Genomic DNA, 54,428 nt, shown 5'->3' with positions numbered 1-54,428 from the left:
CGTCCCGCCCCAGCCTCCCGAAAGGAAGCGCCCCCATGTCCGTCGTCACCCGCTCCGCCGCTCCCGCCGCCTCGCCCCAGATACGTCAAGTGACCGTCCTGCGCGACATCTTCGACCCCGTCGGCCTGGACGCCCTGCCCTGGGAGCGCTGGGAGGAACCCGGTCGCGTCGGCGTCGACCTGCACCGCCTCTACGTGACCGACGGCACCGAAGCGGGCGCGGCGATGATCACCCGGATGGCTCCCGGCGCCCACGGCGACCTGCACGAACACCTCGGCCACGAGCTGATTCTCGTCCTGGAGGGGGAGCTCCTCAACGACAACGGCGACCGCTACCGTCCCGGTGACCTCGTCATCGAGCGGCCCGGAAGCGTCCACCGGGTCAGCACGGAGACCGGCTGCACCGTGCTCGGAGTCCGGCACGCGCCGACCCGCCTCGTGAGCTGACCGCCCGCCCGTCGCCCCCGCGGCCCGCGGCCCGCGCGAACCCCGGCTACGCGGCAAGGGGAAGCCTCCTCCAGTCGCTGCGCAGCGCCAGGGACCGAGCCGCGTGCACGAAGGCCCCCACCACCGGAGAGTCCTCGGCCCCCGGACGGGTGCCGATGCCCAGATGGCGCACGACCGCCGGGGACAGCGGCACCAGCCGCACCTCCGGCAGCGCCGGCGGCAGGGCCAGCCACGGAATGACCGTCGTGCCGAGCCCGGCGGCGACCATCGCGAGCAGCGCGTTGGTGTCCCGCACGTGATGGCTGACCTCGGGCTCCAGGCCGGCCGTACGGAACGCGGCGCGCACCATCGTCTCGACCCCCCCGACCGGCATCAGGAACGGCTCCCCGGCCAGCTCGGCGATCCGCAGCTCCGGCCGGGGGGCCAGCGGATGGTGCGCCGGCAGCACCGCGAACATCTCGTCCTGCAGCAGCGGCGCCGTGACCAGGCCACGCTTGGGCAGCGACACGATGCCCAGATCGATGCCACGAGCGCGCAGCCACTGGGCGATCTGCGCGTCACCAGCCTCGCGCAACTCGATCCGCAGCCGCGGATAGCGCATGTGCAACTCCGACATCAGCGCCGGAAGCAGCCGTGCCGCAAAGCTCTGACTGGTGCCGATGCGCAAGGTGCCCTCGGGTTCGGTGTCCGTGCCGCGCACCGCCCGCTGCACCCGGTCCGCCTGCGCCACCACGCCCCGCGCGGGCTCCAGTGCGCGGCGCCCGGCGTCGGTGAGCTCCACACCGGAGCGGTCCCGCACCATCAGCGTCACCCCCAACTCGGCCTCCAGACCGGCGATGGCGTGACTGATGGCGGACTGGCTGACGCCCAGCGCCCGGGCGGCGTTGGTGAAACTGCCGGTGTCGGCGATCGCGACGAACGCCGCGCACTGGTTGAGCTTCACGGCGCCACCGTCACCGCAGGGCGCGTCACCGGCAGCGCGGGCCGGCGCCCGGCCTCGTAGAGGGCGATGTCCGCCTCGTACCGCAGAGTGTCGGCGATGCCGTCGAGGCCGCCCAGCAGCCTGCGTCGCACCTCCGGGTCGATGTCGAAGGCCTGGACGAGACCGGCGCACCGCACCTCCCGGCGCTCCAGGTCGACCGTGACCCCGACCCGCGGATCACCCTCCGTCAGCTCCCAGAGCCGTTCCACCGCCTCCGTCGGCACCACGACCGTGAGCAGGCCGTTCATCAGCGCGTTGCCGCGGAAGATGTCACCGAAGCGGGGTGCGACGACGGCCCGGAAGCCGAAGTCCTGCAAGGCCCAGACCGCGTACTCGCGCGACGAACCCGTCCCGAAGTCCTGGCCGGCCACCAGAACGCTGGCGCCCGCCCGCTCGGGCCGGTCCAGGACGAAGCCGGGCTCGGCCCGCCAGTCGGCGAACAACGCGTCCGCGTGCCCGGTGCGGCGGGTACTCGCGCAGAACCGGACGGGGATGATCTGGTCGGTGTCGACGTCGGTGCGGCGCAGCGGGACGGCCGTACCGACGTGCACGGTGAACTTCTCCATGGCGGGCCTTTCGTCTTACAGGTCGGCGGGGGAGGACAGGGTCCCGGTGACCGCGGTGGCCGCGGCCACCGCCGGCGACACGATGTGGGTGCGCGACCCGCGACCCTGCCGGCCCTCGAAGTTGCGGTTGTTGGTGGAGGCGGCGCGCTGCCCCGGCAGCAGCCGGTCCTCGTTGAGAGCCGCGCACATCGAACAGCCCGCGCCCGCCCGGAAGTCCGCGCCCGCCTCCGCGAACACCCGGTCCAGACCCTCGTCGACGGCCTGCCGACGCACCCGCGCCGATCCGGGCACGATCATCATGTGCAGGCCGTCCGCCACCTTCCGGCCCCGCAGGACGTCCGCGGCGGCCCGCAGGTCCTCGATACGGCTGTTGGTGCACGACCCGAGGAAGACGGTGTCCACGGCGACATCCCGCAGCGCCGTCCCCGGCTTGAGATCCATGTAGGCCAGCGCCCGTTCCGCCGCGGCCCGCTGCGCGCCCGGCGCGAAGTCGGCGGGCGCGGGCACCCGTCCGTCCAGCGGGACGCTCTGCGCGGGATTGGTGCCCCACGACACGTACGGACTCAGGGTGCGCGCGTCCAGGGTGACGGCCTTGTCGAAACGGGCGTCCGCGTCACCGGCCAGCCCGCGCCAGTGGGCGACCTCGCGCTCCCAGTCGGCGCCGCGCGGCATTCCGGGGCAGCGGGCGAGGTAGGCGAAGGTCGTCTCGTCCGGGGCGACCATCCCGGCACGGGATCCGGCCTCCACCGACATGTTGCACAGTGTCATCCGCGCCTCCATGGAGAGCGCCCGCACACCCTCACCGCGGTACTCGATGACGTGTCCCTGGCCGCCCGCCGTGCCCACCTCGGCGATCAGCGCGAGCACCAGGTCCTTGGCGCTCACCCCGGCCGGAAGGACGCCGTCGACGGTCACGGACATCTGCTTGAGCGGCCGCATGGGCAGCGTCTGGGTGGCCAGCACGTGCTCCACCTGACTGGACCCGATGCCGAACGCCAGCGCGCCGAAGGCGCCGAGCGTGGTGGTGTGCGAGTCGCAGCACACGATCGTCATCCCCGGCCGCACCAGACCGAGTTCGGGCGCGATGACATGCACGATGCCCTGGTCCGGGTCCCCGAAGCGGTGCAGCGGGATGCCGAACTCGGCGCAGTTGGAGCGCATCAGCTCCGCCTGCCGGCGGCCCTCGCGGTCCTTGATGACCCGGTCCAGGGCCAGCGTCGGTGTGTTGTGGTCCTCGGTGCCCACCGTCAGGTCCGGGCGGCGGACCGTACGACCCGCCGCGCGCAGTCGGTCGAACGCCTGGGGCGTGTTCACCTCGTGCAGCAGTTGCAGATCGATGTACATCAGATCGTCGCCGCCACCGGAGCGCCGCACGACGTGGGCGTCCCACGTCTTCTGCGCCAGTGTCCTGCCCATGGTCTCCCTCACGTCGCTGCGGGTTGCTGCCGACACGTCGATCATCGGACGCGTGGACGCCGCAGGCACGGGCCGGCGAGTGGCCGTGTGGGGCCTGACCGGTCCCGGCCAGCCGGTGGCCGGGGCGGCCGGGGCAGGGCACGCGAAAGCCCCGTGGCGCGCCGAGGGTCGCTCGGCGTGACACGGGGCTCTCCGGGGCCCGGCGCGTCACCGGGTCATCCGTGCGGTGACGCGGGACGGCCAGGGCCGGGACGGCCGGTCAGTAGTGGACCCGGCGGTTGCCCTCGGTGACCCGGTAGCGCACGTTCCACAGGCTGCGGCGCACATACGTGCGCTGCAGCCAGCGGTCCCTGCCGTCGTAGCGGGCCGTGAACGTGGACCGTGCGTGCACTCCCTTGCGGTTGTTGATCAGCAGGGCCTGCCCGGGACGCAGTCGCACGTGGTGCGCGACCTCGCCGCACACCGTCTGCAGGGTGTCCATCGCCGCGCGGGCGCCGCTGGTGAGCGGGTGCACCCCGTTGGCGGAGATCGCGATCTCGGGGTAGTCGAAGTGACCGTTGATCAGCGGCACGGGCTCGGACAGCACGTCCTGACCGCCGGCGACGTCACGGACATAGCTGCCCGGGGCGTTGAGCCGGAACAGCGGACTGCGCAGTGTCTCGAGGACCTCCGGGGCGAGTGCGGCCGACACGTCACGGGCGTCGGCGTAGTAGGTGCCGGCGACGCCCTCGTGGTCGGCACGCAGGCAGGACAGCACCAGGAAGTCGGGGTTGGCGACGTCGTAGCGGCCGATCACGTCGTGCATGATGTCGCTGTGGAAGTTGAGGAAGACCTCCGAACCCTGGTTCGTCTGGGTCCGTGAGCCCCCCGCGACGGGGATGACGTCGTGGATCAGCTGTCCCGCCTTCTCCGTCAGCACCCCCATCGGCTCGCCGAGCAGACCGCTCAGCCCGAGCAGCACCCCTTCGGCGACGAACGACCGCTTCTCGGTGCTGGGGCCGCCGTCGGACGGCGTGTCCGGCATCACCGGATCCACTGGAAGGTTGCTGACGAGGCTGACCCCCGGCGTGTCGTTGTGTCGGCCGAAGTCCAGGACCTGTTGCAGCAGTTCGGTCGGCAGCGTGGCGAAGATCTGCAGGAGGCCGGCGGACGAGCGGTCGATGTCGATGTTCGGATCCGGCAGGCCGCGCAACTGTTCGCCGAGTGCGTCCCGCACCGCGTCGGGCAGGACGATCTCCCTGAAGGTCGGCGTGGTGGCGCCGGCCGTGGCGAGCACACCGTGGTCGGTGGTGGCGGTCATGGTGTTCACACTCCTTGCAACTCGAGCAGTGGCGCGTTCGGATCGGACCCAGCGCCGGGACGGTTCACGTGGTCGTGCAGGCGCTGCGTCAGATGCAGCGCGTCCTCCTCATCGGCCGCCAGCTGGGTCACCACCTGGCTGCCGCGCACCGCGGTCACCGGCACCCCCGCGTACTCGCCGGGCACCAGACCGTTGCGCCGCTGGAACTCCGGAAGGTCCACGAACCCCCCGGTGACCGCGACCAGCGGTCCCGCGGTCAGCCGCACGACATCGATGTTGGCGCCGTGGAAGGCTGTGTACGCGCGGTCGGCGAGTTCCTCCGTCGCGTAACGCAGAGCCACCGAACGCTGGTTGAGCACCACCGCGGCCACCGAGGAGCCGGCGCTGCCGATGACGGAACCGGCGGGGAACGGCGGCCTGTTGTAGCGGCAGACGATCTCGATCCGGTTGCGCTGCGCCAACCGCACCGCCCGGCGGTGCAGCACCTTCGCGCCGTACAGCGACATCAGCGCCGCCGTGTTGTACGAGACCTCGTTCAGCAGCCGGGCCCCGGTGATCAGGTGCGGGTCGGAGCTGTAGATGCCGTCGACGTCGGAGTGGATCTCGCAGCGAGACGATCCGACGGCCGCCGCGACGGCCACCGCCGACAGATCCGAACTGTTCTTGCCCAGCCAGGTCGGCCGGCCCTCCTTGTCGGCGGCCTGGCCGCCCGGGACCACGACCACGTCGTGGTCCCGCACGGCCGAGCGCAACGGCTCGGGATCGGTGTGCTCCAGGCGGGCCCACATGAACGAGGAGTCCGTGGTGAGCCCCAACTGGTGCCCCGCCAGCACCGTTGAGCTACGCCCCTCCCGGTGCAGGGCGGTCGCCAGCAGCTGCGCGCCCACCGTGTCGGCCAGGGTCAGCAGACCCGCGACGGTCTCGTCCTCGGGATGCGGGTTCACCTTGCTCAGACGGTCCCGGAACTGCTCCGTCTCACCGGGCTGGCCGCTCACCACGACCACCAGGCGGGTGTTCTCCTCTTCGACCCGCCGGGACAGCGCCTCGGCCAGCTGCCCGTACGCCGCCAGGGTCCGGAAACTCGAACCGCCGAACTTCACCACCGCCGGCGGGCGCTGGGACGGGTCCAGCGGCGGTCGCGTCACAGCGTCCCCCGGGCTATGAGCTCCTCGGCGATCTGGATCGCGTTCAGCGCCGCGCCGATGGTGAGGTTGTCCGCGACCAGCCACAGCCAGAAGGCGCGCGGGTTGTTGGGGTTCACCCGGACCCGGCCGACGTGCACCCGGTAGGGATCGTCGATCGTGGCGGGAGTGGGGAACTCGTGCCGCGACCGGCGGTCGTGCAGGGTCACCTCGGGCAGCGCGGCGAGCAACTCCACCAGCTCTTCCCGGTCGACGACACCCTGCGTCTCGATCCACACGGCCTCCGAATGGCCGTTGACGACCGGCACCCGCACACACGTGGTGGTCACGTCCAAATGAGGCATGCCGAGGATCTTGCGGGACTCCTGGAGCATCTTCTGCTCCTCCAGCGTGAAGCCGGAGTCCAGGAAACGGTCGATCTTCGGGATGACGTTGAAGGCGAGCGACGGCGAGAACTCCTTGCTGGGGTAGACCTCCTCGGGGTGTTCCAGCGTCGCCCGGCTTGCGTCCATCAGTTCCTCGACACCGGGATGCCCCAGCCCGGAGGCCGCCTGGTAGGTGCTGACCACAGCCTGGCGGACGCCGTACCGCCGCTCGATGCCGTGCAGCAGCCGCACCAGCGGAATGGTCGAGCAGTTCGGGTTGGCGATCACACCCGACCTGGGACGGGCGTCCAGTTCGAAAGCGTTGACCTGCGGCACCACCAGCGGCGTGTCCGGGTCCATGCGGAAGGCGATCGTGTTGTCGATGACGACGGCACCGGCCGCGGTGGCCTTGGGCACCCACTGCTCACTGGCTTCGGTGCCGGCGGAGAAGAACGCCAGGTCCACACCGGCGAAGTCGAACTCCTCCACCGCCTGCACCGGATAGGACACGCCGTCCACGCTCAGCTCCGTGCCGGCCGAACGCGCCGACGCCACCAGCTGGATGTCGCGGTAGCGCAGACCCCGCTGTTCGATCAGCTCGATCAGCGTGTTGCCGACGGCGCCGGTAGCGCCGACGATCGCGATCCGCGGGGCCGCGGGGTCGGTCACGAGGGTCATCGGGTTCCTCCGGTCTTGATCTCGGTCTTGGACGCGGCCACCGCACCGGCGACCGGTGCGGGCTCCTCGGCGGAGACGACGGACGTCCGGCGCCCGCCGAAGGACCAGCCGAGGTTGATGCCCAGGCTCGCCGCCACGATCAGCGGAATGCCCAGGGCCTGCAGCAGGCTCACACGGTGCCCGTACACGGCCCAGTCCATGAGCATGGCGACGGCCGGATAGACGAATGCCAGGACGGCGATCTTCGGGGTCGGCAGCTTCTGGTACGCGGAGTACATGAGGACGTACATCACGCAGGTGTGGATCACGCCGAGGCCCACGAGCCAGCCCCAGTCACCGCCCAGCCCCTTCATCTCACCCAACCGGGTGAACGGCAGCAGCAGGAAGATGCCCAGCACCAGCTGCACCAGCGCGACCAGATGCGGCCGTACCCCGGTGACCCGCTTGGTGATGACCGTCGAGATCCCGTAGAACACCGCCGCCAGCAGCGCGTACCCCAGGCCTGTCAGATAGGTGCTGTCCCCGCTGCCGGTCAGATCGGCCGCGGAAATTCCCGCCACCAGGACCAAACCGACGAACGCGACACCCAGCCAGCCGAACTTCGCGGCCGTGAGCTTGTCGCGGAAGAGCACGGCACCCAGCAGCATCACGTAGAACGGCTGTGTGTGGTAGACGACGGTGGCCACGGAGATCGACGTGTCCTCGTAGGACTGGAAGAGGAACGCCCAGTTGAAGACGATGAAGACGCCGCCCAGTGCGGCGAGTCCGAGCTTCTTCGGGGTGAAGCCGTGGTTCTTGAAGAAGCCGCGCGCCAGGCAGTAGAGGCCGAGTGTGGCGGTGCCGAACAGGCAGCGGAAGAAGACCACGTTGAAGGGCGACGCGCCGGACTCGATGACGAAGACGCCGAGGGTGCCGGAGAGCACCATGGCTAGGGTCAGCTCGATCGCTCCCTTCGTCTCGGTGCTCGCCGGCCGGGTGCCAATGCTCATGGTGAGATGCCTTTCCAAGGGGGGAGGGGTAGGGGTCAGTGGAGGGGGACGGCGTACTGCAGGCCACCTCGCATGAACAGGTCGTTGAGTCCTCGCGGCACGGCCAGCCCCGTGGCCGGTCCGAGGTTGCGGTCGTACACCTCCGCGTAGGTGCCGACGGCGGCCAGGACACGGGCCGCCCAGTCGTGGTCGAGGCCGACGGCGGGCCCGTGGGCGCCGGCCGTCTCGGCGGCCTGCGCCAGCGCCTTGTCCCGCTCGCCCATCTCGACGACGTGCTGTTCGGCGGAGACCAGCAGTTGAAGCACCCACCGGCACAGCCGGAACCACGACGGATCACCGTCGCGCACGGCGGCCGCCATCGGCTCGCGGGAGATCGCCTCGTCCAGGATCCGGTGCGCCGCCGGATCGTCGAGCCCGGCCCTCTCCCCGGCCAGGGCGACCCGGTCCAGGACGTAGGCGGCGCACTCACCCGCCGCGTACGCCGCGAGCGTCTCGGCCGGCGTCGCGTGGGCGACCGGCTCGACGGCCAGGCCCCGGCCGCCGAACCAGGCAGCCAGGTTGGCCGCGCTGGTCGTGCCCGCCTGCACGGCCACCCGCCGCCCGGCCAGCTGTTCGGGCCGGGTCACGCCGCTTTCGGCGGGCACGAGGAAACCCTCACCGTCATAGCAGGTGACGCCGGTGAACAGCACCGGCAGGGACGCCTCGCGGCCCAGGGTCCAGCTCACGTTGGCGACGGTCAGTTCCGCCTCGCCGCCGGCGAGCCGCGTCAACCGGTCCGCGGGATCGGACGGCACCCACTCGACCGCCTCGCCGTCACCCACGGCGGCGGCGGCCACGGCCCGGGCGACATCGGTGTCCAGCCCGCGCCAGCGGCCGTCGTCACCGCACAGCGACAGCCCACGAATACCGCGGCTCACCACGGCACGCAGGGCGCCGCGCTCCCGTACCGCATCGAGAGTGGGAGTGATGGTCACAGGACGCTCCTCGGTCGAGAACAGGCACTGCGGACGAGACTGTCGAGGGCAGGGATGCGCGGACGGCGGACACGGTGCAGGGCCGGAGAGGGCAGCCCGGTGCGGGAAGCGTCATCGGTGCGGGGCGTCACCGCAGACTCCTTCGCCTCTCGGGCGCCGCGTACTGCAGCCCGCGCAGATGCCCCTGCGTCAGCTGCTCCCGGTCGAAACGCCGCTCGTTGAAGCCGAGCATCGTCAGCAGCCCCTTCGCGCTGACCGGCCGTCTCGAGGCGCCGCGTACCACGCGCAGCGGCATCCGCCCCGGCTCCGCCCACTGCAGCATGCCCGCCGGATCGACGTAGGCCCGGGACCTGTTGGCGTTGTCCTGATGCAGGCAGTACGGCACATCCAGATGACCTCGGCCAAAGGCCCGCACCAACGCCTCGCCGACCGTCGGCGCCATCTCCAGCGTGCTGTCCACCAGCAGCCGCGCCTCCTCGTAGATCCCCGAGTCGGTCGCCACGACCTCCGGCGGACGCTCCGCCTCGTCCCGAGCGATGGACGCCGCGAACTCCAGCGCGTCGACGTTCTCGGTGATCGTCGGGATGCGGTGCGCCTCCGCCGGCGTCTTCACGATCAGCCGCTCGCTGCCGGTGCGCACGGCAAGCCGCACACTCTCCTCGAGAATCCGGTACGAACCCACCGACGTACGGGGGAAGACCCCCATGAAGGTGTAGAGCACGACATGCCAGTCGGCCTGCGCCAGCCGTTCGCCGGCCAGCCGCCGCAGCGCGGCGATCGCCTCCATGTCCTGCCCCGGATGGGTCTGCTGCGCATAACTCAAGGAGATGTCGCTCAGTCCGTGCTCCCGGAAGAACAACGCCTCCAGCACACTGAGAGCCACCAGCAGACCGGGCGGGCACAACTGCCCCAGCATGCAACCGCCGAAGCTCTCCAGATGCATCGGATCGGGCTGCTCCGCGATCAGCTCGCAGCACTGTGCCCAGGCCTTGACCGCCTCACTGATCGGCGCCCGGCTGTAAGGCAGGCAGTACGACACCGGCCCGCCCTCGGTGGCGTCCACGCCGGCCTCGACCATCGCCCGGAACAGCGGGTACGGCAATGCCGAACCATGGCGCACCTGCACCGGGAAGTCCGGCCCCGACACCGAACCCAGCAGCTGCCGGGTGGCGTCAGGACCATGGGCGACCAACGGGAACCCGTTCAGCTCGGCTCCCGTACGCAGGGCCTGACGGGCGGAGTCGTGGTCGTTGACACGCGTGTAGCTGTCCAGGGTGATCGTGCCGATCGCCGTGGCTTCGGCGCCTCTCACGCCCAGCAACCCTTCACGCATGGTGGCCAGATCCGCGAACCCCATCCGAGGCTGCACCACCAGCCGGCCCCGGGCATGCGCCCGTCGGACGTGACGCGAGAAACGTCCCTTGGGAGCGATCTGGGGCGCGTACCGCTCGGGAATCCTGGCGGGACTGTTCATGCGGCTGCCCTCGCCGACTCCAGCGCGGGGCGCTCGCCACTGTCGAGCGAGCCCAGGAACTCCTGGAAGGCCTCGATCCCGCCGTCTGCCTCGAACACCGCGTCGAACCCGCTGAGCGCCAGCTCCTCGGCGAACACGATGTTCTCCGCTCCCCGCACGCCGAGCTTCCCGCCGATCACAACATGCAGGTCCATCAGATCCGGCTCACTGCGGATACGGCGGATGAGCCGGAGGCCGTCGAGATGGCCGTGTCCGTTGACCGTGCTGATGATGAGCGCATCCGGCCGCGACCTTCGGCACTCTTCGATGATGAGGTCGTCGGGCACACAAGCGCCGAGATTGGTGACCTGGGCGCCCTGCTCCTCCAGCATCAGCTGGAGGAAAACCAGATTCCACATGTGGGCGTCGGACGACACGCTCGACACGACAAACCGCTTAGTCGGGAGCATGACCTGTGACATAGGAGCCTCTCCTTGCCGATTACTGGGACTGCAAAACATTCTTCGTGCCGTCCGACCTGGAAGTCCACACATCCCATTCGGCTTTGCAGATGGCCTTTATCGAATCCATCGATCGATAAAGCCAATACATTCATGTGCAGCATGCAGGCCGCTCATGGAATCCCGACAGTTCGCCGTTTTGCGGATGCCGTTCAGGACTCCTGGTACTCCCGGCTCAGGCAGTCGATGACCTGCTCCACGAACACGCGCCGCTCCCGCGACAGCTGCGCCCCCTTGCGCCAGGCCAGCTGCGTGAACAGCTCGAAGGGCGGCTCCCACGCCAGCGGCACCAGCGTCCCGGCCGACAGCTCCTGGCCGACCGCCATCCACGGCAGCAGACTGATCCCGAGGCCGGCGCCGACACCACGCTTGATGGCCTCGATGTTGCCGAACTCCAGAAAAGGCACCGGCTCCCCCGTGCCCTCGTTGAGCTCCGCCTCCAGCAACTCCCGGTAGGCGCACCCCGCCTCCGGGGCCAGCACCGTCTCCTGCCGCAGATCGTCGGTCTCCACCTTCGACGCCCCGGCGAGCCGATGCCCCGGCGATGCCACCACGACGAGCCGCTCCACGCCGAGAACCTCGCTGTGCACCCCGGAGTGCTGCGTCTCGGCCTCCATCAGGAAGCCGGCGTCGAACAGCCCCTGACGCAGAGAGTGCAGCGTCTCCGCGCACAGACTCGGTCGCAGCGCGATCTGCAGCCGGGGGTAGCGGTGGTGGAAGAACTCCAGCACCGGCGGCATCCGGTAGGAGGTGATGCTCTCCATCGTGCCGATGGTCAGCACACCCTCGGGCTGCGCGTCCGGAGACGCAGCGCCTCGCGCCTCGTCCGCCAGGGCCAGCATCTGCCCGGCGTAGGGCAGCAGCCGCGTCCCCGCCGGGGTCAGCTTCACCTTGCCCCCGAACCGCTCGAACAGCTCGCCCCCCAGGGACACTTCAAGACTCTGGATCTGCGCGGTCACCGAGGACTGCGCGTAGTTCAGTTCGGCCGCGGCTCGGGTGAAGCTCCCCAGCGCGGCCACACGGTGAAATGTTCGGAGTTGCCGGATGTCCATTTTGGTCTCTCCCGGAGGGGCTCGACGGAGGCGACCCGCAGTGGTCGACACCTCGAGCCTGCCGACCGCCCCCCTCCCGTGGAAGGACCTTCACCTGGCACACAGTGCCCACGACACCAATGTGCCGGACCCTCACGACCGGGTTGTGGGGCCGCTGCCGCGCCCCTGCCAACCCCGTTTCCCATTCAAGACGAATACCCGCGCTATCGGCGAGGTGAGCTCGTTCAGACCATCATTCGGCAAACTCGTCACTCATTTCGCGCGCATCCGAATCAGGTGATACCTCGTTGGTCATATCGGGTGTCGCCGGTGCCGCCGGCCGTCGATGGCTGTTAAGTAGTGGCACTCCCTTTCCATGGTGCTCTGGGATTTCTTGGCGTTGCCCTAAAGGGCGAGGACGGCTGTGGCGATCGATGTAATTCGATTGCGGTTGTCGGCCCCGCGATGGGGGCCCGCCCGGCTCACCAGGACACGACCGGGCGCGACGCGGTGCTGGGGCGCGCCGGCTGGAACGTCGCTCGCGACAAACTCACGGAGGGTCGGCTGTGCACGCCGTCGCCGGCGAGGACCGCCACATGGCCATCGACCTGGCGCTGCGCTACCTGGGGCTCGGCCGGGCCGGCCTCGTGACGGCGGGACGCTCAACCGAGTCAGCACGCCACCGGCCACGTACTGGTTCCGTGCTGACTTCGTCGGTCGGCATCATGGAAGACCGCAGGTCCTGGGTGTATTGACCCGCAGCGTCGTTGGCTTGTTCGTGGTGCGTCGTCATGAGCTGACTGATGAGTCGTGGGCGGTGATCCCGGCACCGGGCGGCCCTCCGGCGGACCCGCCACGATCGCGGCGAAGACGCCCGCACCGGTGAAGATACTCAGTCCGGCCACGACCACCCCTCATACCGACTGGTCGGTACCCTTCACTCGCAGGGGCGGGTGGTCCGGACCGCAGGGCCCGAGACCCGTGGTTGAACCTGACGCCGAATTCAACTATAACCAGTCGGGAGGCCGACTCCCGTCGCTCCTGCGGTCCCGGCTCATGTCCTCGTCGACGCAGGAGACGGTCGATGACCGCGCACAGAGGCGCCAGTCGGCGTTCGGCCCCGCCATCGACGCCGAGCCCGGCTCACGGAGCTCGGAGTTGCGGCCCCGAAGCTCCGGGTTGCACCGGACCCACAGGAAGCAGTGAGACGACATGCGAGAAGCAGTCATCGTTTCGACGGCACGGACGCCGATCGGAAAGGCCTACCGAGGCGCGTTCAACGACACCCAGTCGCAGGAACTCGCCGCCCATGCGCTGTCGCACGCGGTGCGGCGCGCCGGGCTGGCAGGGGGCGAGGTCGAGGATGTGATCTTCGGCTGCGCCGCGCAGCAGGGGGCCTCCGGTTTCAACGTCGCACGGCAGGCCGCTCTTCGTGCCGGACTTCCGGACACCGTGTCGGGGATGACGATCGACCGGCAGTGCTCGTCGGGCCTCATGGCCATTGCGACGGCCGCCAAACAGATCGTCGCGGACGGCATGCAGGTGGCTGTCGGCGGCGGTGTCGAGTCGATCTCGCTGGTGCAGAACGAGCACATGAACACCCACCGCGCATCGGATCCCTGGCTGGTCGAGCACAAGCCGAGCGTCTACATGCCGATGTTGCAGACGGCGGAGATCGTCGCCGAACGCTACGGCGTGAGTCGGGAACGACAGGACGAGTTCGCGCTGCTGTCACAGCAGCGCACCGCGGCGGCGCAGGAGGCCGGCCGGTTCGACCAGGAGATCGTCGCGCTGAAAAGCGTCATGAAGGTGCGCGAGAAGCAGACCGGGGAGGTGCGGGACGAGGAGGTCACCCTCACCCGGGACGAGGGCAACCGCCCGTCGACCACGCTCGAAGGCCTGGCCGGCTTGGCGCCGGTGCTGCCCGACGGTCAGGTGACCACGCACTCCAGCGTGACGGCGGGCAACTCCTCGCAGCTGTCGGACGGGGCTTCGGCGTCGGTGTTGATGGAGTCGAAGGAGGCCGAGCGCCGCGGACTGCAACCGCTGGGCGTCTACCGGGGCATGACCGTTGCCGGTTGCGGGCCGGAAGAGATGGGCATCGGCCCGGTGTTCGCCATCCCGAAACTGCTGAAGCAGCACAACCTCACCCTCGACGACATCGGCCTGTGGGAACTCAACGAGGCGTTCGCTTCCCAGGCGCTGTACTGCCGCGACGAACTGCACATCGACCCGGAGCGGTTCAACGTCAACGGCGGCGGGATCTCGGTCGGCCATCCGTACGGAATGACCGGTGCCCGTCTGGTGGGGCATGCCCTCATCGAGGGCAAGCGCCGCGGTGTCCGCTATGTGGTGATCTCGATGTGCGTCGGCGGCGGAATGGGCGCAGCCGGACTGTTCGAGGTCGCCTGATGGGAGGGAAGCGCGCAGCGGTCCTGGTGGACTTCGGCGGGGTCATCACCTCCAGCGTGTTGCAGGCTTTCACCGACTTCGGCGCCTCACTCGGCGGAGACCCGCGCCTGCCGCTGGACCTCCTCGCCCGCGACCAGCCGACGCGCACCCTCCTGGCCGACCACGAGCGCGGCCGTATCGACGCCGAGGCCTTCGAGCGAGGATTCGCCGAACGGCTCCGCGCCCGCGGCGCCGACGTACCGGCCGAGGGGCTCACGGCACGGATGCTGGCGAGCATATCGATCGACCAGGACATGCTCACGCTGCTCGCTGATCTTCGGGCCGCGGGCCGTCCCCTCGGGCTGGTGTCGAATTCGTTCGGTACCGGAACCTACGACGGCGTCGACCTCGCCGCTGTCGCCGATGTGGTCGTGATCTCCTCCGAGGTCGGGATCCGCAAGCCGTCCCGGCGGATCTACGCGATCGCCTGTGAACGCCTCGGTATCGACCCCGAGGAGGCGGTCATGATCGACGATCTGCAGCAGAACCTCGACGGAGCGGCACGGCTCGGGATCGGGGGCGTACTGCACACGAGTGCCGCCGACACCCGCCGCCAACTCGCCGAACACTTCGGAATCACCACCTGACCGGTCGGCGCACCTACGGCCACGACGTCCGACGGCCGATGTCGAGGCCGGGCCGAGTCGACCGATCGGCGAAGCGGAGCCCCACACCGCCACCTGCTCACCTCCCCGGAAGGCCATCGACCGCACCGCTCTGACCCGCGACCCCGCGCTGGGCGACGTTGCCGCCCGCCGCCCCTGAACCTCGCACACCGGGACATCCACCGGCGCGGCCGGTATGCCCGTGCGTCGCAAGCGTTTGTGACTGTGGCGTCGGATTCAACTAGAGTTGCGCGGATGGACAGGACTGTGCCCGAGGAGATCGACAGCGAGACGGCACCGCCCGTGGCGCCCTTTTCGCAACTTCGCGAGCCGCCGACGACGCAGCGCGGAGCGCGGACGCGGGCCGCTTTGGTGAAGGCCGCGCGGAAAGTGTTCGAACGGGACGGCTACCTCGACACCCGCCTGACCGACATCACCAAAGAGGCCCGGTGCGCGGCGGGATCCTTCTACACCTACTTCGCCAACAAGGAAGAGGTCCTCGCCGCCGTCCTCCTGGAGGCGCAGGAGGACATGATGCACCCGGGCATGGGCCGGGTGGAGAGCACCGACGATCCCTATGCGGTACTCGAGGCGAGCAATCGCGCGTACCTCGCGGCGTACAGGCGCAACGCCAAGCTGATGGCCCTGCTTGAGCAGGTCGCCCAAGTGGAGCCCGAGTTCCGTGAGTTCCGAAGCCGGCGCGGGGACGCTTTCATCCGCCGCAACGCCCGCGGCATCGCCGACCTGCAGGCGCGGGGGGTCGCGGACCGTGAGGTCGATCCGATGATGGCCTCCCGTGCGCTGTCGGGCATGGTCAGCGTCATGGCGTACAACGCCTTCGTTGTCAGTGAAGAGCAGGAAGAAGGTACGCCGGTGGACTTCGAGGAACTTGTGTCCACGGTCACCCGGCTCTGGGCGAACGCCCTGCGGTTCCCCGGTCACTGCTGATCCGCCCGCCTTGTCGGACCCGGTAACGCCGGGTGATTCCACGGCCTTCGCCGCGTGCTGCCGCATACCCCTATATTGAACTTGACGCCAGATTCAAGTATGAAGAAGGCCAGTCGATCGTCAGGAGTTCCTATGTCCCTGTTCGAGATGTCGGACCGCGCCCAGAAGTACCGGGCTGATCTGCTGGAGTTCATGGATGCGCACGTCTACCCCGCCGAGGCGGACTATCACGAGCAGATGCTCGCGTCGGGCGACCCGCACTTCCACCCGCCGATCCTCGAGGACCTCAAGGCGGAGGCGCGCCGGCGCGGACTGTGGAACCTCTTCCACCCGCACCCCGAGTGGGGCCCGGGGCTGACGAACCTCGAGTACGCGCCGCTGGCGGAGATCATGGGGCGCAGCCACATCGCGTCCGAAGCGTGCAACTGCAACGCTCCCGACACCGGCAACATGGAGGTGCTCACCCTCTTCGGCAGCGACGAGCACAAGGAGAAGTACCTCAAGCCCCTGCTCGACGGGACCATGGCCTCGGCCTTCGCGATGACCGAGCCGCGTGTCGCCAGCTCCGACGCCACCAACATCGAGCTGCGGATGAAGCGCGACGGCGACGAGTACGTGCTCAACGGCCGCAAGTGGTTCGCGTCCAATGCCCTGCACCGCAACTGCAAGGTGCTCATCGTCATGGGGAAGACGGACCCCACCGCCGCTCCGCACCGGCAGCAGTCGATGATGGTCGTCCCGATCGACGCGCCCGGCATCACGGTGCTGCGCGGCCTGCCGGTGTTCGGCTACCAGGACCGTGAGGGGCACGCCGAAATCGACTTCCACGACGTGCGGGTGCCCGCCAAGGACCTCCTGAAGGGTGAGGGAGAGGGCTTCGCGATCAGCCAGGCCCGGCTCGGGCCCGGTCGTATCCACCACTGCATGCGGGCCATCGGCGCGGCCGAGCGGGCGCTGGAGCTGATGTGCCGGCGCGCGCAGTCACGGGTGACCTTCGGCAGTCCGGTCGCCGAACGGGCCAACATCCAGGACTGGATCGCGGAAGCGCGTATCGACATCGAGATGATCCGCCTGCTCACGCTCAAGGCCGCCTATCTGATGGACACCGTCGGGAACAAGGAGGCGCGCACCGAGATCGCGGCGATCAAGGTGGCGGCCCCGAACATCGCGCTCAAGATCATCGACCGGGCGATCCAGGTGCATGGAGCAGCGGGCGTTACCGACGACTTCCCGCTGGCCATGATGTACGCGTACCTGCGGACGCTGCGGATAGCCGACGGTCCCGACGAGGTTCACAAGCGGGCCATCGCCAAGAATGAACTGCGGCAGTACCGCGACGCCGCGACGGCGGCGGTGAACTGAGATGGCGGGACTCGATCTCACCGGTCGCACCGCTGTCGTCACGGGTGCCTCGCGCGGTATCGGGCTGGCGATCGCCCAGGCCCTCGCCGCCGCCGGCGCCGACGTCGTCCTCACCTCCCGCTCCCAGGAGGCGGCGGACGCCGCCGCGGCCCGGGTCGGCGGCACAGCGGTCGGCGTCGGTGCGCACGCGGTCGACGAAGACGCGGCCCGGCGCTGTGTGGATCTGGCGCTCGAGCGCTTCGGCAGCCTGGACATCCTCGTCAACAACGCGGGGACCAACCCGGCCTTCGGTCCGGTCATCGACCAGGACCACGGCCGGTTCGCCAAGACCTTCGACGTCAACCTGTGGGCTCCCGTGCTGTGGACGGGTCTGGCCACCCGGGCCTGGATGGGCGAGCACGGCGGCGCGGTCGTCAACACCGCGTCGGTCGGCGGCCTGGCCGGCGAGGCCAACATCGGGTTGTACAACGCGTCGAAGGCCGCACTGATCCATCTCACCAAGCAACTCGCCCTGGAACTCTCGCCGAAGATCCGGGTCAACGCGGTGGCACCGGGTGTGGTGCGCACCAAGCTGGCCGAGGCTCTGTGGAAGGAGAACGAGCAGGCCGTGTCCGCCTCGATGGCGCTCGGGCGCATAGGGGAGCCGGCCGACATCGCCTCGGCGGTCGCCTTCCTCGTCTCGGACGCCGCGAGTTGGATCACGGGCGAGACGATGGTGATCGACGGCGGCCAACTGCTCGGTGACGCGCTGCCGTTCAGGAAACAAGCCGGAGTCGGTCTCTAGCCCGGACGCGGCCTTCCACGACGCAGCGGGGACGCCGCCGGCCCGACACGGGCGGGTCGTGCGCCACTCGCGGTGGGCCGGGACTCTTCGGCGCGCACATCGCCTCCCCACAGCGGCCTTTCGGAGGAGCCCGGCGCACAGGGCCCTCCCCGGCGCACAGCGGCGCGTGCGCCGTCGAGGGCCCTCAGAAGGCGCCGACGGACCCAGAAGGTGAGGCGCTGCGTCGAGTCATGCGTCAGGCGGTTCAGCCCGGCGGTGCCGTCAGATGGATCAGGATGCCGCACACCTCGTCCACGATCTCCCGGGCCTCCGTCTCGTCCCCGCAGTCGCCCAGTTCGCGCGCCGCCCCTCCGATGACGGTGGTCAGGACGCTCACCCGGACCCGGCCGGCGCGTCGCCGTTCGTCCACCTCCAGCAGCCGGGCGTTGCGCCGTACCCATGCCCGGTCCCACTGGCGGCGCAGCGCCTCGAAGCTCGCGGGGCCGTCGTCGCGGGCGAGGAGCCTGCCGAGCTTCCGGTTGTCCCAGGCACCCTCCAGATAGGCCCTGGCTCCCGCCACGAAGAGGGCGACGGGGTCGTCCACGCCACGGCCGCGCTCGGCGGTCAGCGTGGCCGCGGTCCGGTGCTCCTGTTCCTCCCGGAACTCCTCCCACAGGGCGAGGTAAAGCCCTCGCTTTCCGCCGTAGTGCTGGAAGAGGGTGCCCGCCGGGGTCCCGGAGCGTGCCGCGATCTCGGTGAGGCCGGCGTCGGTGTAACCGCGCTCGGTGAACACGTCCAGCGCGGCGTCCAGCAGCGCGCCCCGGACCGTCCGGTCCTGCGCGGCGTGCTCCTCCGGCAGGCCGATGTGCCCCTGCCCCTCCGGCAGTTGACGCGCCCTCTTGGTCCCGGCGGACTCCACGATGCCGCTCACGAGCAATCCTCGCTTTCCCCGTCCCCGTCGCGGATGGCGAGGGCGACCAGTAGTTCCAGGAGGTCGGCGATCCGGCGCGGATTGCGGCCGGTGCGTTCCTCGATCCGGCGCAGCCGGTAGTGCGCCGTGTTGTGATGTATTCGCAGCCGGTCGGCGGCCAGCCGCAGGTTGAGGTCCGCCTCCGCGAAGGCCCGTATGGTGGCGGCCAGTGTGTCGCCGCGTCCGCGGTCCTCCGCCAGCATCGCCCGCACGCGGGGATCGACCAGCTGGCGGGCGAGGTCGTCGGCGCGCAGCGCCAGGTAGTCGAAGGGGGACAGCCGCGGCAGCGCCGCCACCCCGCCCCCGCTCGGCACCAGGTCCAGGGCGGCCCTTGCCTCCTCGTAGGCGCGCGGCAGTTCGGACGCGCCCTGGGCGACCGTGCTGATGCCCATGGAGAGCATGGTTCCCTCCCGCGCGAGCCGCCGCTGCACGGCCTCGAAGTGGGCGCATATGTCGTCCGCGTCCATGCCGGCCCGTAGCACGGGCACGGCCACCACCTCGCCGTGGCGCACCACGACCAGGGTTCTGCCGGCCCAGGGCCCGGCGACGCTGATCGACGCGCTGGTGGCATATCCGTTCGCGGCCCAGCCGTGGTCGCCCGCGTGCGTGTCGCCGACGCACACCGCCACGACCGCCATCATCGGTGAGCGCGGTCCGATGCCGTACGCCTGCGCGGCGGCGGACAGTGCACCGCGCGTCGGCGCCACACCGGCCAGGAGCTGATCCAGGAGATCCCTTCGCTCCCGGTCCGCGTCCGCCACCACGTGCTGCTGGTACTCGACGTACGCCTGCGCGGCATGCGTGCTGGCGTAGTCGACGTACCGCATCAGCGGGGTGACCAGGGACAGCGCGGCCTGCTGGGCCTCGTCGGACGTGCCCGCGCAGTCCAGCAGCGCGTCCCACATCACCTGACGGCCCACCCGGAACGCACTGATCCAGTCCTCCAGGGCGAACCCCGCGCGCGCTCGGCGCATGGCCGCCGCGCGGCTGAAGACGAGGTCTTCGGCGGCGATGTCGCGGTCGCCGGCAAGCGCCGCCAGCTGCATCCGGTAGTGCTCGAGCACCTGCTCCCGTACCTCGACGAAGAACGGGGCGTCCTGCAGCGCGTAGGACGGGATCTCCGCGCGCATCACGGCGACGGCGGTGTCCGCCACCTCCTCGACCCGGTCGTGGACGGCGTGCAGGATCCGCCACCGTTCCCGTTGGAGCGGTTCGGAGAGTCGGGGGGTGCCCAGGGCGGGACCGTGTGGCATGGGAGCGATCGTCGCCCTCCGCCTCGTGCTCCGTCAACAGGCTCCGCGGCCTCATTCCCGGCGGGCTGTGCGCGGCGCACAGTGCGGCGACCTGGAAGTTGGGTGCTCGCACCCAATGTGCGCGTGGAACACGCCCCCCTACTGTGACGCTCGCCCACCCCCCAGCACGTCGGAAAGGGCGTCACTCATGCTCACGGTCGACGGGATCACCGTGCGCTTCGGCGGAATCACGGCCTTGGACGGTGTCGCATTCACCGTCGAGCCGGGCACCGCGGTAGGGCTCAGCGGGCCCAACGGAGCCGGCAAGACCACCTTGTTCAACTGCCTCACCAGGCGCTGCACCCCCGATGCGGGAACGGTGCGGTTCGAGGGTGAGAACCTGCTCGCCCTTCCGCCGCACGCCGTGGCCGGGCGCGGCATCGCCCGAACCTTCCAGAACCTGGGCCTGTTCCCGCAGCTCACGGTCCGGGAGAACGTCATGGTCGGCGCCCACAGCCGGGGGCGCACCGGACATCTCGCCGCGGCGCTCCGGCTGCCCCGCGTCCGGCGGGAAGAAAGGGAACTGCGTGACCGGGCGGACGCCTTGCTACGGCGGCTCGAGCTGGCGGACGTTGCCGACCACCCCGCCTCCGGGCTGCCGTTCGGCACGCTCAAACGCGTCGAACTCGCCCGGGCACTCGCCGTACGGCCCCGGCTGCTGCTGCTCGACGAACCCGTCAACGGGCTCAGCCACGGCGAGGTCGGGCAATTCGCGGATCTGGTCCGCTCGGTGCGTCAGGAGTTCGACCTCACCCTCGTGGTGGTCGAACACCACATGGGGTTCGTGATGGGCCTGTGCGACAAGGTGGTCTGTCTCGACTTCGGCCGCACGATCGCCGAGGGCTCCCCGGAGCAGATCCAGCGCGACCCGGCGGTCGTCGAGGCGTACCTGGGGGTGGCCGCATGAGCGAGCTCACCACCGAGCGCACCGAGGCCCAGGAGAGCGCGGAGCCGGAGGAGTTCCTGAAGGTTGCCGACCTGCATGCCGGATACGGCCAGGCCCGCGTGTTGCAGGGCCTCGACTTCGCCGTCGCCCGCGGCGAGGTGTGCGCGATCCTCGGACCCAACGGCGCGGGCAAGACCACGACGCTGCGGGCACTGAGCGGCATGGTCCGCGGCCGCGGCTCGGTCACCCTGAACGGGACGGAACTGCTGGGCCGCTCGCCCGAGCAGGCCGCCAGGCTCGGCGTGGCACATGTGCCCGAGGGCCGGGGCACCTTCAACGACCTGACCGTCGAGGAGAACCTGCGCATCGGCGCCCACCTGCGCACCGGTCACCTGCGGCGGGGCCGCGCCGAGCGGGCAGCCGTGGCGGCCGATCTGGAACGCGTCTACGGCTACTTCCCCCGACTGCGCCAGCGGTCGGGGCAGGCCGCCGGGAGCCTCAGCGGCGGCGAGCAGCAGATGCTCGCGATCGGCAGGGCACTGATGCTGCGCCCCTCCCTGCTGCTCCTGGACGAGCCGTCCCTGGGGCTCGCACCGCTGGTCACCCGTGAGCTGTTCGAGATCGTCCGTGCCGTCAACGAGGAGGAACGCACCACCGTGGTCGTCGTCGAACAGAACGCCCAGCTCGCGCTGGACATCGCGCACCGGGCGCACGTACTGGAGGCCGGCCGCCTGGTGCTGTCCGGACCGGCCGCACGGATCCGCGAGGACGGGCAGGTCGCCGAGGTGTACCTCGGTGTCTCCGTGCGCGCGCGGAAGGCCGGGTGAGCACGGTGACCGATCTTCTCCAGCAGGTGGTGGAAGGACTCGGCTCCGGTGCCGTGTACGCCAGCCTGGCGCTGGCCCTGGTCCTGATCCACCGGTTCACGGGGATCGTCAACTTCGCGCAGGGCGAGCTGGCCATGCTCTCGACGTACGTCGCCTGGCAACTGGTCGCGTCGGGGATGCCGTTCTGGCTGGCGCTGCCGGTGACCCTCGCGGTGTCCTTCGCCGGCGGCATGCTGGTCGAGCGGATCGTCATCCGCCCCGTCCAGGGCGCGCCCGAGCTGACGGTGGTCATCGTCACGGTCGGCCTGTTCATCTTCGTCAACGCGCTGGCCGGTCTGGTCTGGTCGTTCGCCGTGAAGGACTTCCCGCAGCCGTTCCCCGACGGCGGCCTCGACCTGGCGGGGGTGCGTCTGGACTGGTCGACGCTCGGGATCCTCGGCGTGGTGGCCGTCGTCATGGGCCTGCTGTACCTGCTGTTCCAGCACACCTCCCTCGGCCTGGTGATGCGGGCGGTCGCCTGCAACCCCGTCTCCGCCCGGCTGTCGGGCATCCGGGTGGGCCGGGTGCTGATGCTCGGCTGGGGGCTGGCCGCGACGGTCGGCGCGGTGTCCGGCGTGCTCGTCGCCCCGGTGCTGTTCCTGGAGCCCAACATGATGGGCGGGGTGCTGATCTACGCGTTCGCCGCGGCCACCCTCGGGGGCTTCGACAGCCCCGTCGGAGCGGTCGTCGGCGGCCTGGTCGTGGGCGTCGCCGAGACGCTGACCGGGGCCTACGTCGACGTGATCGGTCCCGATCTGAAGGTGGGCGTCCCCTTGGTGATCATCCTGGCGGTGTTGCTGGTACGGCCCCAGGGCCTCTTCGGACGGGCGGCGGTGGAGCGCGCATGAGCACGATCGTCGCAACCCTCCGCACCGACCGCGACCGGCGCCTACGGCCCGCGCTCACCGTGCTGCTCGCGGCGGCGGTCGCCGTCGGAGCGCCGTTCTACTTCGCCCCTTTCCAGGTCTTCCAGCTGACCATGGTGCTGGTGTACGCCGTGGCGCTGACCGGCCTGAACCTGCTGGTCGGATTCGGCGGCCAGATCTCGCTCGGTCACGGCGCGTTCTTCGCGGCGGGGGCCTACACGGCGGCGGTCATGCTCGACCGGTACGGCACCGGCCACCTGGCCACGCTGCCGGTCGCGGCTGCCGGATGCTTCCTGCTGGGCCTCGGGTTCGGCGTGCCCGCCCTGCGGCTGCGCGGGCTGTACCTGGCGCTGGTCACCCTCTCGTTCGCGGTGTTCCTGCCGCCGTTGCTCAAGCGGCTGGAACCGGTGACGGGCGGCTCCATGGGCCTGACCGTGGAGAAACTGCAGCCGCCCGCGTGGAGCGGGCTGGCCGCAGACCAGTGGACGTACTTCGTCGTCCTCACCGTCACCGCGGTGGCCCTGCTGCTCGGCCGCAACCTGCTGCGGTCCCGGGTCGGCCGGGCACTGCGCGCCATGCGGGACAACGAGGGCGCCGCCGAGGTCATGGGCGTACGGCTGTCCCTGCACAAGACCCTCGCCTTCGCCTGGAGCGCGATGTTCGCGGGAGTCGCCGGGTGTCTGTACACCTGGGTGATCGGCTTCGTCTCGCCCGACTCCTTCAGCTTCGTGCTGTCCATCACGCTGCTCGCCGGCCTGGTGGTCGGGGGGCTCGGCTCGCTGTACGGGCCCCTGCTGGGCGGGGCGTTCGTGATGTACGTGCCGAGCGTGTCCCAGGACCTCAGCGAGGCGGCACCGGGCGTGGTGTTCGGCCTGCTGATCATCGTGGTGATGTTCGTGGCCCCGACGGGACTGGCCGGTCTGCCGGGCCGTGTCCTGGGCGCTGTCACCCGTCGCCTGCCCCGCACCACCACAGCCGTGCCCGACCGGACGCCCGAGGCCGTATCCGCACCGGATACCGAGTCGACGTCCCAGGCCGTGTCAGCGCCGGATGCCGAGCCGAAGCCCGAGGCCCCGTCCGAACGCTCCGCGATCCGCACTCCCGCGGACCCCGCAGTTGCCGACGCCGAACCAGTGGGCGCACCGCCCCGTACGGAAAAGGAATGATCCACATGCGCAAGACGACCGTTCTGCGGGCGGCCGCGGCCGCGACCGCCGCCCTGCTCACCATGACCGCCTGCAGCAGCCGGCGAGGGCAGGACGACACGGACACCGCCGCCGGTGGTGCCTGCAAGGGCCAGCAGACCACCGGCATCACGGACAGGACCATCACCCTGGGCGGGATCTACCCACTGTCCGGACCGGCCTCCGCGTACGGCACGATCAGCAAGGGGGTCGCCGCCTACTTCCGGCACGTCAACGACAAGGGCGGCATAGACGGCCGCAAGGTGCGGTTCATCGTCCGCGACGACGGCTACCAGCCGCCCAAGGCGGTCGAGGAGGCGCGCAGACTCGTCGAGCAGGAGAAGGTCTTCGCCGTCTTCCAGACGCTGGGCACCCCGTCCACGGCAGCGGTGTGGGACTACCTCAACCAGCAGAAGGTGCCTCAGCCGTTCGTCGCCACGGGCGCCTCCGTCTGGGGCACGGACGACAAGCATCCCTGGACCATCGGATGGCAGCCCAACTACGTGGCCGAGGCCCGGGTGTACGCCAAGTACCTCAAGGACACGAGGCCGAAGGCCAAGGTCGCGGTCCTCTACCAGAACGACGACTTCGGCAAGGACCTGCTCGGCGGGTTCGAGAAGGCCGTCGCCGGCAGCGGCGTCAAGGTGGTCGCCGCGGAGAGCTACGAGGTCACCGACCCGTCCGTGTCGGCCCAGATGGCGAGCCTCGCCCGCTCCGGGGCGGACGTGCTGCTGGACGTCACCACGCCCAAGTTCGGCAGCCAGGCCCTCGCCGCCGACGCCAGGAACACCCGGTGGAACCCGCTGCACATCGTGAACAACGTGGCGTCGTCCGCCGCGGTGCTGAAGCCCGTCGGGTTCAAGAACGTGCAGGGCGTGGTCTCCGCGACCTACTTCAAGGACCCCGCCGACCCGCAGTGGGCGAACGACCCCGATGTGAAGACGTACAAGGAGGCTCTGCACGCCGTGTACGACCCGGTCTCCGGGCGGTGCTCCATGGCTCGAGCCGGCCACCCGCCGCCAGTGGTGACCTCTCCGGACGGACAACCGGCTCCGCACGAGCTGCCCGCCGGCCCACCGCTCGGCCTGGGCGGGCTGCCGTTCGAGGCTCGGGACGTCGAACTGGCCGAGGGCAGTCTGCTGTGCCTGTACACCAACGGACTCATCGGCGAACGCCACATCGATGCCGACACCGGCCTGGCCAAGCTGTGCGAGGCGCTCACCCGCCCCGCGGACGCGCTGGAACGGACATGCCAAGCGGTGGTCGACTCGCTCGTGCCGGCGCACCCCGCCGACGACGTCGCCTTGCTGATCGCCCGCACCCGCATGCTGCCACCGGACGATGTCGCCTCGTGGTGTCTGCCACCGGAGCCTGCCAGCGCCGCGCGGGCCCGGGAACTGACCTCGGCCAAGCTGACCGAATGGGGTCTGGAGCACTTGGCGTTCACGACCGAGTTGATCGTCAGCGAACTGGTCACCAACGTGTACCGCTACGCCAGTGGCCCCGCGACCCTGCGGCTGATCCGGGAACGGTCTCTGGTGTGCGAGGTCAGCGACACCAGCCATACCTCACCTCACCTGCGCCGCGCCCGCACCACCGACGAGGGCGGCCGCGGCCTGTTCCTGGTGGCCCAGATGACCGAACGCTGGGGCACTCGCTACACCCGCGACGGCAAGACCGTCTGGACCGAACAGTCGCTGACCGGCATGTTCACCTGACCGACCGCTGCTCCCGACCGGGGACCGCCGTCTTGTCCAGCAGCGACCAGTCGTCCTGCGGAACGGTCATGTTGACGATGCGCGGCGTCTCGGCCAGATGGGGCCGCAGCGTCTGCTGCGCGGCTTCGAAGCGCACGGACTGCACATGCGCGGCTCCGGCCTCGTCGTCGCGCCCGCCTGGTGCACCTACGGCTCGTCCCGCATGGCTTGCCCGTACCAGTCGTGTCCGGGGGCGTCGTCTCCGTACGACCGGGGGTGCGGCACCACGGCGATCCCGTGCCTGTAGGTCTGCCGTGGGTCACGGTGCAGGGACGATGCGGTTCCCGCGGCGGATCAACGTGCGGGGTCGAGAAGGATCTTACGGACACCGGCGGTGCGGCTGTTGAACAGTTCGTATGCGGCGGCGCCGTCGGAGAGAGCGAAGTGGTGGGAGACCACGGCCTCCGGCGTGATCCGGCCGGCCTGCGTGAGAGGGATCAGTGCGGGGAGCTCGTAATGGATCGAGCACAGCCCGATGGCGAACTCCAGCTCCTTGATCTGGGCCAGTCCCATATGGAAGGGAAAGGCCTTGCTCTGGTTGACGCCGATGACGCTGACCCGTCCTGCCTGCCGGACGGCTTTCAGGGCCAACCCGATGGTGGCGTCCGAGCCCACGGCCTCCACCACGGCGTCCGGTCCGCGCCCCGCCGTCATCTCCCGTACGGCCGTTCGCGCGTCCTCGCCCTCGACGGGCTCGACGCCCAGGGTTTCGGCGAAGGCCCGACGCTCGGCGACCAGGTCCACGCCCAGCACACGGGCTGCACCCATCATGAAGGCGGACTGTGCGGCCATGAGGCCGACGGGGCCCAGGCCGATGACGAGAACCGTCTCGCCGGGCTGGATACGGGCTCGGCGGCAGCCGTACCAGGCCGTGGGGGCGTTGTCCGTCAGGACGACGGCCGCCTCGTCCGATATGCCTTCCGGCAGGTGCACCAGGTTGACATCGGCATGGGGCACGGCCAGGAACTGGGCCTGACTTCCCGGAAGGTGCGGGCTCACTCCGTAGCAGAGGTCCGTCGGTGTCTGGGCTCGCTCGCACCTGGCGGTGAGGCCCCTCGCGCAGGTTGCGCACAGGGTGCAGCCGACCGAGGCGGGAACCAGGACGCGGTCACCGGGCTTGAACCGGGTGACCCGGGCGCCGGTGTCGACGACCACGCCGACGCTCTCGTGCCCGGGGGTGTAACCGGTCTCCGGGCTGAATCCGTGGCCGCCGTAGATGTGCAGGTCGCTGCCGCAGATGCCGGCCGTGGTGACCTGGATGACCGCGTCGGTGGGGTTGGTGACGGCAGGGTCGGGGACATCCTCGAAGCGGATGTCGTGGGGGCCGTGGTAGGTCAGTGCCTTCACTGGATTGACTCCCGCAGCGCGGCAAGGCGCCTTCATCAGTCATTAATGCATGTGTATTACTTCGGCGGGGCGACGCTAGCATGGGCATCCGTGACAGCACATGAGACGCATGCCACGTCGCCTCGGAGCCGGCAGGCGGGTGACACGCGCGCCACACTCATCCGGGCCGCCGAGCAGTTGTTCGCGGCGAAGGGCATCGACGGTGCGTCGCTCAACGAGATCAAGCGGGCCGCCGGCCAGCGCAACGCGACGGCCCTGCAGTACCACTTCGGCGACCGCGCGGGTCTGCTGCGCGCCGTACTCGACAAGCACCTTCCCGCGGTGGACGCCCGCCGGGAGGTACTGCTGCAGCAGTACGAGGACAGTGGCGACAGTGGCGACAGTGGCGACGGTGGCGCCGTGGATCTCCGGACCCTCGCCGCCGCACTGGTGCTGCCCGCCGCCGCGAAACTCGCCGAGCCCGATGGCGGCCGCGAGTTCCTGCAGATCGTGGCCGAACTGCTCAACCGCCCCGAACCCCTGGTCGAGGTTGTCGTGACGGAGGGGTCGAGCATCTATCCCTGGCGGCGCCTGGTCGAGCCGCTGCTGGCTCCCGAGTCCGTCGCGGTGTTCCATACCCGTTTCACCGTCATGCGGTTCTGTCACGCCGAACTCGCCGCCCGGGCCGCCGGACGCCCTCGCAGGGACGACCGGTTGTTCACCAGCCGGCTGGTCGACCTGGTCACCGCGTTGCTGGCCACGCCGGTGTCCGCACAGACCGCGCGACTGCTGGAGGACCGAAACCGCAAGGGCCGGTCCGAGCGGAAGGCCGCGACGCGCTGACCGGTCCGGCCGGCCCGCCCCGTCGGCGAAGTGAAGCACGAGGATTGGGAGCACTGCTCCGGGCCCGTCGAAGAGCCGGGCCCCGGTCTCTTCGCCGGCCGGAGGCGCGTCATCTCCCTGGCCCCGGCCGTGCTCCGGTGCTGACCTCCACGCCGTGAGTGAGGCAAGACCGAAGGTCCTGGCCCCGATCGAATGAGTTGTCGTACCACTCGATGGTGGTGCCGATGAGGCCGGCGGCGACGATTCCGGGGAGGCCGGCGGGGGGTGGGGGAGCGGTGGTTCCGGAGGCCGTGTGCGCCACTTCCTCGTGTGCGGTGGGGACGGGTACGTGTCGGCACACCGTAAAAAGAGGCAAAGCCACCACGCCGATGCGCGGAGGGGCGCTTCGGGAGCTCGAAGTAGGGAGGCGGATGTGGCTTGCGGGCGGGTTCTCGACCGCCGGGCCGCGCTCTAGACTGCGACGGCTCCGAAATCTGACGATCTTTTGGAGGGTGTGCAGCATGAACCGAGCTCTCATGACCGCATGGGCGGTAGCAGCGTTGGTCGTGTCCGGGGGCAGCACCACCGCCTCCGCTTCTGATGCCCCGCCGCGAACCACGCACGGTCCTTGCCAGTACACCCAGACTCCGGACGAGCCGGCGGCGCGGCCGGTTCCCCTGCCGCGCGACCCGCGACGCACCCCCAGTCAGGGCACGGTCGACATGGCTGTCCCGACGAGCCAGGGCCCGCTTCCGCTGCGTCTGGACCGGGCGAAGGCGCCGTGCACGGTCCAGAGCTTCGTGCACCTGGCGCGGCACCGGTTCTACGACCGTACGGTGTGCCACCGGCTGACGGCGTATCCGACGCTGAAGGTCTTGCAGTGCGGCGACCCGACCGGCACCGGCGAGGGAGGGCCGGGGTACAAGTACAAGGACGAGCTGCCGGTGGATCTGCCGCCGGCGCCGAGCGATCCGACCGGTGTCCGTCGTCTTTACGGGCGCGGCTTGCTGGCGATGGCCAACGCCGGGCCGGACACGAACGGCTCGCAGTTCTTCGTCGTCTACGGCGACTCCGCGCTGCGACCGAACTACACGGTGTTCGGCACGGTCGGCGCCGCCGGCCTGAAGACGCTCGACAAGATCGCCGCCGGCGGTATCGAGCCGACCACGCAGGACCCGGCGCCTGTCGACGGCACTCCCGTGCTGCGGACCGAGCTGCTCAGCGTCCGGCCGTCCTGCCGGCCCTGATGAACCGCGGTGCGGTCACCGTGGGTCCGGCCGCGTGCCCGGTCTCACGGTGATGTGATGGCCATGCGTGCCGTCACCATGACCTCCCTCCCGGCACTCCGGCCTGGTCGCCCCACGCCCACGGCTTCCCCGCGGCGGCTCCGACCAGGCCGGTCCGGCTCCTGCCTCACCTCACCGGGCGACCTCGTGTGAGGCGATCAGCAGTAGAGGTTGCCGCCGGGTGACGTCCCGAGGATCTGCGTGAACCGCTGGTAGGCGTCCACGCGGCTCTGGACCTGCGCCGGGTTCTTGCCGTCGCACTCGAGGGAGCCGTTGATGCTGCGGATCGTCTGGCCGAAGCCGGCGCTGTTCACCATGGCGTTGTGGGGCGTCATCGAGCCGGGCCCGGTCTGGGTGTTCCAGTACCAGAGCGCCGTTTTCCAGGCCACGGCCGCGTCGTTCTGCACCAGCCAGGGGTTGTCGAGGAGGTCGATGCCGAGCGCGTCGCCCGCGGCCTTGTAGTTGAAGTTCCAGCTGAGCTGGATGGGGCCGCGCCCGTAGTAGGCCGCCTGGCCGGCGGGGCAGCCGTAGGGTCGGCTCCAGTCGCAGTAGTGCGGGTAGTTGGCGGTGTTCTGCTCGACCACGTACACCAGACCGCCGGTCTCGTGGTTCACGTTGGCGAGGAAGGCCGCGGCCTCCTGCTTCCTGACCGTGTCGCTGCCGGTGTTCGCGAAAGCGGGGTAGGCGCTGAGGGCGGCGGTGAGGCCGCTGTACGTGTAGAAGGAGTTCCGGTTCGGGAACATCTGGTTGAACTGCGCCTCGCTCACCACGAAGGTGCCGACGGGGGTCCCGGAGCCGCTGTCGCAGGCGTACGGGTCCCAGTACCAGGTGCTGATGATCGGGTCGTAGCCCGGGTTGTCGTGCTCGGCGATGTACGCCTTGCCGTCGGAGTAACGCACGATGTCGCCGGTCCTGTACGACCTTCCGGCGACCCAGCTCGGGTAGCTCGAACACGCGGCGGCGGACGCTTCCGTGGCCGGCAGCAGGACAGGCACGGTGCTTCCCAGCACGAGTGCGGTCAGCACGGCGGAGAGACGGCGCTTCGACACAGGATCAACTCCTAGGCGGAACACGGCCGTACCCGGACAAGGGCAGCGCGATGCCGGGCCTCGTGCGCACGTGCCGAGCGGATCGGCCATGGCGCGGGCGCGGCCGTGGTGGGGGTGTGGAGGCACACTCAACCGCTTTGGTCTGTACCAGTCAAGGGTGTAGACCAGTCACTCGCTCCGCCCGCGGGCACTCCCGGGCCGCCCACCCCGCCCCGGCCCTCAACACCCGGCCCGGCGAAGTTACATACCCCACTTTTCCGCCTGTGGGTGAGCACTCCTTCGACGCGCCCCGTTGGCCTCAGTGACCGGTGGCCCACCCGCTCTCCGGGCTGGGCGCACCCGCGCTCCCGTCGACTCAAGGACCGAGAAGGGTCGCTTCATGGACTACTGCAGCCCGTGCAGCCGCACGCTCAACGGCGCCGTGACGTGCCCGGAGTGTGGGGCGTACGACCCCGGCGCGGCACAGTCGACCGGGGGGAAGGAGGGTGCTCCGACCGTCGAAGCCGCGGTGCCGTGGCTCCACGCGAACGGGGGGCCCAAGTCCTCCGGGCCGTCCCTTCCCGGTCCGCCGACTGCCTCGCAGGATCGGTCGGCGGACCAGAACGGCCGTCCGGCGCGTCTGAAGAAGTACGCCGTCAGGTCTCTTGCCGCGGCCACCTTCACGCTTCTCGGAGGCCTGGCCGCCGCATCGGTCTTCCCCGAGTCGACGGCCCCCCGGGCGGCCTCGGTCCCGGATCAGCCTTCCCCGGAAGAATCCGGGGTCCGGCTTCCCGATGCGCAGGCTTCACCGGAGCGAGCGAGCACCCACCCGGCTGGAAAGGGCGTCCATGACCGGGACCGTGACCGCGACACCACCCGCCGACCTCTGCCCGTGACTCGCGGCCCGTCGCCCGTCTCTCGGCCCTCCGCTCCCACCAGTGCGCCCGCACCGGCGAGGCCGAAGCCGACCCCCCGAGCCACCAGCGACCACCGCCCCAGTTCGCCCCCGCGGACGGCAGCCCCTTCCACTCGGCCCTCCCACAGCCCTTCCGCTACTGCCTCCAGCAGCGTCAGCCCCTCTCCCACCAGTAGTGGCTCACCGAGCGCCGAAGTCCTTCCGCGGTGACGGAGCGGAACGCACACGGACGGTCGACCGAGGACGCCTGACGGGGGCGGGCGGTCCGTCCGGCTCCCCGTCCCGGCACCGGCTCACGCCGTGGCGTCCTCGAACTGGCCGAGGAAGCGGAAGCGGCCACCGGACGCCTGGAAGAGGTACAGCGCCTTCGTGGTGTAGCTCCTGCTCGACGACGTCCAGCTCAGCCGCTTGGTGATCCCCCGGTAGTCCGTCTCGCGCAGCCGCCCCACGAGCGCGCCGCGTTCCGTGCGGGAGGCGCCCAGCGTCGTCATCGCCCGGGCCACGAAGAGTGTCGCGTCGTAGGCCTCCGCGGAGTACCGGGGCGGGGCGGCGCCGAAGCGGTCGCGGTAGGCGGTGACGAAAGGCTTCGCGGCCGTCACCCGGGTCGGATCGACGAAGACGGCGGCGAAGACCCACCCCTCGCCGGCGTCGCCCGCCGAGGTGAGGAAGCGTGGATCGAGGGCGCGTTGGGTGGTCAGCCGCGCACCGGAGTAGCCGGCGGCGCGCAGTGCGCGCGCCAGCTTCGCCGCGCGTGCGGGACCACCGGTGAACACCACCGCGTCCGCGTCCGCGGCGGTCACCGACGCGGCGAGGGCACGGAAGGCGGCGGCCCCGTCGTCCCCGGCGGCGAGGGTGCGCCGGGTCGTGGTGGCCCGTCCCGAGCCGACCGCGTCGGCGACGCCCGCACAGATCTCCCAGCTGAAGTCGCCCTCGGCCGCGTCGTCGATCAGCACCGTCCGGCGGGCCCGGACGGTGCGGACGAGGTAGGCGACCAGCGGTGCGGCCAGTTCGCGGTCCGGGGGCCGGGTGGCCGCGTACGTCCGGTACGTGAGGGCGGAGAGCTCGTCGAGCCCGACCGACACCGAGACCATGGGGAGCAGCGCGTTCAGATACTCCTTGAGGACGGCCCTGGCGCAGGCGTCGGTGGTCGGGCCGATCACGGCGCGGACCCGCTCGTCGGCCGCGAGCTGCCGCGCGACCTGTCGCGCCCGGGCCGTGCTGCCCGCGTCGTCGTGCACCTGGAGGGCGAGGTCGAAGCCGCGGCCGGCCCGGGAGTTGACGTGGTCGACGGCCAGCCGGACACCGTTGCGCTGCGCCAGTCCCGTCGCCCTCTGACCTCCCGTCAGGTCGGCGTGCAGGGCGACGACCAGTCGTGGCAGCCGTGTGCCGCCACCTCGCGGCGCGGCGCGGCCGGGCCGATCCGCCGTCCACCAGGCCGCCGTGGCAGCAGCCGCCACCACCCCGGCGGCCGAGCCCAGGACCAGGGAACGGCGTCGCACCGCGCCCCCCGGCGTCCCCTCGGCGACCGGCACCGTGGCGACGTCCGCCGGAGCGCCGGACACCTCGGTCGCGTCCACCGCGGGCAGCGCGAGCGCGGCGGCCGAACGGCGCGCGATGTGCCCGGTGAGCGACTCCGGCAACCAGCCCCCGGTCTCGTTCCCACGGTCCAGCGCCGCCCGCACCTCGGTCACGGTGGGGCGGGCGCCGGGCTCCTTGCCCAGGCAGTTCCGCAGCAGCGGCAGCAACGGCGCCGGAACGCCGTCCAGTTCCGGTTCGTCGTGGACGGTACGCACCAGCACCTCGGCCGCCGAGCCCCGGCCGAAGGGCCGTTCGCCCGTCACCGCGAACGCCAGCAGGCAACCGAGCGAGAAGACGTCGCTGGCCGGGCCGATCTCCCGGCCGCGTCCCCGGGCCTGTTCGGGGGAGAGGAAGCCGGGGGAGCCGACCACCATCCCGCTGGCGGTCAGCGCGGTGTCCTCGGGCGTCCGGGCGATACCGAAATCGATCATCCGGGGCCCGTCGACCGCGAGCAGCACATTGCCCGGCTTGACGTCCCGGTGCACCAGACCCGCCCCGTGCACGGCCTCCAGCGCCTCCGCGAGGCGGGCCCCCAGGAACCGCACCGAGCCGTGCGGCAGCGGACCGCGCTCCTCGACCGCCTCCGCCAGCGACGGGCCCGGCACGAACGCCGTGGCGAGCCAGGGCGACTCCGCGTCCGGGTCCGCGTCGAGCAGTGGTACGACCCAGGGGCTCGCGACCCGGGACGCCGTCTCCACCTCACGGCGGAAACGGGCCCGAAAGCCCGGATCGTCCGCGTGCGCGGCACGGATGACCTTCAGCGCGGCCAGCGAGCCTCCGCCGGAACGCGCCAGGTACACCACGCCCATCCCGCCCGCGCCCAGTCGGCGCAGCAGCCGGTAGCCCGCGACACCGGCCGGGTCGGCGCCGCGCAGCGGCTCCATCAGTGCCCCATCAGGTGGACACCCGGAACGGCGCCGCGCCCTGGTACCTGAACCGGCCGCCGTCGACCGTCCACAGGTAGACCCCGCGCCCGTCGATGACCAGGGCCCCGGTCTTCTGGTCGAAGGCGAAGTTCTTCGTGATCCCCTTGTAGGAGGTGCCCCGCAGCGCCGTCGTCAGGTCGTGCCGGGTGATGCGCCCGGCGGCCGCCGCGCTCAGGCTCCGCACGGTCAACCGGGCCACGTCGTACGCCTCGACGGCATACCGCTGCGGTTCGGCGCCGAAACGCTTGCGGTACGCCGCCGCGAACGCCTTGGCCTCGGGTGCCACGGAGGCGTCCATGACGGGAGCGACGATCACCCAGCCGTCGGCCGCGTCCCCCGCGGCGGACAGGAAGCGGCTGTCGAGCACCCCCTGGGCGGCGGCCCGTGCGCCCGGGAAGCCACGGTGCCGCAGCTCCCGGGCCAGCAGCGCGGCCCGGTCGTGGTAGCCGGCGAAGACCACGGAGTCCGCGCCGCCCGCGAGGAGGGCGTCGAGGGTCGGTCCGAAGTCCGTCCGCAAAGCGCTGACCACCTTCGGGACGGCCGGCTGCCGGGCGTCCCGCAGAGCCCTGCTGAGCGAACTGCTGATCTCCCAGGCGTACGCGTCCGCCGCCCGGTCGTCGACGATCCCGATCGTGCGCGACTTCGCCGTGCCGCGCAGATAGGCGCTGAGGTAGAACGGCAGGACCGTGTCCGTCACGCGGGCGTGGAGGAAGGACCGGCTGCCCGCGACGGTCAGCACGGTGGCGCCGGGCGACACGGCGATCAGGGGCAGCGACGCGGCGTCGTACGTGGCCAGCGCGGCCAGGGCGGTGTCGTCGGTGGTGGGGCCGATGACGGCCAGCACCGAACGGTCGGCGACGAGTCGCTCGGCCACGGCGGGCGCCCTGGCCGGATCACCGCCGTCGTCCACGGCCCGCACAGCGAGGGTGAAGGGCCTGTCCTCGCGGGAGTTGAACTCGTCGACGGCGAGCCGCAGCCCCCGCTCCTGAGCCCGGCCCGCCGCCCGGTGATCACCGCTCAGATCGGCGTGGAGGCCGATCGTGTGCACGGGCCCGTTCGCCGTCCGGGCGCCGGCCGAGCGGTTCTCCCCGCCGTCACCGGAGAGCGCGGCCCAGGCGGCCACACCGCCGCCGGCCGCCACGGCCAGCGCGCCACCGGTAAGGACGAGCAGCCGGCGCCTGCCGACGGTACGGTCCGACGGCTGTCCGGCGGTGCCGTTGCGCGGAGCGGTGTCGGCGGACCCGGAGTCCACCTCGGTCTCGTCGATGGCGGGCAGCCCGAGCCCGGCCGCCGCCCGTTCGGCGATCAGCCGGATCAGCGGCTCCGGCAACCAGGCCCGGTCGCCGGGTTCCCGCTCCTCGGGCGCCGGCCGGGGGTCCGCCCGCAGCGCCTCCCGCGGGTCGGACGGGGCAGCGGGCGCGGTGGCCGTGAGGATCTGCGCCAACTCCTCGGCGGTGGGCCGCAGTCGCGGATCCTTCTCCAGGCAGGCGTGTACCACCTCGGCGAGCTCCCGCGGCACACCTGCCAGGTCCGGGGCGTCATGCACCGTGCGGTACAGCAGCGCGTCGAGCGATCCGGTGCCGAAGGGAGGGCGGCCTTGGGCCGCGTGGGCCAGCACACAGCCCAGCGAGAAGACGTCGCAGGCCGTACCCGGCTCGTGCCCGCCCCCGGCCTGTTCCGGTGCCAGGAAGCCGGGTGTGCCGACCACGACACCGGTCGACGTGAGCCCGGTGTCCCGCGGGTCGCGCGCCACACCGAAGTCGATCAGGCGTGGTCCGTCGAGCGCCAGCAGCACATTGCCCGGCTTGACGTCCCGGTGCACCAGACCGACGTCGTGCAGGTCCCGCAGCGCCTCGGCGAGCCGCGCCCCCAGCACACGCAGGCTCCGCACGGGCAACGGTCCGTGTGTCGCGACGGCCTCCCCGAGCGAGGGCCCCGGCACGAAGTCCGTGGCCAGCCAGGGCTGCGGCGCCTCCGGGTCGGCGTCGACCAGGGACGCCACCCACGGGCTCGTCATCCGGCGGGCCGTCTCCGCCTCCCGCCGGAACCGCTCCCGGAAGCCGGCGTCCTCGGCGTACTCGGCCTGGATCACCTTCAGCGCGACCAGGGAACCACCGGCCGAGCGGGCCAGGTACACCACACCCATCCCGCCCGCGCCGAGCCGCCCGAGCAGCCGATGGCCCGCCAGCCTGGACGGATCCGAAGTGCGCAGCGGCTCCATCACTTCTCCTTCAGACGCTGCTGAACGCGCCCCAGCATCTGTCCCAGGGCGGTCGCTCCCAGTTGCTGGAGTTCCGGCTGGGTGTGACCCTTCCCGCCCGTCACGGAGACGGCCACGACGACCGTGCCCAGCCGGGCGACCATCCACAGGTACGGCTGGGCGGCGCCGTCCTTCCCGACGTACTGACCTGCTTCCAGTACCGAGTCGTCGGCGTAGTCCTGCTCGCGGGCACCGAAGGGGGTGCCGAGGGAGTTCAGGCCCGTGATCCGCGCGTCGGCCCGTGGCTGCTGCTCCGGGCAGCGCAGGACTTCCTCCAGGGTGGTGCTCAGTTGTTCGTCGGCGCCCAGGATGGAGGAGTGCGCGGTGGCCGCGGCCGTCACCTTGACGGCGCCCTTGCCTCCGCCGGCGGGCAGCCCGCTGTAGCGGGACAGGCCGGCCAGTACGCCTCGGGGGAGCTTCTGCCGCTCCCAGCGGCAGTGGCCGTCCAGCACGGCCCAGGTGCCCGGGGTGCTCTCGGCGGGGTCCTGGGCGACGAAGCGCCGGCCCCAGTCGCCCGGAGCGAACACCACGGCGCCCACCAGGCTCCGCCCGTCCCTCGGCGTCCTGGGGACGAGACCGGCGTCGGGGGTGAAGGCGGGAGTGGCTGAAGCACCGCCCGACGGACGCGTCGCGGCCGCGGAGGTCGCGGTGTGCGGGCGCGACCCCGCCCGATGCGGGGAGCCGCTGTCCGCCCCCCGCGCCGAACATCCGGCCAGCAGACTCCCCGCCACCACGAGCGTCACCCAGCTTCCCCGTATCCCCCGGGTGTTGCTCTCCACGCAGTCCCCTCTGCACCACTCGATCCGTCCGACTGCCGAAGGTAGACGCCCCTGGGACGAGAGACCTCGGTGGAAACACGTAACTCCCTACGTGTTCCGCCTCGTCCCAGGTGTACGGGTGGGAAGTGAGGTGGTGGACCGCTCACCGGGCGTCGTTCAGGATCCGGCTCCCAGCCCGACGCGGGTCATGAGTCCGGCCAGGGCCGCGCGGGAGGGCACCGAAGCCTTCCGGTAGATCGAGGACAGATGGGTTTCCACGGTGCGTCGGCTGAGGTGGAGCCGACCGGCGATGTCCTGGTTGCTCAGCCCTCGCGCCACCAGCTCCGCCACCTCGAGCTCGCGCGCCGTCAGCTCCGCCAGCTGCGCGGGCAGCTTCGGTGTCTCCTCCGTCACCTCGGGGCGGATCAGTTCGGCGAGGTCCACCAGCAGGCGGGCGCCGCCGCCGACGGCGATCCGGTGCGCCCGGCGCCACATCGTGGCGGCCCGCGCTCCCTGCCCGGTGCGCCGCGCCAGGGGCGCCGCCCGCAGCAGGGAGTACGCCTCCCACAGGGACTGGCCGCATCGGGCGTATGCCTGTGCCGCCGCGTCGAGGAGCCGTAGGGCCCGGGCGGGCTCGCCGTGGTGCTCGGCCAGTGTGGCCTGGGCGCGCAGCGCGGCCGCGCGCTGACCGTCGAGGCCGAGCCGGTCCGCCTCGCGGGTCGCCTGGGCGATCCAGCCGCCGGCCGCGTCCGCGTCACCGGCGGCGAGGGCCGCGGCCGCGAGGGTGTCGAGCTGCCCCGGGCGGATCGAGGGTTGCAGCAGCGGCAGTTCCGTTCCGCCGCCCGCCGTCGTGATGGCCTCCCGGGCGCGGTGGGGGTCTCCGCTCGCGTATGCCGCGTGCCCGAGCATGCACCAGGCCAGGGACGACCACCACCCTCCGCTGCGGCCGGCCGCGGCGACGGCCTCCTCGCCGGTGGACAGGGCGTCGGCGTCCCCCAGCGGACGCATGAGCAACAGCACGAGTGTCTTGATGGCCAGGGTGAAGCCCAGGAGCTCGTCGCTGCCCGCGGCCCGCGCGATGGACTCCGCCTCCTCGGCGGCCTCCAGCGCCGACGGCAGCCGGCAGGTGGTCAGTCGGACGAACGCCTGGCTCGTCAACAAGTGCGGCAGGATGTGGAGTTGCCCGGTGCCGCGGGCTATGCGGAGCCCTCGGGTGAGATGCCGCTCGGCGTCGCCGTAGCGCTCCAGCAGGGTCTCCGCCCAGGCCAGCCAGACCAGCGCCTCGCACGGATCCGCGAGACCGGGATCGGTCAGCGCGTCCGCCAGCGAACCGGCGGCATCCGCGAAACGGCCCGCCGCCTCCGTCTCCCCCTCGTACGCCTCGCCGAGGGCCGCCAGCGCCAGCGCCGCCGCCTCGCCCGTCGGATGGTCGTGGGAACGTGCCAGGGCGACGGCCTGGGCGACGTCCTCGCGTGCGTCCGGGTAGGACGCGGTCAGCAGGGCGGACATCCCGAGGGCCAGTCGCAGGGAGACCGCCTGGGCGGGGGACGGCCCCGGCTCGCGGGACAGCTCCCGGCGCAGCAGTGCGGTGGCCTCGGGGGAGTGGCCGAGATGGCGTTCCATCACGGCACACTGGGCGACGGCCCGCGTGCGCAGTTCGGGATGGTCCTTGCCGGCCGTCTCGATCAGGACGTGCAACAGGTCCCGGCTCTCCTGGAGATTCCCGCTGACGCCCAGCGCGCGGGCGCGGGCCAGGACGAGTTCGCCGCGTCGCGCGAAACGGTCGGGGCTGTCCGGCAGGTGCGAGAGCACGACGTCCAGCAGATGGGCGGCCGTGGCCGGGGCGCTCGACGAGAAGCGCGCGGCGGCCTCGACGAGCACTTCGGCGGCCTGGGGGTCCCAGCCGGTCAGCGCCCGTTCGACGTGCCGGGCCCGCTCGGTGACGGGAGCGCCGGCACGGGCCAGTTCGCGCGCGGCACGGCGGTGGACCTCGGCCCGCCACCCCGGCGCGGTTCCCTCGTGGACCAGGGTCCGGAGCAGGGGATGGCGCAGCGCCCAGCGGCCGCCCGGCCCGGCGCGCAGCAGGTCCCGCGCGACCAGGGCACCGGTCTCGTCCTCGACGTCCTCGGGGGGCAGCCCGGTCGCCGCGGTCACCAGGGCGGGCGTCGCGTGGTCGCCGAGCGCCGCCACCGCCTCGACGAGCCGGTGCTGCGGCTCGGTGAGCGTGGTCAACTCGTCGAGCAGCAGCGCGGTGAGCCCTCGGGGCAGGCCGGCCGGCTCCTCGGCGTCGCCGTGTCCGTCGGGCGTGGGGCCGTGCGGTGGGCCCCCTGCGCGGTGGGCGTGCGCCAGGGCGAACAGATACAGGGGATTGCCCTCGCTTGCGGCGTGCAGCCGTCTGGCCCGGTCCCCGGGTATGTCGGGAGCCAGCGCCAGGACGGATTCCTGCTCGGAGAGCGGCTCGAGGGCGAGCTGGAGCACGGCTCCGCGGACCGCGCCGCGCGTCAGCGCCGCGGTCAGCGAGGTCGGCGTCTGCCGGTCCCGGCGGGCCACCACCAGCAGGACGTGTCCGCGCGGGGGGTGCCGGATGAGGTGGTCCACCAGCTCGCGGGAGGCGGGATCCGCCCAGTGCAGGTCGTCCAGGGCCAGTACCAGCCCCTGCTTGCCCAGGTGCGTCAGGGAAGCGGCGATCGCCCGATGCAGCCCGAACCGGGCGGCGGTGCCTTCGGCGGAGCCGTCGCCCGGCCCCTTGCCGATACCGCACAGCAGCGAGTGCGCCTCGGGGAGTGCGGGGTCGGCGGCCAGGGGGCCGGGGTCGGCCAACGCGTCGGTGAACAACCGGTAGGGAACGTGCTGTTCGTACTCCGTGGCCCGGCCGCGCAGTGTGGTCGACCCGGCCGCGCGGGCCCGCGCGCACACTTCGTCGAGCAACCTGCTCTTCCCGATACCGGGTTCACCGACGATGTCGACGACCTTCGGCAGGTCCGACCGGCCCAGGTCCGCCAAGAGGGCGTCCAGCCGGGCGAGTTCCGCCGACCTGCCCACCATTCCCGCCACGCTGACGCCCCCCGCCCCACCGGTGACCTGCTCACCCGCGTCGATCTTCGTTCCCCCCAGCTCACCTTACGGGGCGACACGACGGGCACCGTGAGTCGGCGTTCAGCCGGTCTTGAGCAGGCCGGCCTCGACCACGGCGCGGCCGAAGGGCTTCGCGAGTTCCGCGAGTCGCTCGCAGCCGGTCTCACCCAGGGCGGCGTAGGCGGGAAGGGCCAGGCGGTCGGTGCGGTCCTCGATGTGCCGGCGCAGGACGGCCCCCTGCGGGCTGAGGGAGTCGCCGTCGAGGAGACCTCGCTCGCGCAGGCGCTCCTGGGCGCCGGCCCACTCCTCCTCGGGCCATGCGCGGCTCGCCCTGAGGAAGTCGCCGGGGACCTCGCCGGTGGCGGCGTGCAGGATCAGGGCTTCCACGCCCCCGACGCCCTCGCTGAGCAGGCAGGCGACATGGCCGTCTCCACGGAACTCCCGCAGCAGCGTCTGGGCGTGCCACAGCCGCAGCACCGGCTCCTGCGGCCAGGGCAGCGCGGCGTGCGCGGCGAACAGCGGGCGGCCCTGCGCGTGTTCGCAGGCCGCCTCGGCGGCCGAACGGGTCAGCGTCAGGACCTCGTCCAGGCCGGGCAGCTCGTGGATCCCCGCCCGCCGCAGGGCTTCCTCCGCCGCGGCGTACCGGGCGTCCAGCACCTGCTGCGGCGTGGCCGTGTCCCAGGCCCCCTCGACCGTCCGCCGTACGAGACCGGGGTGGAAGTTGTAGAAGGTGGCGATGATCAGCTCGGCGGACGCCCGGCCGAACGCGGCGCTCCGGGAGGTGAAGTACCCGGCGCGTCCGCTCAGTCCGAGGTCCCGGTACCGTCGCCTCGCCTCAGGGGCGAAATAGATCATGCCGTGTACGGCCTCGAGCCGGCGCCAGGCCGCGTGCGCTGCCTTCACGGGTCACCTCTTCGGGGAGTCGGCGGTCGGGGTGTCGGTCGCGGTTTGGTGCGCGCCGTGCGCTCGCAGGTGGTGGAGCAGCAGGCGGCTCAGCGCTTCGGGCGCCTCCTCGGGGACCCAGTGGCTGACGCCCTGGAGGGTCTCGAACCGGTACGGCCCGTCGACCCACCGCGCCGTCTCCCGTGCCGCCGCCGGGCCGAACGCGCTGTCCTGCGTGCTCCAGACGTACAGGGTGGGCACCTCGACGGCGCCGATCGCGTGGTCGGGGCGGCCCGCCCGGTACCAGTTCAGCGCGGCGGTGAGAGCCCCTGGCCGGGACAGGTGCCGGAGGTAGGCCTCGGCACTGTCCCGCGGGACCTTCCCGGCGTAGAGGGCGCGGAGCTCTTGGGCGTCGTGGGCCAGCATGCGCTCCTCGGTGGCGGGCGTCTCGCGCCAGTCGCGCATGTAGCGCGAGCGCTCGCGCTGATCCTCGTCGCCGCGCAGGGCGGTGGCCAGGGCGCCGGGATGCGGCGTCGAGACCACCGTCAGGGTGCGTACGCGGCCGGGGTGGGCGTATGCGGTCCACCAGGCCACCGCGCCTCCCCAGTCGTGGCCGACCAGGTCGAACGCCGGCCAGCCCAGCTCCTCCGTGATCGCGACCACGTCGTCGACGAGCAGGTTCATGCGGTAGTCCTCGGCCCGCCGCGGGCGGGCGCCGGGGGAGTACCCGCGCTGGTCGGGTGCCACCACGCGGTAGCCGTACGCGGCCAGCGCCGCGATCTGCCGTCGCCACGCCAGCCCCGTCTGAGGGAACCCGTGCAGCAACAGCACCGGGCGGCCCCCGGGGGGACCCGCCACCATCGCGTCGAACACGCCCGCGTCGGTGGAGATGCTCAGTCCGCGCACGCCCTCCGCCTCCTCGTAACGCTCATACCGACTGGTCGGTAGCCTTCAGGTGGAAGGGTCGCCTGTCAAGGCGTGACGCATGCAGGGGCGTAGGTGAGTTCTCGATGGGGTCGTCCAGCCACGGCTGCGCTCGGCGGTCAGCGTGGCCGTGGTCCGGTGCTCCTGTTCCTCCCGGAGCTTTTCCCACAGGGCGAGGTAAAGCCCTCTCGGTGAGGCCGGCGTCGGTGTAACCGCGCTCGGTGAACACGTCCAGCGCGGCGTCCAGCAGCGCCCCGGACCGTCCGGTCCTGGCCACCGGGCGGACCACGGCGGCGACACGCAGGCCGCCCATGTGGTCCGCCCGGGCCGGTGCGGTCATTCGGCCGCGGCGAGCAGCCGTGCCTCGCTCTCCTCGTACAGGCGCCGGCTCTCCAGGCTGTCGGCGGCGCGGCGCCGGTGCTCCACACGGCTGCCCAGCCAGCCCGCCAGGTAGCCGAACGGGATGGAGACCAGTCCGGTGGACTGCATGGGGAACCAGTGGAAGTCCGCGTGCGGGAAGACCGCGGCCGGCGTGCCCGAGACGGCCTTGGAGAAGGCCATCAGCACCAGCGCGCAGGCCGCACCGCCGTACAGGCTCGCGAGCAGGCCCGTGCGCGTGAAGCCCCGCCAGAACAGTGAGTACGTCAGCGCGGGGGCCACGGCCGACGCCCCTACGCAGATCGCGAGCGTGGTCAGTACGCCGACGTCCCAGTCCTGGACCAGGACGGAGAGGGCGATGGCGGCGACACCCACGGCCGCGCTCGTCCAGGCCGCCACGGTCATCTCCGTACGCGGCTCGGCCCGGCCCCGCCGCACGGCGTGGGCGAACAGGTCGTGGGCGAGCGACGAGGCCGCGGCCAGGGTCATTCCGGCGACGGAGGACAGGAGCGTGATGAACACCGTGCCCGCCATGGCCGCGTAGAGAACCGTGGTGCCCACGGTGCCGGCTCCGTCGCCGAGCGCCCGGGACAGCATGAGCACCGACGTCCTTCCGTGCGGGTCGGCCGCGGTGATGAACCGCGAGCCCACCAGCGCCGCCGCGCCCGTACCCATGATGATCACGAGCAGGCAGAACGTGGTGACCGTGCCGACCGCCCAGGACATGGAGCGGCGCACGGCCGGCACGTCCCGCGCGGAGTACAGGCGCATCGTGATGTGGGGCAGGCAGGCGGCGCCGAGGATCACGGTGATCTGGAGACTGGCGAAGTCCAGCCGGTCGACCGCCGAGGTGCCGAGCTGGAGACCCTGCTGGAAGAAGGCGGGGCCCGCTCCGCTGCCGCGCCGGGCGGCCCGCAGCACCGCCTCCGGGCTCCAGTGGAAGCGGTTCAGGACGAGGACGGCGACGGCGGCGCTGGTGCCGAGCAGGAGGACGATCTTGATCATCTGGATGAGCGCGGTGCCCTTGATGCCGCCGAGCGCCGCGTAGATGATCATCAGGCTGCCGACGAGGACGATGCACGCCGTCCGGGCGCCGGCCACGTGCGGGATGCCCAGGATGAAGGTGAGCAGCGACCCGGCTCCGGAGAGCTGGACGACCAGGAAGGGGAGGGTCGCGCAGAGGGTCACCGCGCAGGAGGCGATACGGGTCGCACGCCCCGGAAGGTTGCGCGCCAGAACGTCGCCCATGGTGAAACTGCCGGCGTTGCGCAACGGTTCGGCCAGCAGGAACATCAGCAGCACCAGCGAGAGGGCGGTGCTGACGGCCAGGACGTAACCGTCGTATCCGGCGAGCGCGATGATGCCGGTGGTGCTCAGCACCGTGGCCGCCGAGATGTAGTCGCCCGCGATCGCCAGGCCGTTCTTGAGGGGGGTGAGCGAGAGGTAGCCGGTGTAGAAGTTCGTCAGGTCGTCGCGGTCCGGTCCCGCCATCACGCACATCAGCAGGGTGAGGGTCACCAGCGTGGTGAACAGGACCAGGACGACGGTCTGCGTCCCTGTGCCGAAGTCGTTCATCTCGCCACCCCGGCTTCCCGTTCCGGCCGCCTGACCGACCGCTCCCGCACGGCCCGCGCCAGCGGGTCCACGGAGCGTCGGGCACTGCGTCCGTACCAGAGGACCGCCGCGAAGGTGACGACGAGCTGGAGGACCCCCACGGCCATGCCCAGGCTCAGGTCACCGGCGATCTCGGCCCCCATCAGGTCGGGCGCGCAGCAGGACAGCACGACGTACACCACGAAGGAGCCGAGCGCGGTGAGGGTGGAGACGCGGCGCAGCACGCGGTAGGCCGAGCGCAGGGCGTCGAGGTCGCCGCCGTACCGGTCGGGTTCGGGCGCGGGCGGCCGGTGCCGGGGCGGCTGCCCGTACGGGTCGGGCCAGGGGTCGTCGTAGGGGTACGGGTGACCCTGCGCAGCGCCGTGTCCGTACGGCGTGTGCCGTTCGGGTGACGCGCGCCAGGGGGTGTGGTCGGATGATACGGCCGGCGGTCGCGGCCATCCCGGCTGTGCCGGTGGCGGGTACGGGTACGGGCTGTCGTCGGGACGTGTCATCGCATGGCCTTCCGGTGCGGCGGGGGTGCGTGGGAGGTCGGCGGTGAAGCTCGGTGCGCCGGCGCACGATACCGACTGGTTGGAATGCCTGGTAAGGCCGCCGAGTGTCACGTTTCGAGGTCGAAGTGATGAGCGTTCGGCGGTCACTGTCGGACGGTGATCGTTCGACGGGTGGCGACCCCGGCCACGGGACCGTAGCCTCTGAGTCGCGGGGGTGATGTGTGGGGAATATCACGTCCGCAGGCGTACCTACTGGTCGGTATGGTCTCGGGGGAACCCCAACGACAGGAGGCGCAAGTGTCCGCGACCAACCGGCAGATCCGCCTGGCAGCCCGGCCCGTGGGGGACGTGAAGCCCGAGGACTGGGAGCACCGGAGCGTCCCCGTCGAGGAACCCGGCCCCGGCCGGTTCGCGGGCCGCACGCTCGCCGTCTCCCTGGACCCGGCCATGCGCGGCTGGCTCGACGACCGCCCCTCCTACCTGCCGCCGGTGGGCATCGGCGAGGTGATGCGCGCGGGATCGGTCGTCGAGGTCACCGCCTCCGAGCACCCCGACTTCCAGCCGGGCGATCACGTGGTCGGTACGTTCGGCGTGCAGGAGTACGTGGTCTCCGACGGCCGGGGCGCGATGAAGGTCGACACCTCCCTCGCCCCGCCCTCGACGTATCTCGGAGCGCTCGGCATGCCCGGCATGACCGCCTACTTCGGCCTGCTGGACGTCGGGGCGCTGAAGGACGGCGAGACCGTCGTGGTGTCCGGGGCCGCCGGCGCGGTCGGCTCCATCGCGGGCCAGATCGCGAAGGCCAAGGGATGCCGGGTCGTCGGTATCGCCGGAGGGCCGGAGAAGTGCGCGCTGCTCACCGGCGAACTCGGATTCGACGCGGCGATCGACTACCGGGCCGACGACGTCAGGAAGGCGCTGCGCGAGCACGCCCCCGACGGCATCGACGTCTACTTCGACAACGTCGGCGGGGACATCCTCGACGCCGCGCTGACCCGCCTGGCGATGCACGCGCGGGTCGTGATCTGCGGCGCGATCAGCCAGTACAACAACGCGACGCCCGTCCAGGGCCCCTCCAACTACCTCTCGCTGCTGGTGCGGCGCGCCCGGATGGAGGGCTTCGTCGTCTTCGACTACGCCGAGCGCTACGCGGAGGCGGCCCGGGAGATCTCCGCCTGGATCAGGGCCGGCCGCATCAAGGTCAAGGAGCACGTGGTGCGGGGCACCGTGGACGACTTCCCCGAGACCTTCCAGATGCTCTTCCGCGGTGAGAACGTCGGCAAGCTCGTGCTGGAGCTGGCGTGACCGCCGCCCCGCTGCGGGAACAGGACGGCGACGGCGTGCTCCGGGGGAAGGTGGCGATCGTCACCGGCGCCGCCGGCGGGCTGGGCCGGGCCACGGCGCTGGGACTGGCGAGGGCCGGCGCGCGCGTGGTCGTCGCGGACCTCGACGCGCGGGGCGGCCGGGAAGTGGCCGACCTGGTCGGCGGCCGGTTCCGCGCCTGCGACGTCTCCGACCTAGACGCCAACCGCGCACTCGTGGAGTTCGCCCAGGAGACGTACGGCGGTGTCGACATCGCGCTGCTCAACGCGGGCGTGGCGACCGGATGCGGCGTCGGCGAGGACTTCGACCCCGCGCGCTACCGCCGGGCGATGGGGGCCAACCTCGACGGCGTGGTCTTCGGCACCCACGCGGTGCTGCCCGCACTGCGGGCCCGCGGCGGCGGATCGATCGTGGCGACCGCGTCCCTGGCGGGCCTGGCGGCCGTACCGCTCGATCCCCTCTACGCGGCCAACAAGCACGCGGTCGTGGGACTCGCCCGCTCCCTGGGGCCGGCTCTCGCGCCGGAGAACGTGCGCTTCAACGCGGTCTGCCCCGGGTTCGCCGAATCGCGGATCATCGACCCGCTGCGCGGCATGCTCTCCGACCAGGGCATGCCGGTCATCCCGGCCGAGACCGTGGCCGACACGGTGCTGCGGATCCTCACCGGCGACGGCACGGGGGAGTGCTGGTTCATCCAGGCCGGCCGTGAGCCCGAACCGTTCCGCTTCCGCAACGTCCCCGGCCCGGGCGCAGCCCTCGCGGTCTGAGAGGTTCCGGGGAGGCGGGGTCTGACGACGATCGGAGGGTGAGCCGCGTCGCATCGGGGCTGCGGGGGCTTGCTGTGCAACGAGTTGCATAGAAGGATCACCGCCGTGGCGCTCGAACACGCGATCTTGGTGTCGCTTCTGGAGAAGCCGGGATCCGGCTATGAGCTGGCCCGGCGCTTCGAGCGGTCCATCGGCTACTTCTGGACCGCGACGCACCAGCAGATCTACCGCGTGCTCAAGCGCATGGAGGACGACGGCTGGGTCGACGCCCGGGTCGTCCCGCAGCAGGGCCGGCCGGACAAGAAGGAGTACAGCGTCGCCGACCTCGGCCGGGCCGCGCTGTCCTCCTGGCTGCACGATCCGATCGAGCCGGAGAGCGTCCGCCACGACCTGGCCGTGAAGATCCGGGGCGCCGCCTTCGACGACCCGGCCGCGTTGATCCGCGAGGTGGAGCGGCACCGGCAGGCGCACCATGACCGCCTGGCGCGCTACCTCGCGGGAGAGGCACGGGACTTCGCGGCGCCCGGGGCGAGCGCGGCCGGCCCGCAGGGGCCGCCCGACGCGGAGCGGGAGCTCCAGCACGTCGTCCTGCGCGGCGGCATCGCGTACGAGCGCATGATGATCGACTGGCTGGACGACGTGCTCGCCACGCTGGCCGGGTTCGGTCCGGACCGCTGATCGCCGACCTTCGCCGGGTCCTCCCGACTCCCACCCTCCACCAGCCGAAAGGCGTCTCAGCATGGCTGACCAGCTGCTGTTCAACCCGCGCACGTACGACCCCGCGCACTTCGACCACGAGACGCGCCGTCTGCTGCGCGCCACCGTCGACTGGTTCGAGGAACGCGGCAAGGGGCGGCTGCTCGAGGACTACCGCAACCGCGCCTGGCTCGGTGACTTCCTCGCCTTCGCGGCGAAGGAGAACCTGTTCGCCACCTTCCTGACGCCGTCGTCCGCCGCGGGCGAGGCGGAACCGGACAAGCGGTGGGACACGGCCCGGATCGCCGCGCTCAACGAGATCCTCGGCTTCTACGGCCTGGACTACTGGTACGCCTGGCAGGTGACGATCCTGGGCCTCGGACCCGTCTGGCAGAGCGACAACGCGGCCGCCCGCTCCCGTGCCGCCGAACTCCTCTCCCAGGGGGAGGTGTTCGCGTTCGGCCTGTCCGAGAAGGCGCACGGCGCCGACATCTACTCGACCGACATGCTGCTCGAACCGGACGGCGACGGCGGCTTCCGGGCCACCGGCTCCAAGTACTACATCGGCAACGGCAACGCCGCCGGCCTCGTGTCGGTCTTCGGCCGCCGTGCCGACGTCGAGGGGCCCGACGGCTACGTGTTCTTCGCCGCCGACAGCCGTCACCCGGCCTACCGCCTGGTCAAGAACGTCGTCGACTCCTCCAAGTTCGTCAGCGAGTTCCGGCTGGAGGACTACCCCGTGGCGGCCGAGGACGTCCTGCACACCGGGCGCGCCGCCTTCGACGCCGCCCTCAACACCGTCAACGTCGGCAAGTTCAATTTGTGCACCGCGTCGATCGGTATCTGCGAGCACGCGATGTACGAAGCGGTCACCCACGCCCACAACCGTGTCCTCTACGGCCGGCCCGTCACCGGATTCCCGCACGTGCGCCGCGAGTTGACCGACGCCTACGTCAGGCTCGTCGGCATGAAGCAGTTCAGCGACCGCGCTGTCGACTACTTCCGCTCCGCCGGCCCGGACGACCGCCGCTACCTCCTCTTCAACCCGATGACGAAGATGAAGGTGACCACGGAGGGCGAGAAGGTCATCGACCTCATGTGGGACGTCATCGCGGCCAAGGGCTTCGAGAAGGACAACTACTTCGGCCAGGCGGCCGTGGAGATCCGCGGTCTGCCGAAGCTGGAGGGCACCGTCCACGTCAACCTGGCGCTGATCCTCAAGTTCCTGCGCAGCCACCTCCTCGACCCGGCCGACCACCCCGCCGTGCCGACCCGCCTCGACGCGGCCGACGACGACTTCCTGTTCCGGCAGGGACCGGCCCGCGGCCTCGGCTCGGTGCGCTTCCACGACTGGCGGCCCGCCTTCGACACGTACGCCCATCTGCCCAACGTGGCCCGCTTCCGCGAACAGGCCGACGCGCTCTGCGCGTTCGTCGCCTCGGCCGCCCCCGACGCGGAGCAGAGCCGCGACCTCGACCTCGTCCTCGCGGTCGGCCAGCTCTTCGCCCTCGTCGTGCACGGGCAGCTCGTCCTGGAGCAGGCCGCGCTGACCGGACTCGACGAGGACGTGCTCGACGAGCTCTTCGCCGTCCTCATACGCGACTTCTCGGCCCACGCCGTCGAACTGCACGGCAAGGACTCGGCGACCGAGCAGCAGCAGACCTGGGCCCTCGGCGCGGTCCGGCGGCCGGTCGTCGACGAGGCACGCACCGAGCGGGTCTGGCAGCGGGTCGAGGCGCTGTCCGGCGCCTACGAGATGGCCCCGTAAGCGGCGGAACTCCGCCCCGTCGGTGGCCTGGCCGCGCGGCCCGGCCACCGGTCCGTCGAGGGTGTCCGTGCCGTTCTCACCCGAGGCGCGGCGCCGTTCGGCCCAGCCCGCCGGGGCATACGGCTCCACGTTCGCACGGAGGTTTTACCGTCCCGTGCTTGTCGCCCCCGCTGGTCCGTCGGATTCTTGGTCACCATGCCCTCGGGCAGCTGGTTCTGCTGGTCACGGGGGGTGCGACGGGGTCCCTCCGCGCTGAGCGGGGGAGTGTCATGCACCTGGAGTTCCGGCACCTCCGTGTCCTGCTCACCGTCGCCGAGGCCGGCAGCATCCGCAAGGCCGCCGCACGGCTGCAGCTGTCCCAGCCGGCCACGAGCGCCCAGCTGAAACGGATCGAACACGAGCTGGGCGGGCCGCTGTTCGTCCGTGGGGCGGACGGGGTGACGCCGAACGAGAACGGGGAGTACGTCCTGCGCTGTGCCCGTGACCTGGTCGGCGGCTTCGACCGGCTCCGCGAGTACGCGCGGGCGGCGGCCGAGGCGGACCGGCAGGCCGCCGCGCCGCTGAGAGCCGGCGGAACCGCGGGCCCGCTGGTCTCCCTGCTGGTCTCCGCCCTCTTCGAACTCGTCCCGGAACGCCGGCTCACCATAGACGCCCGCCGTTCCGTACACGCCCTGGTGAAGTCGCTGAGCCTGTCGAAGTGCGACATCGCGGTGTACGGCGAGTTCCCCGGCTTCCCCCTTCCGGTGGGCGAGTCGGTGGCGACCCGCACGCTGCTGCGCGAGCCGGTCTTCGTCCTGCTCGCCGAGGACCACCCGCTGGCGCGCCAGGACGCGGTGGGTCTTCACGAACTGGCCGACGAGGAGTGGGTCATGCCGGAGGCCGACGAGAGCGGTGTGCACGCGTACCTCCGGCTCACCTGCCGGGCGGCGGGATTCACGCCGCGCATCGCCCATGTGACGCCGGACCTGTCCGTGGCCCAGCTCCTGGTCGCCGGCCGGCGCGCGGTCTGCGGGGTGTGGCCGACCGCCGACGTCTCCGCCCAAGGAACGGTGCAACGGCCCCTCACCGGGGTCCCGTTGCACCGACGGCTGCTGCTGGCCCGGAACACCCGGACGGTGCCCGCCGAGCTCGCCGACGCGGCCGGCGAGCGGCTGCTCGCCGCCTATCTCGCGCTGGTGCGGCAGCGGCCGCCGTACCTGGCCTGGTGGCAGGACGGGGGCGAGGAGTTCGCCCGCGGCGCGGACCTGTGACCGGCCCGGGGGGCACACGCCCAGGACCCCTATAACCCCGCGGTTATATCCCAGCTGGAGTCACGTCAGGAACATGTCACTGGGTGAACACTTCGCGTCAACGTCCCAGGACGTCGTCACCCCACGACGAGCGAAGGAATCACCCCCTCATGTCCCGTCCCCTGCTTGCCCTTTCCGCGATGGTCGCCGCCGGCGTCATCACCACGGGTGCCATGGCCGCGCCCGCGCACTCGCAGACCGACACCGTGCGGCGCGAAGCCCCGGCCCGTGACACGGCCCACGACACGGCCCGCGCCGCGGCGATATCCCACGCCAGGGCGAACGTGGCCCGGCATGCCGGCACCTTCGGCTTCGGCGCCGGCCAACGGCTGCACGTCAAGGACGTCGTCATCGACCCGGACGGCACCCAGCACGTCCGCTTCGAGCGGACCTACCACGGACTCCCCGTCGTCGGCGGCGACTTCGTCGTCCACCAGAAGGCCGACGGCTCGCTCAGAGGCTCCACCCGCGCCAAGGCCCACGCGGTGCAGCTCGCGTCCGTCACCCCCGCCGTCGGCGCCAAGAGCACCGCGGCCGGCGCGCTGAAGCGCTCGCACGGACTGGTGCGAGAGGCCAGGTCCACGCCGGAGCTGATCGTGTGGGCCGCCGACGGCACCCCGCGCCTGGCCTGGCGCACCACCGTGCAGGGCGTGGGCGACAAGGGCCAGCCGCACGGCGAGGTCTTCGTCACCGACGCCACCACCGGCAAGGCGATCGAGAACTACGACGCCGAGCGCGAGGCGACCGGCACCGGCCACTCCGAGTACACCGGTGACGTCCCCATCGACACCACCCAGCAGGCCGACGGCTCCTTCGCCCTGATCGACCCGGTACGCGGCCACGTGACCAAGGACGCCCACAACCTCTCGTCCTCGTCCGTGAAGAGCTCCTCCGGCACCCTGTTCACCGACGCCGACAACGTCTGGGGCGACGGCAGGAAGTTTTCCACCGACCGCGCCACCGCCGCCGTCGACGCGCACGTCAACACCGCGGAGACGTTCGACTACTACAAGAAGACCTTCGGCCGCAACGGCATCAAGAACGACGGCCGCGGCGCCACCGTCTTCGTCCACGTCGGCACGCACTGGGACAACGCCCAGTGGTCCGACTCCTGCTTCTGCATGATGACCGGCGACGGCGACGGCTCCACCGACCCCGAGCAGGTCGACCTGGACACCATGGGCCACGAGATGACCCACGGCGTCACCTCGGCCACCGCCAACCTGCGCTACAGCGGTGAGTCCGGCGGCCTGAACGAGGCCACCAGCGACATCCTCGGCACCATGGTCGAGTGGTACGCCGACAACCCGGTGGACACGCCCGACTACCTCTTCAGCGACCAGTCCACCCCGCCGTGGCTGCGCCGCTTCGACAAGCCGTCCCTGGACGGCCGCTCGGCCGACTGCTGGTCCAAGTCGGTCGGCCGGCTGGACGTGCACTACTCCTCGGGCGTCGCCAACCACTGGTTCTACCTCGCCAGCGAGGGCAGCGGCGCCAAGACCGTCAACGGCGTCTCCTACAACAGCCCCACCTGCAACGGCTCCACCGTCACGGGCATCGGCAACCAGAAGGCCTCCGCCATCTGGTACCGGGCGCTGACCGTCTACATGACCTCCACCACCGACTACAAGGCGGCCCGCACCGCGACCCTGAACGCGGCGAAGGACCTGTACGGCGCCTCGAGCCCCGAGTACGCCACCACGGCCGCCGCCTGGAGCGCGGTCAGCGTCTCCTGACCCGTCACCGCGGTCCCCGACCGCGCACGGGCCTCCCGGCCCCGTGAGAGCCACCCGGGCGACGACGAGGAGTCCACCGTCGTCGCCCGGGTCCAGGCGCGGGGGTGACTGTCGGGTTCGTCCCGACCTTGTCCAGTAATCGGCTCGCGCTTGCGGCGGGCCGCTTCCCCGGGCCGCCGTCCACCGGCCTCAGGGGACGGCCAGCTCGGCCCAGATCGTCTTCCCGGACGCGGTGTACCGCGTGCCCCAGCGCTGGGACACCTGGGCCACGAGGAACAGACCGCGGCCCCCCTCGTCGTCCCGGCGCGCCCGCCGCAGGTGGGGCGCCGTGTGCGCGTTGTCCGACACCTCGCACAGCAGGCAGCGGTCCCTGATCAGCCGCAGCGTGACGGGCCCGGTGGCGTACCGGATGCCGTTGGTGACCAGTTCGCTCACCACGAGTTCGGCGGTGAACGCCAGCTCGGACAGCCCCCAGTTCGCCAGCTGCCGCTCGGTGAGCGTGCGGGCCCGCGCCACCATGGCCGGGTCCGGCGGCAGCTCCAGGTCCGCCACCCGGCCGGAGTCGAGCCGCCGGGTGCGCACCAGCAGCAGCGTGGCGTCGTCCGCCTGCGGCCCCGGCGGCAGCGACGACAGTGCCCGGTCGCACAGCTCCTCCACCGGGCACCGCTGCCAGGACAGGACCTGGGCCAGGCGGTCGATCCCGCTGTCGATGTCGGTGCGCCGGTCCTCCACCACCCCGTCCGTGAAGAGGGCCACCAGACTGCCGCTGGACAGGCTCAGCTCGACGTTCTCGTACGGCAGGCCGCCCAGCCCCAGTGGCGGCCCCGGCGCCAGCGCGGACAGCGCCACCGCGCCGTTGGTGTCGGCCACGACGGGCGGGGGATGGCCCGCGCTCGCCCAGACGCACCGGCCGCTGACCGGGTCGTAGATCGCGTAGAGGCAGGTCACCCCGAGCGCCTCGTCGCTCAGCCCGTCGTGCGGCTCGGTCTCGGAGTCCTGCGCGACCAGGTCGTCGAGGCGGGTGAGCAGCTCGGCCGGATCCAGGTCCAGCAGCGCCAGGGTCCGCACGGTGGCGCGCAACCGCCCCATGGTGGCGGCCGCGTGGACACCGTGGCCCACCACGTCACCGACGGTCAGGCCCACTCGGGCCCCGGACAGCGGGATCACGTCGAACCAGTCGCCCCCCACGCCCACCCGGCTGTCGGCGGGCAGGTAGCGGTACGCCACGTCGACCGCGCTCTGCTGGGGCAGATGCTGCGGCAGCAGGCTGCGCTGGAGCACCAGGGCCGCCGCGTGCTGGCTGGTGTAACGGCGGGCGTTGTCGATGCCCACGGCGGCCCGCTCCGCCAGTTCCACGGCGAGCGTCTGCTCCTCGGCGCCGAACGGGTCCGGGTTGCTGCTGCGCCGGAACGTGGCGAGCCCCAGGACCGCGTCACGGGCGAGCAGCGGCACGAACAGGCAGTGGCCACAGGCGGCCGGCCCCGTCCCGTCCGATACCCGGGGCGGCGGGGCGTCCAGGACCGGGCGGCTGGAGGCCAGACTCCGTGCCTGCGGTGACGACGGCGGGTAGGAGACCGGGCTGGTCCGGAACTCCTCCGGGGTGCGGCCGTGCATCCGCAGCAGACTGTGGCCCGGCGCGGAGCCCGTCGGCGGCTGCCGCCCCTCGATGACCGCGGGCGGCAGGTCCACCAGTACCTCGTCGGCCAGTTGCGGCACCGCGACGTCGGACAGCTCCGCCGCCGTGCGCCGCACGTCCAGCGAGGCACCGATCCGCTTGCCCGCCCGCACCAGCAGCGACAGGCGTTCCTGGGCGCGGTAGCGCTCCGTGATGTCAAGGGACTCCTCGAAAAGGCCCAGTGGTTCGCCCCGGGCGTCCAGCAGCCGGTGGTAGGAGCAGGACCAGACGTGCTCGCGCACCGGGTCGGCGGGGGCCCGCCCGCGGTAGTGCATGCCCGTGATCGGCTCGCCCGTCGCCATCACGTGCTCGATGATCTGGTCCTCGTCCGGGGGATGGTGGCGGGAGATGAACTCCCCCTCGGGGAAGAGGTCACCGGCCGGGCGGCCCACGTACTGGGCGATCCCCCCGAGCTCCAGATCGGTGGAGACGTTCCCCCACACGACGCGCGCCTCCGTGTCGAAGATCGTCAGACCGACGGAGGACTCGGTCGCCAGCCCCTGCAGCATCGCCAGCTGCGCCTCCCAGCCGCGCTGCGCCTCCAGTTCGGCCGCGACCACGACCGTCGCCGCCGCGCCCCGGTGCGCGAGCGGGCTGAACGTCACGGCCGCGCGCAGGGTGCGCCCGTCCCGGCGGCACAGGTCGAGGACGGTGCCGCGGGGCCCGCGCGCCCTGCACAGGCCGGACAGCCGCTGCTCGGGGGACGCCGCCAGCAGGTGCTCGGCCGGCCGGCCGAGCACGTCGTCGGGGGAGTGCCCGAGCAGGCGCTGGGCGGAGGAGCTCCATCCGGATATCAGGCCGTCCGCGTCGAGTACCGCGGCGGCAGCCTTGGAGAGGTCCAGAGGACTGTGGAAATCGACGTCGGCCGCATTCGGAAAACGATCCATGACACCGCTTCCCTTCGTGCCCCCTCAGCATCCCGTGCCGCACGACGGACGACAACCGCACACGCGACCGCCCCCGTCGGCACCGGTGCGACCCGGGCGCCGCCGCGCCCCGGAGGCGTGCGCGGCGGCGGCTGCGGGACCACCATGGAGGGACGGCCGGGGTAGCACGGCGGGGCGGCAGGGACCGGGGGCGACGGCCCGGCCCCG

General features: G+C 71.6%; 44 protein-coding genes and 1 pseudogene. 20 read left to right on the top strand and 25 right to left on the bottom strand.

All coding sequences use genetic code 11. The features are described 5' to 3' along the window. Positions 1-35 precede the first annotated feature (35 nt). Entirely contained in the window at positions 36-446 is a 411-nt protein-coding gene (locus V7E45_RS08135; RefSeq protein ID WP_333773409.1) for a cupin domain-containing protein, read from the top strand. Between the two features lie 46 nt (positions 447-492). Here V7E45_RS08135 and V7E45_RS08130 read toward each other — a convergent pair whose 3' ends face one another. The 11 genes from V7E45_RS08130 to V7E45_RS08080 all read right to left on the bottom strand — a co-directional run bounded on the left by V7E45_RS08130 (position 493) and on the right by V7E45_RS08080 (position 11,884). Then, a complete protein-coding gene (locus tag V7E45_RS08130) occupies positions 493-1,389 on the bottom strand; it encodes a LysR family transcriptional regulator (protein ID WP_333773408.1) in 897 nt (298 codons plus the stop codon). After that, positions 1,386-1,994, bottom strand: coding sequence for a 3-isopropylmalate dehydratase small subunit (leuD, locus tag V7E45_RS08125; protein WP_333773407.1), 609 nt, complete (start codon positions 1,992-1,994; stop codon positions 1,386-1,388). Before leuD ends, V7E45_RS08130 begins: the two co-directional genes overlap by 4 nt. Positions 1,995-2,009: 15 nt before the next feature. Further along, on the bottom strand, positions 2,010-3,410 hold the full coding sequence (gene leuC, locus V7E45_RS08120; protein ID WP_333773410.1) for a 3-isopropylmalate dehydratase large subunit: 1,401 nt from the start codon (positions 3,408-3,410) through the stop codon (positions 2,010-2,012). 259 nt (positions 3,411-3,669) lie between these two features. Then, a complete protein-coding gene (locus V7E45_RS08115; RefSeq protein WP_333773406.1) occupies positions 3,670-4,710 on the bottom strand; it encodes a TauD/TfdA family dioxygenase in 1,041 nt (346 codons plus the stop codon). A gap of 5 nt (positions 4,711-4,715) precedes the next feature. Continuing rightward, on the bottom strand, positions 4,716-5,855 hold the full coding sequence (locus V7E45_RS08110; RefSeq protein WP_333773405.1) for an amino acid kinase family protein: 1,140 nt from the start codon (positions 5,853-5,855) through the stop codon (positions 4,716-4,718). Continuing rightward, positions 5,852-6,895 (bottom strand): aspartate-semialdehyde dehydrogenase, encoded by a 1,044-nt coding sequence (locus tag V7E45_RS08105; RefSeq protein WP_333773404.1) that lies wholly within the window; start codon positions 6,893-6,895, stop codon positions 5,852-5,854. The genes V7E45_RS08110 and V7E45_RS08105 overlap by 4 nt, the downstream gene beginning before the upstream one ends. Continuing rightward, complete coding sequence (locus V7E45_RS08100) at positions 6,892-7,884, bottom strand: DMT family transporter (protein WP_333773403.1); 993 nt, start codon at positions 7,882-7,884, stop codon at positions 6,892-6,894. The genes V7E45_RS08105 and V7E45_RS08100 overlap by 4 nt, the downstream gene beginning before the upstream one ends. Before the next feature lie 35 nt (positions 7,885-7,919). Continuing rightward, on the bottom strand, positions 7,920-8,858 hold the full coding sequence (locus V7E45_RS08095) for a transporter substrate-binding domain-containing protein (protein WP_333773402.1): 939 nt from the start codon (positions 8,856-8,858) through the stop codon (positions 7,920-7,922). Positions 8,859-8,985: 127 nt separating this feature from the next. Then, positions 8,986-10,332 (bottom strand): methylaspartate mutase, encoded by a 1,347-nt coding sequence (locus tag V7E45_RS08090; RefSeq protein WP_333773401.1) that lies wholly within the window; start codon positions 10,330-10,332, stop codon positions 8,986-8,988. Continuing rightward, complete coding sequence (locus tag V7E45_RS08085) at positions 10,329-10,793, bottom strand: cobalamin B12-binding domain-containing protein (protein WP_333773400.1); 465 nt, start codon at positions 10,791-10,793, stop codon at positions 10,329-10,331. Before V7E45_RS08085 ends, V7E45_RS08090 begins: the two co-directional genes overlap by 4 nt. A gap of 191 nt (positions 10,794-10,984) precedes the next feature. Continuing rightward, positions 10,985-11,884, bottom strand: coding sequence for a LysR family transcriptional regulator (locus V7E45_RS08080; RefSeq protein ID WP_333773399.1), 900 nt, complete (start codon positions 11,882-11,884; stop codon positions 10,985-10,987). A gap of 575 nt (positions 11,885-12,459) precedes the next feature. On the opposite strand from V7E45_RS08080, the gene V7E45_RS08075 reads away from it, so the two are divergent. The 6 genes from V7E45_RS08075 to V7E45_RS08050 all read left to right on the top strand — a co-directional run bounded on the left by V7E45_RS08075 (position 12,460) and on the right by V7E45_RS08050 (position 18,013). Continuing rightward, positions 12,460-12,618, top strand: a complete 159-nt coding sequence (locus V7E45_RS08075; RefSeq protein ID WP_333773398.1) for a hypothetical protein — start codon at positions 12,460-12,462, stop codon at positions 12,616-12,618. Positions 12,619-13,075: 457 nt separating this feature from the next. Then, positions 13,076-14,275 carry an acetyl-CoA C-acyltransferase gene (locus tag V7E45_RS08070; RefSeq protein ID WP_333773397.1) on the top strand — a complete coding sequence of 400 codons (1,200 nt, stop codon included), beginning with the start codon at positions 13,076-13,078 and terminating at the stop codon, positions 14,273-14,275. Next, positions 14,275-14,901, top strand: coding sequence for an HAD family hydrolase (locus tag V7E45_RS08065; protein ID WP_333773396.1), 627 nt, complete (start codon positions 14,275-14,277; stop codon positions 14,899-14,901). The genes V7E45_RS08070 and V7E45_RS08065 overlap by 1 nt, the downstream gene beginning before the upstream one ends. A 273-nt stretch (positions 14,902-15,174) precedes the next feature. Then, a complete protein-coding gene (locus V7E45_RS08060; protein WP_333773395.1) occupies positions 15,175-15,867 on the top strand; it encodes a TetR/AcrR family transcriptional regulator in 693 nt (230 codons plus the stop codon). 132 nt (positions 15,868-15,999) lie between these two features. After that, positions 16,000-17,229, top strand: a complete 1,230-nt coding sequence (locus V7E45_RS08055) for an acyl-CoA dehydrogenase family protein (RefSeq protein WP_333773394.1) — start codon at positions 16,000-16,002, stop codon at positions 17,227-17,229. 1 nt (position 17,230) lies between these two features. Beyond that, positions 17,231-18,013, top strand: a complete 783-nt coding sequence (locus V7E45_RS08050; protein ID WP_333773393.1) for an SDR family oxidoreductase — start codon at positions 17,231-17,233, stop codon at positions 18,011-18,013. A gap of 244 nt (positions 18,014-18,257) precedes the next feature. Here V7E45_RS08050 and V7E45_RS08045 read toward each other — a convergent pair whose 3' ends face one another. Further along, positions 18,258-18,923 carry a TetR/AcrR family transcriptional regulator gene (locus V7E45_RS08045; protein WP_333773392.1) on the bottom strand — a complete coding sequence of 222 codons (666 nt, stop codon included), beginning with the start codon at positions 18,921-18,923 and terminating at the stop codon, positions 18,258-18,260. Then, positions 18,920-20,215 (bottom strand): PucR family transcriptional regulator, encoded by a 1,296-nt coding sequence (locus V7E45_RS08040; protein ID WP_333773391.1) that lies wholly within the window; start codon positions 20,213-20,215, stop codon positions 18,920-18,922. Before V7E45_RS08040 ends, V7E45_RS08045 begins: the two co-directional genes overlap by 4 nt. 187 nt (positions 20,216-20,402) lie before the next feature. Here V7E45_RS08040 and V7E45_RS08035 point away from each other — a divergent pair, with 187 nt between their 5' ends. From V7E45_RS08035 to V7E45_RS40560, 5 genes are read left to right on the top strand one after another with little or no spacing between them, the layout of a single operon-like run. After that, positions 20,403-21,161, top strand: coding sequence for an ABC transporter ATP-binding protein (locus V7E45_RS08035; protein ID WP_333773390.1), 759 nt, complete (start codon positions 20,403-20,405; stop codon positions 21,159-21,161). Continuing rightward, positions 21,158-21,967: an ABC transporter ATP-binding protein gene (locus V7E45_RS08030; RefSeq protein WP_333773389.1), complete on the top strand. Its 810-nt coding sequence runs from the start codon at positions 21,158-21,160 to the stop codon at positions 21,965-21,967. Before V7E45_RS08035 ends, V7E45_RS08030 begins: the two co-directional genes overlap by 4 nt. Continuing rightward, positions 21,964-22,854 (top strand): branched-chain amino acid ABC transporter permease, encoded by an 891-nt coding sequence (locus tag V7E45_RS08025; RefSeq protein WP_333773388.1) that lies wholly within the window; start codon positions 21,964-21,966, stop codon positions 22,852-22,854. Before V7E45_RS08030 ends, V7E45_RS08025 begins: the two co-directional genes overlap by 4 nt. Beyond that, positions 22,851-24,038, top strand: coding sequence for an ABC transporter permease subunit (locus tag V7E45_RS08020; RefSeq protein ID WP_333773387.1), 1,188 nt, complete (start codon positions 22,851-22,853; stop codon positions 24,036-24,038). Before V7E45_RS08025 ends, V7E45_RS08020 begins: the two co-directional genes overlap by 4 nt. Positions 24,039-24,043: 5 nt before the next feature. Continuing rightward, on the top strand, positions 24,044-25,774 hold the full coding sequence (locus tag V7E45_RS40560; RefSeq protein ID WP_443055976.1) for an ABC transporter substrate-binding protein: 1,731 nt from the start codon (positions 24,044-24,046) through the stop codon (positions 25,772-25,774). Here the strand turns inward: V7E45_RS40560 and V7E45_RS08005 are convergent. Both V7E45_RS08005 and V7E45_RS08000 read right to left on the bottom strand, forming a co-directional pair. Continuing rightward, positions 25,767-25,946: pseudogene (locus V7E45_RS08005) on the bottom strand (antibiotic biosynthesis monooxygenase); the annotation flags it as partial. The gene V7E45_RS40560 and the pseudogene V7E45_RS08005 overlap by 8 nt on opposite strands. 161 nt (positions 25,947-26,107) lie before the next feature. Beyond that, positions 26,108-27,160 carry an alcohol dehydrogenase catalytic domain-containing protein gene (locus tag V7E45_RS08000; RefSeq protein WP_333773386.1) on the bottom strand — a complete coding sequence of 351 codons (1,053 nt, stop codon included), beginning with the start codon at positions 27,158-27,160 and terminating at the stop codon, positions 26,108-26,110. A gap of 90 nt (positions 27,161-27,250) precedes the next feature. On the opposite strand from V7E45_RS08000, the gene V7E45_RS07995 reads away from it, so the two are divergent. Next, positions 27,251-27,982 (top strand): TetR/AcrR family transcriptional regulator, encoded by a 732-nt coding sequence (locus V7E45_RS07995; RefSeq protein ID WP_333773385.1) that lies wholly within the window; start codon positions 27,251-27,253, stop codon positions 27,980-27,982. Between the two features lie 701 nt (positions 27,983-28,683). Then, complete coding sequence (locus V7E45_RS07990) at positions 28,684-29,208, top strand: peptidylprolyl isomerase (RefSeq protein WP_333773384.1); 525 nt, start codon at positions 28,684-28,686, stop codon at positions 29,206-29,208. 197 nt (positions 29,209-29,405) lie between these two features. Here the strand turns inward: V7E45_RS07990 and V7E45_RS07985 are convergent, their stop codons facing one another. The 9 genes from V7E45_RS07985 to V7E45_RS07945 form a co-directional block, all read right to left on the bottom strand. Further along, positions 29,406-30,296 carry a glycoside hydrolase family 19 protein gene (locus V7E45_RS07985; RefSeq protein ID WP_333773383.1) on the bottom strand — a complete coding sequence of 297 codons (891 nt, stop codon included), beginning with the start codon at positions 30,294-30,296 and terminating at the stop codon, positions 29,406-29,408. Between the two features lie 1,188 nt (positions 30,297-31,484). Beyond that, positions 31,485-33,653 carry a bifunctional serine/threonine-protein kinase/ABC transporter substrate-binding protein gene (locus V7E45_RS07980; RefSeq protein ID WP_333773382.1) on the bottom strand — a complete coding sequence of 723 codons (2,169 nt, stop codon included), beginning with the start codon at positions 33,651-33,653 and terminating at the stop codon, positions 31,485-31,487. Between the two features lie 10 nt (positions 33,654-33,663). Next, complete coding sequence (locus V7E45_RS07975) at positions 33,664-35,916, bottom strand: bifunctional serine/threonine-protein kinase/ABC transporter substrate-binding protein (RefSeq protein WP_333773381.1); 2,253 nt, start codon at positions 35,914-35,916, stop codon at positions 33,664-33,666. Then, a complete protein-coding gene (locus tag V7E45_RS07970; protein ID WP_333773380.1) occupies positions 35,916-36,485 on the bottom strand; it encodes a hypothetical protein in 570 nt (189 codons plus the stop codon). Before V7E45_RS07970 ends, V7E45_RS07975 begins: the two co-directional genes overlap by 1 nt. Positions 36,486-36,890: 405 nt before the next feature. After that, positions 36,891-39,758: a helix-turn-helix transcriptional regulator gene (locus V7E45_RS07965; protein WP_333773379.1), complete on the bottom strand. Its 2,868-nt coding sequence runs from the start codon at positions 39,756-39,758 to the stop codon at positions 36,891-36,893. A 111-nt stretch (positions 39,759-39,869) separates the two neighbouring features. Continuing rightward, positions 39,870-40,691, bottom strand: coding sequence for an SCO6745 family protein (locus V7E45_RS07960; RefSeq protein ID WP_333773378.1), 822 nt, complete (start codon positions 40,689-40,691; stop codon positions 39,870-39,872). 3 nt (positions 40,692-40,694) lie between these two features. Next, a complete protein-coding gene (locus tag V7E45_RS07955) occupies positions 40,695-41,576 on the bottom strand; it encodes an alpha/beta fold hydrolase (RefSeq protein WP_333773377.1) in 882 nt (293 codons plus the stop codon). A 354-nt stretch (positions 41,577-41,930) separates the two neighbouring features. Further along, entirely contained in the window at positions 41,931-43,547 is a 1,617-nt protein-coding gene (locus V7E45_RS07950) for a sodium/solute symporter (protein WP_333773376.1), read from the bottom strand. Further along, positions 43,544-44,080 carry a DUF485 domain-containing protein gene (locus V7E45_RS07945; RefSeq protein WP_333773375.1) on the bottom strand — a complete coding sequence of 179 codons (537 nt, stop codon included), beginning with the start codon at positions 44,078-44,080 and terminating at the stop codon, positions 43,544-43,546. Before V7E45_RS07945 ends, V7E45_RS07950 begins: the two co-directional genes overlap by 4 nt. 297 nt (positions 44,081-44,377) lie before the next feature. Between V7E45_RS07945 and V7E45_RS07940 the strand changes: the two genes are divergently transcribed. From V7E45_RS07940 to V7E45_RS07915, 6 genes are all read left to right on the top strand, one after another. Beyond that, positions 44,378-45,385, top strand: coding sequence for an NADP-dependent oxidoreductase (locus V7E45_RS07940; RefSeq protein WP_333773374.1), 1,008 nt, complete (start codon positions 44,378-44,380; stop codon positions 45,383-45,385). Beyond that, a complete protein-coding gene (locus tag V7E45_RS07935; RefSeq protein WP_333773373.1) occupies positions 45,382-46,170 on the top strand; it encodes an SDR family NAD(P)-dependent oxidoreductase in 789 nt (262 codons plus the stop codon). Before V7E45_RS07940 ends, V7E45_RS07935 begins: the two co-directional genes overlap by 4 nt. 105 nt (positions 46,171-46,275) lie before the next feature. Beyond that, entirely contained in the window at positions 46,276-46,848 is a 573-nt protein-coding gene (locus V7E45_RS07930) for a PadR family transcriptional regulator (protein ID WP_333773372.1), read from the top strand. 61 nt (positions 46,849-46,909) lie between these two features. Further along, positions 46,910-48,634 (top strand): acyl-CoA dehydrogenase family protein, encoded by a 1,725-nt coding sequence (locus V7E45_RS07925; protein ID WP_333773371.1) that lies wholly within the window; start codon positions 46,910-46,912, stop codon positions 48,632-48,634. Positions 48,635-48,903: 269 nt separating this feature from the next. Continuing rightward, positions 48,904-49,884, top strand: a complete 981-nt coding sequence (locus V7E45_RS07920) for a LysR family transcriptional regulator (protein WP_333773370.1) — start codon at positions 48,904-48,906, stop codon at positions 49,882-49,884. Between the two features lie 149 nt (positions 49,885-50,033). After that, positions 50,034-51,659 carry a M4 family metallopeptidase gene (locus V7E45_RS07915; RefSeq protein WP_333773369.1) on the top strand — a complete coding sequence of 542 codons (1,626 nt, stop codon included), beginning with the start codon at positions 50,034-50,036 and terminating at the stop codon, positions 51,657-51,659. 189 nt (positions 51,660-51,848) lie between these two features. Here the strand turns inward: V7E45_RS07915 and V7E45_RS07910 are convergent, their stop codons facing one another. After that, positions 51,849-54,221, bottom strand: coding sequence for a SpoIIE family protein phosphatase (locus tag V7E45_RS07910; RefSeq protein ID WP_333773368.1), 2,373 nt, complete (start codon positions 54,219-54,221; stop codon positions 51,849-51,851). Positions 54,222-54,428 lie beyond the last annotated feature (207 nt).

The sequence above is a fragment of the Streptomyces sp. IBSBF 3136 genome (assembly GCF_036815105.1).
GTDB lineage: Bacteria > Actinomycetota > Actinomycetes > Streptomycetales > Streptomycetaceae > Streptomyces.
Note: the sequence above shows the minus strand (reverse complement) of the source record. Positions and strands in the feature narration are given on the sequence as shown.

Excerpts from the sequence above, each read along its gene's own strand:
- V7E45_RS08135 (WP_333773409.1), top strand. The coding sequence starts at position 36 with ATGTCCGTCGTCACCCGCTCCGCCGCTCCCGCCGCCTCGCCCCAGATA.
- leuD (WP_333773407.1), bottom strand. The coding sequence starts at position 1,994 with ATGGAGAAGTTCACCGTGCACGTCGGTACGGCCGTCCCGCTGCGCCGC.
- leuC (WP_333773410.1), bottom strand. The coding sequence starts at position 3,410 with ATGGGCAGGACACTGGCGCAGAAGACGTGGGACGCCCACGTCGTGCGG.
- V7E45_RS08115 (WP_333773406.1), bottom strand. The coding sequence starts at position 4,710 with ATGACCGCCACCACCGACCACGGTGTGCTCGCCACGGCCGGCGCCACC.
- V7E45_RS08105 (WP_333773404.1), bottom strand. The coding sequence starts at position 6,895 with ATGACCCTCGTGACCGACCCCGCGGCCCCGCGGATCGCGATCGTCGGC.
- V7E45_RS08100 (WP_333773403.1), bottom strand. The coding sequence starts at position 7,884 with ATGAGCATTGGCACCCGGCCGGCGAGCACCGAGACGAAGGGAGCGATC.
- V7E45_RS08090 (WP_333773401.1), bottom strand. The coding sequence starts at position 10,332 with ATGAACAGTCCCGCCAGGATTCCCGAGCGGTACGCGCCCCAGATCGCT.
- V7E45_RS08085 (WP_333773400.1), bottom strand. The coding sequence starts at position 10,793 with ATGTCACAGGTCATGCTCCCGACTAAGCGGTTTGTCGTGTCGAGCGTG.
- V7E45_RS08080 (WP_333773399.1), bottom strand. The coding sequence starts at position 11,884 with ATGGACATCCGGCAACTCCGAACATTTCACCGTGTGGCCGCGCTGGGG.
- V7E45_RS08075 (WP_333773398.1), top strand. The coding sequence starts at position 12,460 with ATGGCCATCGACCTGGCGCTGCGCTACCTGGGGCTCGGCCGGGCCGGC.
- V7E45_RS08070 (WP_333773397.1), top strand. The coding sequence starts at position 13,076 with ATGCGAGAAGCAGTCATCGTTTCGACGGCACGGACGCCGATCGGAAAG.
- V7E45_RS08065 (WP_333773396.1), top strand. The coding sequence starts at position 14,275 with ATGGGAGGGAAGCGCGCAGCGGTCCTGGTGGACTTCGGCGGGGTCATC.
- V7E45_RS08060 (WP_333773395.1), top strand. The coding sequence starts at position 15,175 with ATGGACAGGACTGTGCCCGAGGAGATCGACAGCGAGACGGCACCGCCC.
- V7E45_RS08055 (WP_333773394.1), top strand. The coding sequence starts at position 16,000 with ATGTCCCTGTTCGAGATGTCGGACCGCGCCCAGAAGTACCGGGCTGAT.
- V7E45_RS08050 (WP_333773393.1), top strand. The coding sequence starts at position 17,231 with ATGGCGGGACTCGATCTCACCGGTCGCACCGCTGTCGTCACGGGTGCC.
- V7E45_RS08040 (WP_333773391.1), bottom strand. The coding sequence starts at position 20,215 with ATGCCACACGGTCCCGCCCTGGGCACCCCCCGACTCTCCGAACCGCTC.
- V7E45_RS08035 (WP_333773390.1), top strand. The coding sequence starts at position 20,403 with ATGCTCACGGTCGACGGGATCACCGTGCGCTTCGGCGGAATCACGGCC.
- V7E45_RS08030 (WP_333773389.1), top strand. The coding sequence starts at position 21,158 with ATGAGCGAGCTCACCACCGAGCGCACCGAGGCCCAGGAGAGCGCGGAG.
- V7E45_RS08020 (WP_333773387.1), top strand. The coding sequence starts at position 22,851 with ATGAGCACGATCGTCGCAACCCTCCGCACCGACCGCGACCGGCGCCTA.
- V7E45_RS40560 (WP_443055976.1), top strand. The coding sequence starts at position 24,044 with ATGCGCAAGACGACCGTTCTGCGGGCGGCCGCGGCCGCGACCGCCGCC.
- V7E45_RS07990 (WP_333773384.1), top strand. The coding sequence starts at position 28,684 with ATGGCTGTCCCGACGAGCCAGGGCCCGCTTCCGCTGCGTCTGGACCGG.
- V7E45_RS07980 (WP_333773382.1), bottom strand. The coding sequence starts at position 33,653 with ATGGAGCCGCTGCGCGGCGCCGACCCGGCCGGTGTCGCGGGCTACCGG.
- V7E45_RS07975 (WP_333773381.1), bottom strand. The coding sequence starts at position 35,916 with ATGGAGCCGCTGCGCACTTCGGATCCGTCCAGGCTGGCGGGCCATCGG.
- V7E45_RS07965 (WP_333773379.1), bottom strand. The coding sequence starts at position 39,758 with ATGGTGGGCAGGTCGGCGGAACTCGCCCGGCTGGACGCCCTCTTGGCG.
- V7E45_RS07950 (WP_333773376.1), bottom strand. The coding sequence starts at position 43,547 with ATGAACGACTTCGGCACAGGGACGCAGACCGTCGTCCTGGTCCTGTTC.
- V7E45_RS07945 (WP_333773375.1), bottom strand. The coding sequence starts at position 44,080 with ATGACACGTCCCGACGACAGCCCGTACCCGTACCCGCCACCGGCACAG.
- V7E45_RS07925 (WP_333773371.1), top strand. The coding sequence starts at position 46,910 with ATGGCTGACCAGCTGCTGTTCAACCCGCGCACGTACGACCCCGCGCAC.
- V7E45_RS07920 (WP_333773370.1), top strand. The coding sequence starts at position 48,904 with ATGCACCTGGAGTTCCGGCACCTCCGTGTCCTGCTCACCGTCGCCGAG.
- V7E45_RS07915 (WP_333773369.1), top strand. The coding sequence starts at position 50,034 with ATGTCCCGTCCCCTGCTTGCCCTTTCCGCGATGGTCGCCGCCGGCGTC.
- V7E45_RS07910 (WP_333773368.1), bottom strand. The coding sequence starts at position 54,221 with ATGGATCGTTTTCCGAATGCGGCCGACGTCGATTTCCACAGTCCTCTG.